This window comes from Mycobacterium sp. AZCC_0083 (genome assembly GCF_014202335.1).
In the GTDB taxonomy this organism is placed as follows: Bacteria; Actinomycetota; Actinomycetes; order Mycobacteriales; family Mycobacteriaceae; genus Mycobacterium.
The window spans coordinates 1-56,219 of the sequence record NZ_JACHGP010000011.1 but is presented as its reverse complement, the minus strand read 5'-3'; the positions used below and the strand labels follow the sequence as shown (position 1 = coordinate 56,219).

The 56,219-nt window shown below is 63.7% G+C and carries 56 protein-coding genes (1 of these 56 running past the window's edge); 27 read left to right on the top strand and 29 right to left on the bottom strand.

What is annotated here, in order from left to right:
* On the top strand, positions 1 to 1,156 hold the 3' portion of the coding sequence (locus HNP02_RS26225) for an acyl-CoA dehydrogenase (RefSeq protein ID WP_184443561.1). 968 nt of this gene lie to the left of the window's left edge; 1,156 of the gene's 2,124 nt are visible here — the last part of the coding sequence; its start codon lies off the left edge, out of view; the stop codon is at positions 1,154 to 1,156.
* A 5-nt stretch (positions 1,157 to 1,161) separates the two neighbouring features.
* Here the strand turns inward: HNP02_RS26225 and HNP02_RS26220 are convergent, their stop codons facing one another.
* The 8 genes from HNP02_RS26220 to HNP02_RS26185 all read right to left on the bottom strand — a co-directional run bounded on the left by HNP02_RS26220 (position 1,162) and on the right by HNP02_RS26185 (position 9,147).
* A complete protein-coding gene (locus tag HNP02_RS26220) occupies positions 1,162 to 1,752 on the bottom strand; it encodes a TetR/AcrR family transcriptional regulator (protein ID WP_184443560.1) in 591 nt (196 codons plus the stop codon).
* A 64-nt stretch (positions 1,753 to 1,816) separates the two neighbouring features.
* The gene (locus HNP02_RS26215; RefSeq protein WP_184443559.1) at positions 1,817 to 2,461 is read right to left on the bottom strand and encodes a TetR/AcrR family transcriptional regulator; all 645 of its coding nucleotides are present in this window, start codon (positions 2,459 to 2,461) and stop codon (positions 1,817 to 1,819) included.
* A gap of 162 nt (positions 2,462 to 2,623) precedes the next feature.
* Complete coding sequence (locus HNP02_RS26210; protein WP_184443558.1) at positions 2,624 to 3,178, bottom strand: hypothetical protein; 555 nt, start codon at positions 3,176 to 3,178, stop codon at positions 2,624 to 2,626.
* 233 nt (positions 3,179 to 3,411) lie between these two features.
* Entirely contained in the window at positions 3,412 to 4,893 is a 1,482-nt protein-coding gene (locus tag HNP02_RS26205) for an acyl-CoA reductase (RefSeq protein WP_184443557.1), read from the bottom strand.
* Positions 4,890 to 6,326, bottom strand: coding sequence for a hypothetical protein (locus HNP02_RS26200; protein WP_184443556.1), 1,437 nt, complete (start codon positions 6,324 to 6,326; stop codon positions 4,890 to 4,892). The genes HNP02_RS26205 and HNP02_RS26200 overlap by 4 nt, the downstream gene beginning before the upstream one ends.
* Before the next feature lie 121 nt (positions 6,327 to 6,447).
* Positions 6,448 to 7,302 (bottom strand): SMP-30/gluconolactonase/LRE family protein, encoded by an 855-nt coding sequence (locus HNP02_RS26195; protein ID WP_184443555.1) that lies wholly within the window; start codon positions 7,300 to 7,302, stop codon positions 6,448 to 6,450.
* 7 nt (positions 7,303 to 7,309) lie between these two features.
* The gene (locus HNP02_RS26190; protein WP_184443554.1) at positions 7,310 to 8,128 is read right to left on the bottom strand and encodes an enoyl-CoA hydratase-related protein; all 819 of its coding nucleotides are present in this window, start codon (positions 8,126 to 8,128) and stop codon (positions 7,310 to 7,312) included.
* Positions 8,128 to 9,147, bottom strand: a complete 1,020-nt coding sequence (locus HNP02_RS26185) for a TIGR03617 family F420-dependent LLM class oxidoreductase (RefSeq protein WP_184443553.1) — start codon at positions 9,145 to 9,147, stop codon at positions 8,128 to 8,130. The genes HNP02_RS26190 and HNP02_RS26185 overlap by 1 nt, the downstream gene beginning before the upstream one ends.
* A 235-nt stretch (positions 9,148 to 9,382) precedes the next feature.
* Between HNP02_RS26185 and HNP02_RS26180 the strand changes: the two genes are divergently transcribed.
* On the top strand, positions 9,383 to 10,333 hold the full coding sequence (locus tag HNP02_RS26180; RefSeq protein WP_184443552.1) for an amidohydrolase family protein: 951 nt from the start codon (positions 9,383 to 9,385) through the stop codon (positions 10,331 to 10,333).
* 4 nt (positions 10,334 to 10,337) lie between these two features.
* Here the strand turns inward: HNP02_RS26180 and HNP02_RS26175 are convergent, their stop codons facing one another.
* The 5 genes from HNP02_RS26175 to HNP02_RS26155 form a co-directional block, all read right to left on the bottom strand.
* Positions 10,338 to 11,417 (bottom strand): NAD(P)-dependent oxidoreductase, encoded by a 1,080-nt coding sequence (locus HNP02_RS26175; protein WP_184443551.1) that lies wholly within the window; start codon positions 11,415 to 11,417, stop codon positions 10,338 to 10,340.
* 64 nt (positions 11,418 to 11,481) lie between these two features.
* On the bottom strand, positions 11,482 to 12,357 hold the full coding sequence (locus HNP02_RS26170; protein WP_184443550.1) for an SDR family NAD(P)-dependent oxidoreductase: 876 nt from the start codon (positions 12,355 to 12,357) through the stop codon (positions 11,482 to 11,484).
* A 42-nt stretch (positions 12,358 to 12,399) separates the two neighbouring features.
* On the bottom strand, positions 12,400 to 12,750 hold the full coding sequence (locus tag HNP02_RS26165) for a DoxX family protein (protein ID WP_184443549.1): 351 nt from the start codon (positions 12,748 to 12,750) through the stop codon (positions 12,400 to 12,402).
* A gap of 77 nt (positions 12,751 to 12,827) precedes the next feature.
* Positions 12,828 to 13,964 carry a VOC family protein gene (locus tag HNP02_RS26160; RefSeq protein WP_184443548.1) on the bottom strand — a complete coding sequence of 379 codons (1,137 nt, stop codon included), beginning with the start codon at positions 13,962 to 13,964 and terminating at the stop codon, positions 12,828 to 12,830.
* Positions 13,965 to 14,004: 40 nt separating this feature from the next.
* Complete coding sequence (locus tag HNP02_RS26155) at positions 14,005 to 15,633, bottom strand: FAD-dependent monooxygenase (protein WP_184443547.1); 1,629 nt, start codon at positions 15,631 to 15,633, stop codon at positions 14,005 to 14,007.
* 105 nt (positions 15,634 to 15,738) lie between these two features.
* Here HNP02_RS26155 and HNP02_RS26150 point away from each other — a divergent pair, with 105 nt between their 5' ends.
* Positions 15,739 to 16,398 (top strand): TetR/AcrR family transcriptional regulator, encoded by a 660-nt coding sequence (locus tag HNP02_RS26150; RefSeq protein ID WP_184443546.1) that lies wholly within the window; start codon positions 15,739 to 15,741, stop codon positions 16,396 to 16,398.
* An 84-nt stretch (positions 16,399 to 16,482) separates the two neighbouring features.
* Here the strand turns inward: HNP02_RS26150 and HNP02_RS26145 are convergent, their stop codons facing one another.
* The 3 genes from HNP02_RS26145 to HNP02_RS26135 all read right to left on the bottom strand — a co-directional run bounded on the left by HNP02_RS26145 (position 16,483) and on the right by HNP02_RS26135 (position 18,816).
* Positions 16,483 to 16,941, bottom strand: coding sequence for a VOC family protein (locus tag HNP02_RS26145; protein WP_184443545.1), 459 nt, complete (start codon positions 16,939 to 16,941; stop codon positions 16,483 to 16,485).
* Positions 16,942 to 17,016: 75 nt separating this feature from the next.
* On the bottom strand, positions 17,017 to 17,763 hold the full coding sequence (locus HNP02_RS26140; RefSeq protein ID WP_184443544.1) for an SDR family oxidoreductase: 747 nt from the start codon (positions 17,761 to 17,763) through the stop codon (positions 17,017 to 17,019).
* Positions 17,764 to 17,778: 15 nt separating this feature from the next.
* A complete protein-coding gene (locus tag HNP02_RS26135; RefSeq protein WP_184443543.1) occupies positions 17,779 to 18,816 on the bottom strand; it encodes an LLM class flavin-dependent oxidoreductase in 1,038 nt (345 codons plus the stop codon).
* A gap of 173 nt (positions 18,817 to 18,989) precedes the next feature.
* Here HNP02_RS26135 and HNP02_RS26130 point away from each other — a divergent pair, with 173 nt between their 5' ends.
* The 5 genes from HNP02_RS26130 to HNP02_RS26110 all read left to right on the top strand — a co-directional run bounded on the left by HNP02_RS26130 (position 18,990) and on the right by HNP02_RS26110 (position 24,367).
* Complete coding sequence (locus tag HNP02_RS26130) at positions 18,990 to 19,838, top strand: SDR family oxidoreductase (RefSeq protein ID WP_184443542.1); 849 nt, start codon at positions 18,990 to 18,992, stop codon at positions 19,836 to 19,838.
* Positions 19,839 to 19,918: 80 nt separating this feature from the next.
* Positions 19,919 to 21,523, top strand: coding sequence for a long-chain fatty acid--CoA ligase (locus HNP02_RS26125; RefSeq protein ID WP_184443541.1), 1,605 nt, complete (start codon positions 19,919 to 19,921; stop codon positions 21,521 to 21,523).
* A complete protein-coding gene (locus tag HNP02_RS26120) occupies positions 21,520 to 22,455 on the top strand; it encodes a fumarylacetoacetate hydrolase family protein (RefSeq protein WP_184443540.1) in 936 nt (311 codons plus the stop codon). The genes HNP02_RS26125 and HNP02_RS26120 overlap by 4 nt, the downstream gene beginning before the upstream one ends.
* A 50-nt stretch (positions 22,456 to 22,505) precedes the next feature.
* Positions 22,506 to 22,931: an ester cyclase gene (locus HNP02_RS26115; protein ID WP_184443539.1), complete on the top strand. Its 426-nt coding sequence runs from the start codon at positions 22,506 to 22,508 to the stop codon at positions 22,929 to 22,931.
* A 50-nt stretch (positions 22,932 to 22,981) separates the two neighbouring features.
* A complete protein-coding gene (locus HNP02_RS26110) occupies positions 22,982 to 24,367 on the top strand; it encodes an MFS transporter (protein WP_184443538.1) in 1,386 nt (461 codons plus the stop codon).
* 237 nt (positions 24,368 to 24,604) lie between these two features.
* Here the strand turns inward: HNP02_RS26110 and HNP02_RS26105 are convergent, their stop codons facing one another.
* From HNP02_RS26105 to HNP02_RS26085, 5 genes are all read right to left on the bottom strand, one after another.
* The gene (locus tag HNP02_RS26105) at positions 24,605 to 24,973 is read right to left on the bottom strand and encodes an NAD(P)H-dependent oxidoreductase (RefSeq protein ID WP_309241698.1); all 369 of its coding nucleotides are present in this window, start codon (positions 24,971 to 24,973) and stop codon (positions 24,605 to 24,607) included.
* 77 nt (positions 24,974 to 25,050) lie between these two features.
* Positions 25,051 to 25,248, bottom strand: a complete 198-nt coding sequence (locus tag HNP02_RS44120) for an SDR family oxidoreductase (RefSeq protein WP_184443537.1) — start codon at positions 25,246 to 25,248, stop codon at positions 25,051 to 25,053.
* Positions 25,249 to 25,429: 181 nt separating this feature from the next.
* Positions 25,430 to 25,900 (bottom strand): nitroreductase/quinone reductase family protein, encoded by a 471-nt coding sequence (locus HNP02_RS26095; RefSeq protein ID WP_184443536.1) that lies wholly within the window; start codon positions 25,898 to 25,900, stop codon positions 25,430 to 25,432.
* A gap of 64 nt (positions 25,901 to 25,964) precedes the next feature.
* The gene (locus tag HNP02_RS26090) at positions 25,965 to 26,828 is read right to left on the bottom strand and encodes a hemerythrin domain-containing protein (protein ID WP_184443535.1); all 864 of its coding nucleotides are present in this window, start codon (positions 26,826 to 26,828) and stop codon (positions 25,965 to 25,967) included.
* Positions 26,829 to 27,223: 395 nt separating this feature from the next.
* Positions 27,224 to 27,673 (bottom strand): MarR family winged helix-turn-helix transcriptional regulator, encoded by a 450-nt coding sequence (locus HNP02_RS26085; RefSeq protein ID WP_184443534.1) that lies wholly within the window; start codon positions 27,671 to 27,673, stop codon positions 27,224 to 27,226.
* 333 nt (positions 27,674 to 28,006) lie between these two features.
* Between HNP02_RS26085 and HNP02_RS43810 the strand changes: the two genes are divergently transcribed.
* Positions 28,007 to 28,174, top strand: a complete 168-nt coding sequence (locus tag HNP02_RS43810) for an SDR family oxidoreductase (protein ID WP_309241697.1) — start codon at positions 28,007 to 28,009, stop codon at positions 28,172 to 28,174.
* On the opposite strand, the gene HNP02_RS26075 is transcribed toward HNP02_RS43810, so the two are convergent.
* A complete protein-coding gene (locus HNP02_RS26075) occupies positions 28,169 to 29,014 on the bottom strand; it encodes an SDR family NAD(P)-dependent oxidoreductase (RefSeq protein ID WP_184443532.1) in 846 nt (281 codons plus the stop codon). The two genes, HNP02_RS43810 and HNP02_RS26075, sit on opposite strands and share 6 nt — an antisense overlap.
* A 203-nt stretch (positions 29,015 to 29,217) precedes the next feature.
* Between HNP02_RS26075 and HNP02_RS26070 the strand changes: the two genes are divergently transcribed.
* From HNP02_RS26070 to HNP02_RS26045, 6 genes are all read left to right on the top strand, one after another.
* Positions 29,218 to 29,766 (top strand): MarR family winged helix-turn-helix transcriptional regulator, encoded by a 549-nt coding sequence (locus tag HNP02_RS26070; protein ID WP_184443531.1) that lies wholly within the window; start codon positions 29,218 to 29,220, stop codon positions 29,764 to 29,766.
* Between the two features lie 536 nt (positions 29,767 to 30,302).
* On the top strand, positions 30,303 to 30,800 hold the full coding sequence (locus tag HNP02_RS26065) for a DoxX family protein (protein ID WP_184443530.1): 498 nt from the start codon (positions 30,303 to 30,305) through the stop codon (positions 30,798 to 30,800).
* 181 nt (positions 30,801 to 30,981) lie between these two features.
* The gene (locus HNP02_RS26060; RefSeq protein ID WP_184443529.1) at positions 30,982 to 31,887 is read left to right on the top strand and encodes an oxidoreductase; all 906 of its coding nucleotides are present in this window, start codon (positions 30,982 to 30,984) and stop codon (positions 31,885 to 31,887) included.
* A complete protein-coding gene (locus tag HNP02_RS26055) occupies positions 31,884 to 32,549 on the top strand; it encodes an O-methyltransferase (RefSeq protein WP_184443528.1) in 666 nt (221 codons plus the stop codon). The genes HNP02_RS26060 and HNP02_RS26055 overlap by 4 nt, the downstream gene beginning before the upstream one ends.
* Positions 32,550 to 32,644: 95 nt before the next feature.
* Positions 32,645 to 33,289, top strand: a complete 645-nt coding sequence (locus tag HNP02_RS26050; RefSeq protein WP_255506964.1) for an MspA family porin — start codon at positions 32,645 to 32,647, stop codon at positions 33,287 to 33,289.
* 804 nt (positions 33,290 to 34,093) lie between these two features.
* Positions 34,094 to 34,927 carry an SDR family NAD(P)-dependent oxidoreductase gene (locus HNP02_RS26045; protein ID WP_184443527.1) on the top strand — a complete coding sequence of 278 codons (834 nt, stop codon included), beginning with the start codon at positions 34,094 to 34,096 and terminating at the stop codon, positions 34,925 to 34,927.
* Between the two features lie 491 nt (positions 34,928 to 35,418).
* Here the strand turns inward: HNP02_RS26045 and HNP02_RS26040 are convergent, their stop codons facing one another.
* Positions 35,419 to 36,066, bottom strand: coding sequence for a TetR/AcrR family transcriptional regulator (locus HNP02_RS26040; RefSeq protein ID WP_184443526.1), 648 nt, complete (start codon positions 36,064 to 36,066; stop codon positions 35,419 to 35,421).
* 149 nt (positions 36,067 to 36,215) lie between these two features.
* Between HNP02_RS26040 and HNP02_RS26035 the strand changes: the two genes are divergently transcribed.
* The 7 genes from HNP02_RS26035 to HNP02_RS26005 all read left to right on the top strand — a co-directional run bounded on the left by HNP02_RS26035 (position 36,216) and on the right by HNP02_RS26005 (position 44,465).
* Entirely contained in the window at positions 36,216 to 36,524 is a 309-nt protein-coding gene (locus tag HNP02_RS26035) for a helix-turn-helix domain-containing protein (protein ID WP_184443525.1), read from the top strand.
* A 299-nt stretch (positions 36,525 to 36,823) separates the two neighbouring features.
* On the top strand, positions 36,824 to 37,984 hold the full coding sequence (locus tag HNP02_RS26030; RefSeq protein ID WP_309241696.1) for an MCE family protein: 1,161 nt from the start codon (positions 36,824 to 36,826) through the stop codon (positions 37,982 to 37,984).
* Positions 37,984 to 39,006, top strand: a complete 1,023-nt coding sequence (locus tag HNP02_RS26025) for an MCE family protein (RefSeq protein WP_184443523.1) — start codon at positions 37,984 to 37,986, stop codon at positions 39,004 to 39,006. The genes HNP02_RS26030 and HNP02_RS26025 overlap by 1 nt, the downstream gene beginning before the upstream one ends.
* Positions 39,006 to 40,106 (top strand): MCE family protein, encoded by a 1,101-nt coding sequence (locus HNP02_RS26020; RefSeq protein WP_184443522.1) that lies wholly within the window; start codon positions 39,006 to 39,008, stop codon positions 40,104 to 40,106. Before HNP02_RS26025 ends, HNP02_RS26020 begins: the two co-directional genes overlap by 1 nt.
* Positions 40,103 to 41,539: an MCE family protein gene (locus HNP02_RS26015; RefSeq protein ID WP_184443521.1), complete on the top strand. Its 1,437-nt coding sequence runs from the start codon at positions 40,103 to 40,105 to the stop codon at positions 41,537 to 41,539. The genes HNP02_RS26020 and HNP02_RS26015 overlap by 4 nt, the downstream gene beginning before the upstream one ends.
* A complete protein-coding gene (locus HNP02_RS26010; RefSeq protein ID WP_184443520.1) occupies positions 41,539 to 42,864 on the top strand; it encodes an MCE family protein in 1,326 nt (441 codons plus the stop codon). Before HNP02_RS26015 ends, HNP02_RS26010 begins: the two co-directional genes overlap by 1 nt.
* Positions 42,861 to 44,465: an MCE family protein gene (locus HNP02_RS26005; RefSeq protein WP_184443519.1), complete on the top strand. Its 1,605-nt coding sequence runs from the start codon at positions 42,861 to 42,863 to the stop codon at positions 44,463 to 44,465. Before HNP02_RS26010 ends, HNP02_RS26005 begins: the two co-directional genes overlap by 4 nt.
* A gap of 23 nt (positions 44,466 to 44,488) precedes the next feature.
* On the opposite strand, the gene HNP02_RS26000 is transcribed toward HNP02_RS26005, so the two are convergent.
* Entirely contained in the window at positions 44,489 to 45,100 is a 612-nt protein-coding gene (locus tag HNP02_RS26000; protein ID WP_221318052.1) for a hypothetical protein, read from the bottom strand.
* Between the two features lie 107 nt (positions 45,101 to 45,207).
* On the opposite strand from HNP02_RS26000, the gene HNP02_RS25995 reads away from it, so the two are divergent.
* Both HNP02_RS25995 and HNP02_RS25990 read left to right on the top strand, forming a co-directional pair.
* Complete coding sequence (locus tag HNP02_RS25995; RefSeq protein ID WP_184443517.1) at positions 45,208 to 46,065, top strand: SDR family oxidoreductase; 858 nt, start codon at positions 45,208 to 45,210, stop codon at positions 46,063 to 46,065.
* Positions 46,066 to 46,136: 71 nt separating this feature from the next.
* The gene (locus HNP02_RS25990; RefSeq protein WP_184443516.1) at positions 46,137 to 47,039 is read left to right on the top strand and encodes a hypothetical protein; all 903 of its coding nucleotides are present in this window, start codon (positions 46,137 to 46,139) and stop codon (positions 47,037 to 47,039) included.
* A gap of 208 nt (positions 47,040 to 47,247) precedes the next feature.
* Here HNP02_RS25990 and HNP02_RS25985 read toward each other — a convergent pair whose 3' ends face one another.
* The 5 genes from HNP02_RS25985 to HNP02_RS25965 all read right to left on the bottom strand — a co-directional run bounded on the left by HNP02_RS25985 (position 47,248) and on the right by HNP02_RS25965 (position 51,618).
* Complete coding sequence (locus HNP02_RS25985) at positions 47,248 to 48,099, bottom strand: SDR family oxidoreductase (RefSeq protein ID WP_184443515.1); 852 nt, start codon at positions 48,097 to 48,099, stop codon at positions 47,248 to 47,250.
* The gene (locus HNP02_RS25980) at positions 48,096 to 48,593 is read right to left on the bottom strand and encodes an SRPBCC family protein (protein ID WP_184443514.1); all 498 of its coding nucleotides are present in this window, start codon (positions 48,591 to 48,593) and stop codon (positions 48,096 to 48,098) included. Before HNP02_RS25980 ends, HNP02_RS25985 begins: the two co-directional genes overlap by 4 nt.
* Before the next feature lie 156 nt (positions 48,594 to 48,749).
* A complete protein-coding gene (locus tag HNP02_RS25975) occupies positions 48,750 to 49,880 on the bottom strand; it encodes an NDMA-dependent alcohol dehydrogenase (protein WP_184443513.1) in 1,131 nt (376 codons plus the stop codon).
* Between the two features lie 527 nt (positions 49,881 to 50,407).
* The gene (locus tag HNP02_RS44115; RefSeq protein WP_375373712.1) at positions 50,408 to 50,611 is read right to left on the bottom strand and encodes an alcohol dehydrogenase catalytic domain-containing protein; all 204 of its coding nucleotides are present in this window, start codon (positions 50,609 to 50,611) and stop codon (positions 50,408 to 50,410) included.
* Positions 50,612 to 50,679: 68 nt separating this feature from the next.
* Positions 50,680 to 51,618 carry an ABC transporter substrate-binding protein gene (locus tag HNP02_RS25965; protein WP_309241695.1) on the bottom strand — a complete coding sequence of 313 codons (939 nt, stop codon included), beginning with the start codon at positions 51,616 to 51,618 and terminating at the stop codon, positions 50,680 to 50,682.
* 167 nt (positions 51,619 to 51,785) lie between these two features.
* Between HNP02_RS25965 and HNP02_RS25960 the strand changes: the two genes are divergently transcribed.
* The 3 genes from HNP02_RS25960 to HNP02_RS25950 all read left to right on the top strand — a co-directional run bounded on the left by HNP02_RS25960 (position 51,786) and on the right by HNP02_RS25950 (position 56,036).
* On the top strand, positions 51,786 to 52,718 hold the full coding sequence (locus HNP02_RS25960; protein ID WP_184443510.1) for a LysR family transcriptional regulator: 933 nt from the start codon (positions 51,786 to 51,788) through the stop codon (positions 52,716 to 52,718).
* A gap of 311 nt (positions 52,719 to 53,029) precedes the next feature.
* The gene (hutH, locus tag HNP02_RS25955) at positions 53,030 to 54,595 is read left to right on the top strand and encodes a histidine ammonia-lyase (RefSeq protein WP_221318051.1); all 1,566 of its coding nucleotides are present in this window, start codon (positions 53,030 to 53,032) and stop codon (positions 54,593 to 54,595) included.
* 970 nt (positions 54,596 to 55,565) lie between these two features.
* A complete protein-coding gene (locus tag HNP02_RS25950; protein WP_184443509.1) occupies positions 55,566 to 56,036 on the top strand; it encodes a MarR family winged helix-turn-helix transcriptional regulator in 471 nt (156 codons plus the stop codon).
* The last annotated feature ends 183 nt before the right edge of the window (positions 56,037 to 56,219 follow it).

The following is a 56,219-nucleotide window of genomic DNA, read 5'->3' as shown; positions in this document are numbered from 1 at the left end:
CGCGTTGACTCTGCGCCACCACGCCGGCGGCAGCGGCCGGTGGCGCCTGCGCACCGTTGAGCGGGCTCGCGCCGATGGCGGTCGGGAGTTGTACGTCGACCTTGGCGAGGCCGAGAGCGACCGGAATCGGGTGCGCGAAGACCTGGCTACCGTCGCCGGGCTCCCCCAGACCGACCGGCAACGCGCACTTGCCGATTCGGGATACCTCGCGCCACACTTGCCCGTTCCCTACGGGCAGGCAGCATCGACCGCGCAACAAGTGTTGATCAGCCAGGAGATGCAGCGCGCCGGCATCGAGAGACCGAACCTCATCATCGGCTGGTGGGCCATCCCGACGATCGTCGAGGCGGGAACACCGAAACAACTGGAGCGGTTCATCGGTCCGACGTTGCGTGGCGACCTCACGTGGTGCCAGCTGTTCAGCGAGCCCGGTGCCGGTTCGGACTTGGCGTCGCTGAGCACGTTGGCGATTCGGGCGCCCGGCGGGTGGCGTCTCAACGGGCAGAAGGTGTGGCCCACGCACGCGACGGACGCCGATTGGGCGATCTGCTTGGCGCGCACCGACCGCGATGTGCCCAAACATCGTGGTATCACCTACTTTCTCCTCGACATGTCGACTCCGGGGATCGTGGTCCGCCCGTTGCGGGCCATCACGGGCGAACCGATGCTCAACGAAGTGTTCCTCGACGACGTCTTCATTCCCGACGACGCCGTTCTGGGCCAGGTCAACGACGGATGGCGGCTTGCGCGTAGCACCTTGGCCAACGAACGCGTCGAGATGAACACCGGAACCCTCGGCGCCCCCACCCTGAATCTCATGGCGCTCAGCGAGAAGTGCGACGATGCCGTCGAGCTCGACAAGGCCGGCGCACTAACCGCCCAGGCCATCGCCAACAGTCTGCTGGCGCATCGCAGCCTGCTGGAACGGATGCGCGGCGCACAGCCTGGTGCTGAGGCGTCGTTGCAGAAGATTCTCGGCGTGCGGCAGCGTCAGCAAGTGGCCGAACTGACGTTGCAACTCAGGGGCTTTCACGGTGTGTCTGCGGGGCCCGAGGCGCACGAATTCTTCCTCACCAGGGCGTTGTCGATCGCCGGGGGTTCCGCTCAGGTGCTGATGTCGCTGGTGGCCGAGCGAATGCTCGGACTACCCCGTTAGGGCGGTCAAGAAGACCGCGGTTCCCCGTCGAGAAGGTCGACGAGTGCCGTCGCCGATTCGTGCAGACCGGTTTTCAGGGAGTACGACCTGTCGATCGTCCAGTTCACGATGCCCACCACCAGTGCCCCGACGATGATGTCGGCCAGGATCTGCGGATCGTGTTTGGCGTTGACCTCGCCACTGGCGACACCCTCCTTGACGAGTTCGAAGAATCCGTCATGCAAGCCGAATCCACGCTGGGTCCCCGAACCCATGGTCGTTACCAGCATCGCGCCGATCATCGACCGGTACGCGTCGCTGGCCCCGACGAGCACTGCCGCGATCTCGTCGAAGAATCCGATCAGCTGATCGGAAACCGCCTCGTGCGTCCGGTTGACAAGGACCTCGCGCAGGTTCAGGAGACGCTTCTCGGCGAGGGCATGGACCATATCCTGCCGGGTGGCGAAGTGGTTGAAGAACGTCCGGTTGGCGACATCGGCCCGCTCACAGATGTCATCGATCTTGGTGGCGTCGATGCCCTGTGACAGGAACAGCTCGAACGCGGCCTCGAGAATGCGGTCGCGCACTTCACGTTTGCGCCGGTCGATGCGGTTCACACCGGTGATACTACGCAATGTGCAACGTTGCGTGTGGATGCAACGTTACATCGATCGGCACTAGTTATCCGGATGCCTTCGCACGGCGGCGCCGCGGTGCGGGGGTCGAGGCCTCAGCATCTTCGTGTGGGGCTTGCAGGATCAACCGGATGACGCCGTCAAGGCGGCCTGCGACGGTGTCATAGCTCAACGATCCCGTCCCGGCCCGCACCAGGGCGCCGTAGAACACGAATTCCACTGCGGCCAGCACGCTGACCGGTATGCCAGGGCCCAGTGCCGCGGTAAGCCGTCGCCGAACCTCGATTCCGATCTGCTCCCGCAGCGGAACCAGCTCGTCCTCGTCACCCATCAGCGCCGTGGTGCAGGCTGCCGCCACTTCGGGCTCGTCGGCACCAAGCATGGCCAACGCGTGAATCTCCTGGATGATCCGCTCGTGCGTGGTCTGGTTGACGTCGACGAAGAGCGGCACCGTAAGGACGAGCCGCAGATACAGCGCGGCGACCAGACCGTTCTTGGATTTGAAGTAGTTGTACGCGGTGGCAGGCGACAGTTGGGCGCGGGCGGCGATGGCCCGGACGGTCAGATCGGAGTACTTGGTCTCGTGGAGCAGCTCGACCGCCGCATCGAGCAGTCGATTGTAGGTCTCTTCTTGGCGCGGCCTTCCGCCGTTGTCCACCTCGACGACCTTTGCTGCTCTTCGGTTGGACACGCGTCTAGCCTAATGCAGCGCTGCGCAGAGGATCAACGCAACACGAACCAGAGCAACGCCGAACGCTCGCCCACGCCTGGTGGATGAGGTTGGCAGCCGGTACTTCTCAATGCAGAGCCGAGTCCGTCGAGTTCCTGGCCAAGCGTCAGACGTCTGTCCATTTCAGCCTTCCGCGCCGGCGCTTCGGCCCACTGGCATCAGGTCGGAATCGACTGGCCGATAGCCGCTGCGATACAGCCGCTCGGTGTGCCCAACCTCTCCGTCGGCGAGCCCGACGGCACCCAGGGCGTGTCGCTTGTAAGCCCGCGCAGCTGCACTCAGCCGGTACTGGGTGGTGTCGACCCTGCCGCCGATCTTGGCAGGCCGAGTGCCACCCCACAGCGCCACTTCGGTGATACCCGATCGCACTGCCTCGAGCACTTCCTCGTGAATGCGCTCGTCGAGCGCCAACAGGTCGGCGGCGACTGCCAGTCCTGCAGCGCGTTCGGGGCCGCGGACGACGGACGCAAGCCCAGCGTGCAGATCGACGGCCCTGACGCCGAGGATTCGAAGCGATCGAGCGGCGTCTTGACACTCCCCGTCGCTTCGCTCGCCCCGGGCGTCGGGCACCAGAACATCGACGTCCCAGCCCGCCATGCGCCGATCGAACAACCAACCCCCCGCGAACTGGACAACGTCGGCCCCACTGGGAGCGATGACGATCAGCTGGTACCGCATGACCCTGTCCGTGACGGCGTGAGCGCGACGGCTCGGCCGCCCGACGCGCGGAGTTGCATCGGCCATAATCATCCTCGCGTTGGACATGTGTCTACCTTAAACAGTCAGACTCGGGCGCACAAGGAATTGGCGAACGTTCCATGTATTCGGCTGATATCGCACTACACACTGACGCAAGCCATCGCGATGCCGATCGCTCCGGATAGCTAGACCATACAGATTTGGACAGTTGTCTATTCGCTCGCATGTGCGGCGGAGACCCCACCCAGCCGCCAGAGCGGAATCACCACGGCCGGGTCACACTCTTCTTCGACGATCCACTTGCACATGCGGCGAATGGGTTCGATGGCGTCCTGCGGCATAGCGATCGCGACGTTGCACGCGTAGCCGAGGCTGGTCAGCCGTTGGGCACCGAACAACGGAAGCTGGTCACGGAGTTGGCGCTTGAGGCTTTCGGGATAGATGCCGATGGTCTGGGTGTAGGCGTTGACCGCGGCGGTCACCTTGTCCAGGGAATCGACAGGAACGACGTTGGCGATGCGACCGGACAGCATCGCCGAGTAGTCCACCGGAGAGTCGAACTGGGACACGATGATCGCGCCCTCGTGATCCTCACCGCCGATCACGCGATACCAGTCGTCGGCCATGCGCGAGGCGTCGACGTGCTCGTACAGCTCACGGCTCGGATGGAGCGGTGCCGTGCTGATGAACTCCGGTAGCCCGACCAAGGCCTCGTAGATCATCTCCCCTAGCCGGTTGGCGTTGTCGACGCCTGCGGCATCGGTCCCGCTCATCACGTAGATCACGCGGGCGTTGGCGCATCCCTCCTGATTGGCGACACCGATGTCGACTGCGGCACGGCCTGCCACCTCCCGCATGGTGGCCTCGTCTGCGAATGCCTCGGCACCGATGATGGTTGCGCTGCGCTTGGGGTCGAGTGCGATCAGCTCCAACCCCGGCTGAATGTAGCGGGTGACGTGCTTGACGGACGCCAGGCCGCCCCACGCGACGATCTTCTCGATGTGCTGCGGCTGGTACAGCTCCTCCTCCACGGCAAGATCGCCGCCCTTCCAGTACCCGACCACGAGGTGCTTGGTGATGGGGTGATCCGGCGCGACGTCGGCAAGGGTCCGTGCGATGGCGACTGCGGTCAGCGGGTCGTTGGACGGAGCCTTGATGATGGTGTCGCAGCGGGCGATTACCGACCGCAGAATGGTGACCGCCGAGACGAGTCCGCCATTGCCCGCGGGGATGTGCAGCACCCGTGAACCGAATGCCCGGACCCTCAGCTCGCGACCGTCGGCGAGATGCTGCGGAACCCACCCGTTGAGGTATGCGAGTCCGACCTGGCTGTCGGCGATCTCCAGCACGTTGGCCCGCGCGAAGAGCGGCTGCAGAATCTGGTAGCTGTTCTTCAGCATGTCCGCAGGCAGTGGATTCGCAAGCAGCGCAGCTTCGTACGCCTCCTGCATGTGCGTGTTCTTCTCGAACACGAGTGCCTCGCCCACCGCCTGCAGGACGTCGAGGATGTCGTCGAAGCTGAGGTCGTAGAGGTCCGACATCTGCATCGGGTTCGCCAGCGGCAGCCGCTCGACGTACTTGCTCATGTCGGGCGCCTGGAATTCCGAACCGCCTGACCGGGTCCCGAACGAGACCAGATCGTCGGTGATGACCTCGCCGCGGAGGAACAGCGGAACGGTGAAGGCGCCGCTCATGACTCGAACTCCTTCATGAAGTTGACGGCCTCGTTGTGGACTTCGTGGGTCGCGGCGCACGTGATGCGATCGTCGTCTGCGCCCGTCTTCTCGCTGTAGCGGATGATGTCGTGCTCGAACGCGACGCTGGTCTGGCCGCAGGGGCACTCCAGATCCCAGTCGATGGTCACCTCGTCGCCGGAGATGACCCCGCCCCAGTGGGCCTTGAGCAGGACGTCGTAGACGGCGGCACGGCCGGTCCGAACGCCCGTGCGCGGCAACGGTTCACTCGTTTCCGGATCCAGGATGAACGGGATGACCCACGGCTGCACGTGATAACGGCCCTCGCTGCACGCGAAGTGAAAGGCGCTCTGTTCGGAGAATCCATAGCCCTCTCGGATCTCGTCGACGCCGAGGAACTCGCGAATGACGTCCATGTATCCGTCGGGCAGGACGAATCCCTTCAAGCCGCCACCGGTGAGTATCACCGAGTCCTTCGCGAACACGTCCTTGATGCCACGGTCCAGGCCCGCCCTGGCGACGTCGTACATCAGGTTGTAGGTGCCGATCATGAAGATTCGCTTGCCGCGAAGCTTTTCGGACATCTCGGTGAAGAACGAGTCGAGTTCCTGGGGCTGTCGCATCTGCATGGCGATGAACTCGTCCTTGCGTGCGGCCAGTGCCGGGTCGATGACGAGGCGATCGAGTTCGCCGCGGGACGCGGCCGCACGCATCTTGGACGCCAGGAACATCAGATCGGTGTCGACCGCGTCGGAATACAGCGAGTGGAACCTGCTCTCGTCGCCGCCCGTGAACCCGCCCTTGAGCATGTTCGCGATGCGCAGGTGGCCGAGCTTGCCGCTGGCATAGTTCGGCCAGATCACCTCTACCGCCGGGTTGAGTTGCGCTGGAGTGGGTTCGGTGCCGAACGTCTGAAATAGACAGATCTTCCAGAGCACCATGCCCTCGCGCGCACCGTGCTTGTCCTTGGGAAGGATCGACAGGGTGCCGGTCGTGCCGCTGGACGTGATCACTTCGAGTGGCGTGTGCTCGTCGAGTCGGTCGATCCACTCGTCGATGCTGTTGCAGCCCTCGGCATCGAACTGGGACAAGTCATGGCTGGTGAGCTTGTCCAGCCACTTCGTCATCAGGTCGAACCGTTTGTTGTCGATCAGCGCCGCCGGGTAGGACTTGAACGCCGTGTGCGAGAAGAACAGCGGAACAACGTCATTGAACTCGTCGACTTCGGTGATGCCGAGCCGGTCGGCGAGCTTGCGCAACATTTCGATACTGTCGCGGTGCTCCTGGAACCGGATGCTCATCGCCTTCCGCTGGAGCGCTTCCAGTTCGGCGCGCGGGATGCTGTGCATCTGGGTCAGCGACTCGCCGAAGAACCCGATGGGGTCGTCCATGAAGTCCCTCACCGAGGGTGCTGACTGCTCCGTCAGGCTCATCTGTTCTCCAGTCCTCTGCCAGTTCGGGTCGTCGATCACGGCGCCCTCGACTGCACTCAGACTACGATTGATTGCAGTTGACCGCAAGAGTGCAGTCTTATGCAATTACTGGAGATCGGGCCTACCGAGTCAGTGGCGGATCCCCGCGGTCGTCGAGGCGGATCCGCAACAGCGACTCGCCATGTGCAGCCGTGACGAACACTTCGTCGACGGGGCCCCCGCCGATGCAAACGTTGGTGGGCAGCGAACCCGCGGGCACCGCGATACTGGCGGTGCGCTCACCCGCGCCGTCGATGACGTCGATGCGGTCGGCGGCGGTCAATGCCACCCAAGCCTGCCCCAACGCACTGATCGCCATCCCGTCGGGCCAGCCGTTGTCAAAGGTGTGCAGGACAAGCGGTTTCAGCCACGACACGGCACCGTTAGGCGCCATCTGGTAGGCGAGCAACTCGCCGATCAGGGTGGCGGTGACCAGTAGCGTGCGTCCGTCGCGGGTGAATCCCAGCCCGTTGATGAAGACCGGCCCGTTCTCCACGATCAGCTCGGCGGCACCGGTGTCGACGTCGACCGCCCAGACTCGACCGGGTAGCCCATCGCCGGGCGTCGTGTGATCGATCTGGCCACGGGTATCGGTGACCCACAGCCGCCCGTCCGGCCCGAACGTCAGGTCGTTGGGCGCGCCGAGACCGCCGACGAGATAGTCCACCCGCTCATTGATGATCACCTGGACGCCGGGTTCCGCGGGTCCGCTGGCGCCGAACACTCCCCCGTTCTGGGCGACGTACAACGTGCCGTCAAGCCCGCGCGCCAGGCCGTTTGGGCCACCGCCGGTGTCGATGCGCTCGGTTGCCCCACCGGATGGGTCGACGATGTAGATGCAGCCGTGGCTGACGGAGGTCAGCGCGATGCGGTGATCGTCAAGCCACACCGGTCCCTCGGTGAAGCCAAGTCCTTCGGCGAGTACGTCGATGTGCATTCCGCTGTCACGGCTCCGGCAGCTCGGCCCAATCACGCGAGACCGATCCACTCCACTGCGGGGCACGTCGGGCCAGGAACGCATTGACCCCTTCGCGGGCGTCGTCGCTGCCCATCACACGGTGATGCAGCTGGGTCTCCATCCACGCGACCTGGCGTGCGGAGTACTCGTTGGTCAGGCTGTCCCACAACAGCCGTTTGCTCAGCGCCGCCGACATCGGCGCCACGTTGACGGCGATGTCGCGCGCGATCTCCATCGCCTGATCCAGCACCTCGGCCGCGGGCACGGCGCGTGAAGCGATACCCCTCGCCACCGCCTCAACGCCGTCGAACGTCCTTCCGGTGAGCAGTATTTCGGCTGCGACGGCCGCACCGGCTATACGGGTCAGCGTCCAGTGCGACATGCAGTCGGGGATGACTCCCCTGCGCACCTGGACGACACCGTACTTCGCGTCCTCCGCGACGATCCGGATGTCAGCTTGCAGCGCCAGCGTGAGCCCGATCCCGATCGCATGTCCGTTCACCGCAGCGATGACCGGAGTCCGCAACTCGAAGGCCGCAGGGTCGATCGGCGACGCGGTGAAGCGAGCGGCGTCGCCGGGCGAGTCGAAGGGGCTGGCGTCGGTGGAGAAGTCGGCGCCCGCGCAGAATGCCGCGCCCGCACCGGTCAGCACGATCGCCCGCACGTCGTCGTCCTCGTCGCAGCTGCGATAGGCCTGGCTCAGTAGCGCGCCCATCTCGCCGGTGTAGGCGTTGCGCCGGTCCGGCCGGTTCAGTGTCAGTACGGCGACACCGTCGCTGACCTCGACCGTCAAGTCCGGTGACATCAGGGCGCCACGTCATCGTGCAGGGCGGCGACCAGGTCGGCGACGTCCTCGCTCCGCGGTGTGTAACCCGGGAAGTAGCAACAGACTTCGTCACTCATCTTGCCGAACCTGTCGACGATCTCGGCCGCACACTCCTCGGGCGTGCCGACGATCCCGAGCGTGTGCACCATCGGATCGGTGATCAACGCACGCATGTCGCTGAAGGCTCCCTTCTTGGAAAGCGCGTTGAGCTTGGGCTGCAGTTCCGCCCACCCCTCCACCTCGAGCACGGGCACATACGCGGGCGTGGACCCGTAGAACGCGATCAGCGATGCGACGGCATCGATCGCGGCCGCCAGTTCTGCGTCGGTGCGGCCGACCGCCACCATGGCCTGTGCGATGACTTGAAGATCGCCGCTTTCCCGACCCGACCGCCGCAGGCCCTCGGTGACTGCGGGCACGGTGCGCTCGGCGAGGTGGCGGGCACTGTTGAACGGCATCACCAACAGGCCGTCGGCGACTTCGGCGGCCGCCCGGGTCATGACCCGTCCCAGCGCACCCATCAGGATCGGCGGGGGACCGAACGGATTGGGACCGGGGTTGAAGTTGGGCGGCATCAAGGTGTGAGTGAAGAACTCGCCGCGAAAGTCCAGACGCGACTTGCCTTCCCACGCAGCGAAGATGGCCTTGACCGCGGCGACCGTCTCCGCCAGCCGCCGCGCCGGACTGCCCCATTGGCTTCCGTACCGCTTCTCGATGTGCACCCTGATCTGCGAGCCGAGGCCCAGTCGAAACCGCCCCCGGCTGTAGACCTGGAGATCGTAGGCGGCGTGCGCCAGATGAAGTGGGCTGCGGGGACCCGCAATGGCCACGTTCGTCATCAATTCGAGGTCGGTATCGCCAGCCGCGACCACCAACGGGAAGAACGCGTCGTGCTGACCCTCGAAGGTGAAGGCTCCGTCGCAACGCAGCGCCGCCAGATCGCGGGCATGGCTCGACACCTTCGCCGGTGATCCCTCGAGCTGCAGATGCACCTTCACGTCGGATCCTTCGCTCTACCTCGTTCACAAGACCTATCAACGGCGGTGCCGAAGGACCGTCGCCTTGTGACCATAAGCATATTCGCGTAGGAAAACAACGTGGTTCTACGAACTCATCGTCGAGATCTGCCTTAGGGCTGTCACATCGCAGGGATCGCGACCCTGTGGCAGAACTCGGCGGAGGTTTCCAGCTAGCCACCATTGACATTGTTTGTGCCAATGCTTAGCTGGATTAATGACCGGACTGATCGCCCTCGAAGAACACGTGCTACCCGCAGACCTCGTCGAGCGGGTGTGGTCGACGTCGGAGGCGCCGGAAGCGATCACCGCGAAGCTGGTCGAGGTCGGCGAACAGCGCTTGAGGGTGATGGACGAGGCGGGCATCGGCATGCAGGTCTTGTCGGTCGTCGCGCCGGGCTCCCAGCAGGTCCCCGCGGAGCACGCCGTCGACCTCAGTAGGCAGCTCAACGACCGCTGCGCCGAAGCCGTTTCGGCCCACCCAGATCGTTTCAACGCGCTGGCCAGTCTGCCCACGCAGGACCCAGCCGCGGCGATCGCAGAGGCCAAGCGGGCTATCACCGAGCTGGGCTTCTGCGGCGTCGTCCTCAATGGACATACCCACGGACGGTTCCTCGACGCACCCGAATTCGACGAATTGCTGGCGGCCATCGCTGAACTCGACGTTCCGATCTACCTGCACCCCACCTATCCCCCGCCGGAGGTCGCCGACGTGTACTTCGGCGGGCTCCCCGAACAAACGGGTAGGGCGCTCGGCACAGCCGCCTGGGGATGGCACGCCGAGACCGGCATGCACGTGCTCCGGTTGGCCGCCACCGGAGTCTTCGACCGACATCCCAACCTGCAGGTCGTCGTTGGGCACATGGGCGAGAACCTGCCGTTCTCCCTGATGCGGGCAGACGCCGTGCTGAGCCGAGTCAATCCCGACGCCCCATCGGTGGCCGACGTCGTCCGCGAACACGTGCACATCACCATCTGCGGCTACACCACGACGCCGCCGCTGCTGTGCGCCCTCCAGGTGTTCGGCGCCGACCGCATCATGTTCTCCAGCGACTACCCCTTCGGCGACCCGGTGGAGCATTCGAGGTTTCTGGCGGAGGCTCCGATCAGCCCGGCCGACCGGGACAAGATCGGCTACCGCAACGCGCAGCAGCTGTTTCGGCTCTGAAAGCTCAATAGGGGTGTTCGCCAAGCCACTCGAGATAGTCTTCAAGCGCCTCTTCGAACGTGTATTGCGGACGCCATCCGGTGTCGTGGGTCAACAAGTCCGCATTGTATCCGTTCGACGGATAGGGTTCCGCCCGAAGCGTTTCCGGATGCAGGCCCACTTGCGGAGCGGCATCAGGCCTTATCCCATACAGGGCCTGCAACTGTTCGCGCGCGCTGGTGGTGTAGCCGCTGGATAGGTTGTAGATGCGATGCGGAAGCGCGTCCGCACCAATCATGCCCGCGAGCGCACTGGCCGTGTCGCGAACGTAGGTCAGTGGGGACACGGCGATCACACTCCACAGATCGGACAGCGGTACGCCCATGTATCCCGCGCCTGCCATCAGATTTCCCCTGCCGGCAACCGTGTGAACGGCACGGCTGATGGGACTACCCATCTCCTTGTAACCCGGCCCGAACTGAGTCGGAATCCGCAGCACCGCGACGTCGAGCCGGTGCTCGTTGAGGTTCTGGTTAGTGCGCACCGTCGCCGACCCGCCCATCTGCCAGGGAGCGGCATAGTCGAGTGCGATGCGCTCCAGGGATCGTTTGACCGAGATCTCAAACGCCGGTAACGCGAGTGCTCTACTCCCATCGGGCGCGGTAAAGGCACCCATGGCGTCGGGATGATCATCGATCGTGGCTTGCACAGGAAAGCGTGCGTCTTCGGCGAATGGCGGTGCGCTGCCGCCATAGACCGCGATCGAGCTGACCAAGACGAGGCGCTTTACGCCTGTGGCCTCGGCGGCTTCCAGGCAATTGAAGATCATGTCGTAGTTGCCCCGGTTCGCCGTCCGGGTCTGCGCGTGTTGGTGAGCCTGTGCAGCATGTATCACCGATTGAAAGTCGTACCGGCTGAACAGGTCGAACACTTCCCCGCTGCGCGCGAACTCCACCGGTTCGATGGTGACCAGCTCGCGGAGGTCGCCCAACGCCCTCTCGATTTGGTCGTGGCCGTGACGAGCGGTGATCACGACTGACGTCCCTTCGGCGGCTAGGGCGCGGGCGGTGTTCAGCCCGACCAGCCCTCCGCCACCGGTGATCAAGACATGAGACATCGTTGGCTACCCTTCCGATTCGGCTGCAGTGGTTGGTGGAGTACGCAATTGGCTAGGCATCGCCTGCTCCGATGAGCTGCAGTCGCAGGGCATCCAGTTCGGTGTCGGACTTTTCCCCGACGAGACGCAGGATCTGTTCCGCGTCGTCGCCAACGGCCGCGCGGATTGGCGGAGGCACCTGCTCGACCAGCTCGATCACCCGGTCGGCGGACGCCTCGGCGCTCAGACCGGCGTCCTGCATGCTGTTGAGCGCATCGCTGAACTTGCCGAAGACGTCGCCATAGAGTGCGCGCTGCTCGCCGGTCATGGAGTCCGCCAAACGTTTCAGGGCAGCGGCCGTCTTGGCCGGCCCTCCGGTGCGCATGTTGCCGGCTTGAGCCATCACGAACGTGACCCCAAACGGCTTGAGCTCTGCGCGATAGACGTCGGCCAACGCCTCGAATGCCGCCTTCGAGGCGCTGGACGGACCGTCGAAGGGCACTGGAAACCGGCCCGTCATCGCGCCGATTTGGACGATGCGGCCGCGCGACTTGCGCAGCGCAGGAAGAAACCCGTTGATCACCGCTAACGCGCCGAAGACATTCACTTCGAACTCGCGCCTGATGTCGCCCAACGGGATGACTTCAAGCGGACCGGGCGTCAGAGTGCCGGCATTGCTGATGAGCACGTCGAGTCCGCGCTCACCCAACTCCTCCGAAACCTTGTCCACCCAGGCAGTGACAGTGCTTTGATCGGTGATGTCGGCAAGGGTCAGGGCGACGTTGCCACTCGACACATCCAGTAGATCGGCAACATGCTGTTCTGATCGTGCCGTGCCAAAGACGCGATAGCCCTTCGCCGCGAGCTTGATCGCCAATGCGCGCCCCAGCCCGCTGCCCGCCCCGGTGATGGCGACGCTCGGTTGATGTAATTCCGTTGTGTCAGACATGGTTTCACTCCTTCGTGATCTCGGACGGTTTCGAACAATCGGTCAGAGCGACGTGACCAATAGGCCAGCCGTCACGGCACTGAGCACGAGGAGCAACGCGGCGGGGCCGGCGTGGCGGAGGTCCCCCACGCGGGCATGAGAAGCGATCCCACCAACCATCAGCAGGGCGAGACCGATCGCGGCGGCGATACCAAGTGCCGGGACGACGAAGCCGATGGCAAGTCCCAGACCGCCTGCGACCTCCAGCGCGCCAACCACGCGCCATAGTTGCGCCCCGACACGCAACTGGTCGCGCATCTCCAATGACTGTTTGGCGCCGGCGATCTTGAGACCGCCCGAGCCGAGGAACGCTACCGCTAGAAGCGCGCTAAGGACGATGGTGGCGATGTGCATTTCGAACCTTTCGTTGAGGGTTGTCGATCTGACGTTGGGCGGACCTCATTCGAACCGCCACGTGGGGTAGTCGGCGGTCACTGGCTCATGCCCTTCGCCATCGCGACCAGCCGGGAGAAATTGAGTTCGTTGTCGCCACGCAGAACTTTCACGACGTCGCGGATCATCCGTGGAGATGGGTTGGTGCCCAGAAATTTCCGATTGATCGGCGGTCCCCATTGGGAGAGTCCGGATGCGGTCAGCGGGGCCCACCCGGGTTCGATGGTGTTGTCGAACAGGTCGCCGTCGGTGAAGTGCTCGACCATCAGCTTGTCGGGATCGTGCCAGTAGTCGAAGATCTGACTGCCCAGAATGTGGCGGCCCATGCCCCAGACGCGTTCGTATCCTCGGTGTAGCAGGTACTCCCCGCCTGCGGCCACCGCGTCCAGGTCAGTGACCTGATAGGCGGAATGGTCATAGCCGGCCACGGTTCCGAGTCGGAGGGCCAGAGTGTGGTGATCGGAGGCTACCGATCCGCGATCACAGCGGATGAACGCCAGTGCCGGACCGCGGTCACGCTGACCGGGCACGTACTGGAAATCGCTGACGATCAACCCGAGGGTGTCCAGATACCAGTTCAGACTGCGCAGGAAGTGCGGTGTCTGCATCACCAGGTGCCCGAGGCGCTGCACCTGCGCGGGTTCACTGGGCGGACGCTGAGTGGCGTTGATCCGCAGACGATCACTGCCGAAATTGAAGGTGTGCACCCGCTGTTCGGGCAGGGCCGGCAGATCGTGTCTCCCGTGGTAGACCCCGACGGCGATTCCGCTCGGGTCGCACAGTCGCACCACGTAACCCTCGCCAGGTTCATCAAGCGGTTCGACGCGCCGATTGTTCACCCATGCCAGCGTGTGCAGATCGGCTTCGTCGGCCGCCTTGAACGTTGGACCGATGAACCGGGACCTGGCACCTTTGCGGATGACCACCGCGGGCGTGCCCGGCAGTGATCCACGCAGATACAAGGCGTTGGACTCGCGGGCGGCTACCGCGAGACCGAAAGCCCTCGCGAAGGTTTCGGCGCGGTCGAGGTCCGGCTTCTCGAACTCGAGCCAGGCCAGGTCCGTGACTTTGATCGTCGGATTAACGGAGCGTCCGCTGTGCTCACCCCGGTTGGGTCCGTGCTCGCTGTGGAGGTCGGCGTGTCCGTCGACTGCGTTCGAGTGCTGATTCTTCACGAGTGTCTCCTGTGGAGTGAGAGCCTTGAGGGTGTGCTTGTTATCGCGCGCCGCGCGCACGCGCTATGACGTCGGCGGGGTCGGCGACGGCGGTTCCGCTCCAGGCGATGTGCAGGTCTGGGCGGACGAGGACCAATTTGTGGGCATAGAGCTGGCAAAGCCTCGGGTCGTCGAGCATCAGATGACGCACCGGCACGCCTGCCAGTTCGGCTTCGTCCAGGAGTCGCTTGGCGTCGCTGGGTCCGGGGACGGCGTCGACGAGGGTGTAGCCGGGGCCGAACCGGTCGAACAAGGTCTCGCCGTCGGCGACCACGACGTTCGGTGCGCGGTGCCCCGGCCGCACGGTGGGCACGAAGGTGCGCCGATCCCAGGGAGGTGCTTCACCATCCGTGGCGCACACGATTGGTGAGTCGCCGTACCGGACGTCGAGTTCAATTCCCAGGCTGAGGTTTTCTGCATTATTGGTGGTGAAGAATTCGGCGACGACCGCCCGGTGCGCGCGCCCGTCGTCGCTGTCCTGGCCGATGAGATCTGGGTCGATCATGTTGCGGGACTGCAAATGGACGAACACATTCTCAACCGACGCGTTGCGATTGCGATCTCCGACCGGGCGTCGCTCGGCCTCATAGCTGACCAGCAGCTCTGGTCCGCCCCAACCGTGCAGCAGGCCGGCGAGTTTCCACCCGAGGTTGAACGCGTCACCAAGACCGGTATTCATTCCGAAACCGCCGGTCGGGACCATCGTGTGGGCCGAATCACCGGCGAGCAGGATTCGATCCCGCCCGTATTGATCGGCAAGCAGTGCGTTGGGCCGCCACACGCTCGAGGCCAACACCTCATCAATTTCGACCGGGTGGCCCAATGCCCGGGCGACGAACTCGTGGGGATCCCCGATCGGATCGGGATCGTCGACGAGCCCCAAATCCTTGTGCAGTGTCCAGGTGTCGACCTCGTCCTGCGCGATGAGGATCGCCCCATCGGTGACGTACAGGTGCCAGAACTGGCCCAGCGCATGCAGATTGGCGAGATCGCTGGAACGAAAGTGCACCAAGGCAAACGCGGTAATGTCCTTGGCGCCCTCCATCGCAATACCGAGCTCGCTGCGGACCACGCTCGACGCGCCGTCACATCCGACCAGGTAACCAGCCCGGATCTTCAGTGCGTCACCTGTGTCGTCCACGACGGTGGCGTCCACCGCGTCGCCGTTTTGAGCGCACGTCTGCAACTGCCACCCCTGGCGAACGTCGATCAACGGGTCACGCTGGCAGCGATCCATCATCACCGCTTCAAAGATCGCTTGCGAGCAGCGTTGCCATGGCTGACCCGGACGGGTCCCGTCGGGCGAGCCCCGCAGCGTCGCCCACTCCTCGTCGATGGAAGGCAAGGACCAGCGGGTGATCTCCGGGCCGTCGAGCCCGGGAGCGAAGATCACGTCGAACGAATGCTCCGGCGCCACCCCCACGCGACGCAACTCGACGTCGACACCCAACCGCCGCAGCAGCTCCATGCTGGCCCCATTGGTGACGTCCATCTTCGGGAATCTGGTCGTGTGCGTGTTGCGTTCGGCGAGTACACAACTGATGCCGTATTGCGACAACACGCTGGCGAGCACGAGACCCGTCGGACCAGCACCGGCGATCAAGACCGGGGTGTCGAGTGTCTGCGTCATGAGGAGGTCTCCCTGGGGCTGCCGAATCGTTCTGCGTCCACGATATTTCTTAAGTTGATAGATGTCAATATAAATATTGCCGACTGATATGCAATAATTTGCCCCATGGCTTCTACCCAGGCATCGCAGCGGCGTCGCGGTCGTCCGAAGACCGCAGACTCGACGCCGCTAGACGACATCCTGGAAGCGGGCCTTGCGGCTTTCGCCACGTACGGGTATGAAGGCGTTTCACTGCGAATGCTCAACCGGGAACTGGGCGTCAGTCACAATCTGATCTATCAGCGCTTCGGCGGAAAAGACGATTTGTGGCGCGCCGCGATCGATTTCGGCTTCGGCCCTCTCCTGCGCATCATGCAGGGCATTTTCGATCCGACCCTGACCGAGCCTCTGGAACAGTTTCGTCTGGCGATCCGCCGGTACGTCGTGTTCTCCGCCGACCACCCCCAGTTGGTGGCATTGATGAACATCGAGGCCCGCCAGGACACCGATCGGTTGAGCTACATCTACGACACCTACATCGAGCCGGCATTGTCGGGCGTCGGGCGACTCCTGCTGTACCTCGCCGAACAGAGAGCGATTCGCCCGATTTCATTGCGGGAGTTCCACTTTCTGGTCTCGCACGGCGCGGCCACTCTCTACAGCCTGGTGCCGCTGGCGATTCTGTTCGACCCTGCACCCCCGGGCGACCCCGCCGCCGTCGAAGAACACGCCCGGCTGGTATCGGATGTGATCGTCGAGGGTCTGCGGCTGCACCCGAACGGTTAGTCCGGTAGGCGGCAACCAAACCGACTGCGACGACGTCGCTCGCGCGGACCACAACTGAGCCTGTCAGCCAGGCGGCGGTGCGGGTCAGTGCTGCACGATGTGGATGAAGTTGTCCTCGACATCTCGGATCGCCGTCGAACGAATTCCTGGCGCCAACTGCTTGTCGCGCCAGATGATCGGTACGCCCTTGTCGCGCAGCTGGTCGGTCGCGCGCGTGAGGTCGTCGACGGCGAAGGCGAGGAACTTGTTACCTCTCGGCAGCAGATGATGGGGGGGATCGGCGCACAACCTCGGCTCGGTGGATACGGTCGGCCCATCGCCTTCAATGAGTTCCAGCTGGGTTCCAGCTCCCTCCAGAAGCACGACATTGGCCCCGTCGATCCTGACGCGCGCCACTTCGGTGAAGCCCAGAATGCTTTGGTACCACTGCTGGGATCGGTCGAGGTCGGCGACGACGATCACGGTGCAGGCAAAGGCCAGCGAGCCCAGGCCGCGGCCGGGCGCACTCACCGCCGCGCCGGGTTGCTGGTTATCGGTTGTCATTGGGTCGATCTCCTCAGTACGTCGACACGGGCAGGTTTGCGAGGCTAGGGCTTGCGCGCCCTAAGCCGATGGGCCCTAGACCTGTTCGGCGCCGCCGTCGATGAACAGTTCGGCCCCGGTCATGAAGCTGCTTTGGTCGCTGGCCAGGAACACGACTGCGGCGGCGATCTCCTCGGGTCGGCCTACCCGGCCCAGCGGAACCGTCGCCGCAAAGCCGGCCAGCAGCTGTTGTTCTTGGCCGGCCGGTGCGGCGCCCGTGAGTCCAGGTGTCTCAACCGGTCCTGGTACCAACGTGTTCACCCGGATCTGCCGAGGCGCCAGTTCAGCCGCCCAGGTCCGGCCGAAGGAGCGGACCGCTGCCTTGGAAGCGGCGTACGCGCCCATGGCGGGCGTACCACTCGATGCCGAGCTGGACCCAGACAGGATGATCGACGCACCAGAGTTCAAGAACGGCAAGACCTTCTGCACTGTGAAGATGGTGCCGCCGACGTTGCGGTTGAACGTGTCGAGGAAGTGTTGCGGTGTCATATCCCCCAACGGGGCAAATTCTCCTCCGCCGGCATTGGTGAACACGACGTCGAGACCGTGTCCGTGTGACGTGACGGCGTCGGCGACGCTGTCCAAGTCATCGGAGTCGGTGACATCGCCACGAATACCGGTCGCTGAGGGACCGATCGACGCGAGTGCCTCATCGAGGCGTTGCTGGTCGCGGCCGGTGATGAACACGTGCGCGCCCTCGGCCGCCAGCCGCTTGGCGGCGGCAAGACCGATGCCTGCGGTGCCGCCGGTGACCAGCGCCGTCTTATCGTTGAGCTGTCCCATGATTGGTCTCCATATCTACTGATTCTCTGTTGGGCTGGATGCGGACGAGGTGCCCGCGGATGCTGACGACGGAATGATTGCGGTGTAGCTGGCGGCCGCGCGCAACGTGGGTTCGAAGTCGGTGCCGGAGATGGCGGTCAGCACGGGGTTGGTGACCCCCGCGTCGCGGTATCGCTGCACCCCGTCGCGAACCGCGGTGTCGTCCCCGATGGCGCACAGGTGATCGATGAATCGCTCACTGATGGCAAGCTTTTGAGCACCGACGTTGGGTGATGCAGCATCGAATGCCGTCACGTCGTCTGCGAAACCCGCCGCCTGGAACATCGCCCGGTAGAACGGCAGGCCGAAGTACCGGAGCAGCTCGCTGCGCACACCCGCGAGCGCGGCTGCCCGGTCGTGGCTCATCGCCGAGGGCACCGCGGCCAGGATGTGAAATCCCTCGATCGGCTTACCGGCGCGACTCCGACCCGCGGTCACCTCAGGCACCACGACGTCGCGTACGTACTGCGATGGGCATGCCCACAGCACCACGCCGTCGGCGATCTCACCGGCAAGGCGCAGCATTGCCGGTGACAACGCTGCCTGATAGATCGGGATGTCGGGACGCGGCGTGAGGCCCATGAACGAGAAGTTCGACGCCCACCGCTGACCGGTTGGTGGGACGTCACCGGCCAGGATCGCGCGGACTATGCCGATGTATTCGCGCATTTCGGCGGTCGGCTTGCCGATCTGCTGGCCGTGCCAGCCACCCATGGTGATGCGGTGGCCCACCCCGAGGCCGAGCCGAAAACGCCCGCCGGAAATGTCGTCGACGGTTGCCGCCGTCTGGGCCATCGATGCCGGCGAGCGGTGATACAGCGGCGCGACAGAGGTGCCTATCGCCACCCGCTGGGTACGCATCGCCAGGGCAGCGGCCATCGTGAACGAGTCACGAGCCGCGATGTGGGACAACATGATCGAGTCATAGCCCAGATCATCGGCCAGCTGCGCGTGACCGACGGCGTCGTCGAAGGACTCGAGCGCCGGAATGGCACAGCTGATCGCGGTTCGCATACCGCCAAGCTATCCGGTTATATGATGTATGTCAAGGTTTATCTTGACAACCATCAAATTATGTGATTACGGTGAAGTCGCGGGGCAGGGCACGACGTGACGCCCCACCAGTCCATCGGGCAGGAGCGTGACATGAGGAACCACCGCGGCGAACACAGCGGCCGGATACCCGAATGAACCGATCCGATTCAGTGAGCGGCAAGGTCGTCGTCATCACTGGCGGCGCCCGCGGGATCGGGCTGGCCACCGCAACCGCGCTACACCTGCTTGGGGCGAAGGTCGCCATCGGCGACATCGATGAGCCAGCGGTCAAACAGGCGAGCGTGAACCTTGGGCTCGACGTGTACGGCAGGCTCGACGTGACAGATCACGACTCGTTCGCCAGCTTCCTCGACGAAGCAGAACGTCGGTTGGGCCCCATCGATGTGCTGGTCAACAACGCCGGGATCCTACCGGTCGGCAGGGTGATCGACGAACCCGACGCCGTGACTCAGTGTGCACTCGCGGTCAACGTCTACGGCGTGATCGTGGGAACCAAACTCGCCGCGGAACGCATGGTCAGACGGCGCAGCGGCCACATCATCAACGTGGCATCCGTGAACTCCGAGACTCCGTCGCCGGGGGTAGCGACGTACTGCGCCACCAAGCACGCCGTCCTCGGATTCACCAATTCGGTTCGCGCGGAACACCACGGCACCGGTGTCCAATACTCGACGGTCCTCCCGGCGATGACCAACACGGAGATGATCGCCGGCATCGACCAAGCCAGGGGCCTGAGGAATGCCGAACCAACCGATGTCGCAGAAGCGATCGTCGGCCTGATCCGCAAGCCGAGACGACGGGTCACGGTCACCCGCGCGGCAGGGGTGGTACTGGCGATCCAACGGATTCTGCCCGGTGGCATTGCGGACGCATTGAGGCGCTCAATCGGGTTGGACCATCTATTTCTCGATCGCATCGACGTTGGCAAACGCGCAACGTATGAGCAGCGGGTGCGCGGCTCGCACCCCCAAGACGGATAAGTCGTACGCCAACATTTTAATTGACAGTTGTCATACTGTCGGATACGCTTGCCGCACATACCCAAAGGGAAGGCGAAGCGATGAGCGCAGCGGTTCACCGCGACACGGTTACGGTCGGCGAGGCATTTCTGGCGATGGTCGAAGCCCGCGCCGATGCGCCGGCGATCCTCAACGCCGACCTCGAAGTGGTGCTCTCGTGGCGTGACTACGGCGCCCAGGCCCGCCGCACCGCCGCGGGCCTCGCCGAACTGGGTCTGGGCCAAGGGGAAACGCTCGGGCTCCTGCTCAGCAACCGGCCCGAGTTCCACGTCGCCGATGCCGGTGCGCTGCTGCTCGGCGCCATCCCGTTTTCGATGTACAACACCTCGGCACCCGAGCAGCTCGCTCACCTCCTCGCCGACGCCGACTGCCGCATCGTCATCACCGAGGCGACGTTGGTTGACGGTCTGCTCGCCGCGCTTGAACGCGGTGGGAGCGCCGTAGAGCATGTCATCGTCGTCGGGTCGGACTCGTGGTTCGAGCTGCTGGACTCCGACGAACTGGAGCATGCCGCCGCCGTAAAGCCAAGCGACCTCGTCACGTTGATCTACACGTCAGGCACGACCGGGCCGCCGAAGGGCGTCGAACTCACCCACGCGAACATCCTCACGATGGCCGCCGAGATCGGCGCGCTGGTCGGCATTCAGCCAGGACAGCGCACGATCTCCTATCTGCCGATGGCGCACATCGCCGAACGCGTGTGCACGCACTACCTACCGATGACCGTCGGCTTCAGCGTGGTGTGCTGCCCCAGTCCAAGCGCCGTCACCCAGTTGCTGCCACGGGTTCGGCCGCACATGTTCTTCTCCCCACCGCGATTGTGGGAGAAACTCCAGGCGTCCATCGCGGCCGATGTCGAGGCGGGGATCGGCCACGAGGAACTCCGTCGTCGCCTTGGCTTCGACGAGCTCACGGCAGCGGTGACGGGCGCCGCGCCGTGTCCGCCCGCAGTGATCGAATTCTTCGACGCGATCGGGATCCCGCTGCGGGAGGTCTACGGCCTCTCGGAGACCACGGGCGTCGTGTCCTTGGCAGCCGCAAGCGACGTCCGCGCCGGGACCGTGGGACCACCGCTGCCCAGCGCGCAGGTCCGGTTGGCCGAGGACGGCGAGCTTCTCGTTCGGGGGCCGCTGCTGATGGCGGGTTATCACAACCGGCCGGAGGCGACGGCCGAGGCGATCGACGCCGATGGGTGGCTGCACACGGGCGACATCGCCCGCATCGAGGCCGACGGGCACCTGCGGATCGTCGATCGCAAGAAGGAACTGATCATCAATGCAGCGGGAAAGAACATGTCACCCGCCAACATCGAGGCCCGCCTGAAGGAGGGCAGCCCGCTCATCGGTCAAGCGTGCGCGTTCGGCAACGAGCGACCGTACAACGTCGCGCTGATCGTGCTGGATCCCGCAATCGCCGTGTCGTATCCGACGGATGCCGAACGGCAGGCCGAGGTTCGGGCCGGTGTCGACCGTGCCAACGCGCGGCTGGCGCGCGTCGAGCAGATCAAGCGCTTCGCCATCCTCGCCGACGAATGGTTGCCCGACTCCGACGAGCTGACGCCGACGATGAAGTTGAAGCGGCGGCCGATCACCCACAAGTACGCGTCGCAGATTGAGGCGCTCTACACCGCGAAGGACACGAAATGAAGCTAGTGAGTTACGAACTCGGCAATACCGGCGTGAGCGCGGGGGTCGTCGTCGACGACGACCACGTGGTCGCACTCAGCGCGCTCGACGGCGCGCCCACCGACGTCACGGCGGTACTGGCAGCCGGTCCTGACGTCGCGGCGGACGTGGCCCGCAAGGCCAACAACGCCCGGCAGCGGACGCCGCTCTCGGACGTCGTTCTACGAGCACCGATTCCAACACCCTCGAAGTATCTGGCCATCGGCTTCAACTTCACCTCACACCTCGCAGAGATTCAAGAGGCGGCAAAGCAGCCCCAGTTCGCCGAGCAGATGGAGCGCTTTTCACATCTGCGCGCGGCGTTCGCGGACCAGAAGCTGCCCACGTTCTTCAACAAACAGGTCTCCTGCATCACCGGACCCTACGACCCGATCCTCGCGCCGTACGACTCGCCGATGCTCGACTTCGAGGGAGAACTCGTCGCGGTCATCGGGCGACGGGTCCGGCGCGCCGACGCCGCCACGGCGCTTGCGTCCGTCGCCGGCTACACCGTGGGCAACGACGTGTCGGTGCGGGATTGGCAGCAGGACACTCCGACGATGTGGCCGGGCAAGAGCTTTGACACCCATGGGCCGATCGGGCCGTGGGTCGTCACGGCCGACGAGGTGGATCCCACGGGTCTCGGTATTCGCACGTGGGTCGACGGCGAGTTGCGCCAGGACGGCTCGACGAAGGAGATGGTCACCGGGATCGGCGACATGATCGCGGCACTGTCCCGCGTCTGCACGCTGGAGCCCGGCGACCTCATCGCCACCGGGACGCCCGGCGGAGTCGGGGTGTTCTCCGGACGGCTTCTGCGGCCCGGTCAGCGGGTGCGAGTCGAGATCGAGGGCATCGGCGCCATCGAGAATCCTGTCGTCGCGGAGCCCTCCCCCACAACCCAGCAGGCCTGAGAGAAGCGGGTCGGCGAGCGACAGTTCCATCAGACCGAAGGGGAGATGTCATGGCGCAACCAGGGATCGAACTCGTCCGCGACCTGATCGCACGCTTTTTCAACGGGCACGATCCAGATCTCGCCCCGGAATTCTTCGCCCCGGACTTCCGCTGGCATGGCGGCAGTGTAGGCACCATCGATGGAATCGACGCCTACGCCGCGACGATGCGTCAGTTCTTCGCCGCGCTGCCCGACGCTGAGGCGATCGAGCAGGACGCGGCCCAGGATGGCGACACGGTGACCATGCGCTTCGTCGTGCAGGGCACCCACACCGGCGCCCTGTGGGGAATCCCGCCGACCGGCAACCACGTCGTATGGGACGTGATGATGATGTATCACCTGTCGAACGGCATCGTCGTCGAGCAATGGGCCGCCGAGGATTGGATCGCGTTCTTGGGCGCCATTGGCGCGTTCACACCGCCATGGACCGAGTGAACCCTTCTTCTAGTGGCCGCCGAGCTGCCACTTTTTCCTTGAGGCATACCGTGACCGCACCAGATCGCCAACGCAGCGGGAAGTTCGCACTCTCCACTCCCGAACGCATCGGCTTCGGCGTCGGGTCCCTGGCGACCGCAACCTATGCCGTGGTGCCCGGGCTCGTCCTCCTGTACTACCTCACGAACGTCCTTGGAGTGACGGCGGCACTGGCGGGATTCGTCGTGTTCCTGCCCAAGCTGCTGGACCTCGTCTACAACCCGATCGTCGGCAGATTGTCCGACTCGACGGTGTCGCGACTCGGCCCCCGCCGGCCGTGGATGATCGCAGGAATGATCACGTTCCCGCTGGGTTTCGTGTCGATCTTCTTCTCGCCGTTCGACGGTGACGCCGCTGCCGTGTGGGTCGCCGGGGCGCTGGCTCTGACCGGCCTTGGCTTCTCAGCTTTCGTCATCCCCTACAGCGTTCTGCCGGCTGAGCTTGGTGCGAGCCCGGCGGAGCGAACGTCAATGACCGCATGGCGCATGGGATTCCTGGGTCTCGCCATCTTGGCGGCGGGTGCACTGGCACCGATGGTGGCCGACGCCGATGGTGGCGGACGCGAGGGATACCGGGTGATGGCGGTGGCAATGGGGTGCGTGATCTTCCTTGGCACGTGCGGGGCGCTCTACAGTGCGCGTCAGTCGACTCGTGTCGCTGCCGATGCGTCGCCGAAGGGGGCCGGCGTGCTGCGCGAGGCACTCGGCGCGGCCACCCACAATCGGCCGTTCCGCATCCTCCTCGGCGTGTTCATGCTGATCGAGGTGGTCATCTCGGTCACGCTCGCGGGCCTGCCGTACATGGCGGACCAGATTCTCGGAACAGAAAGCGCGATGGCACCACTCTTCGTCTGTGTAGTCGGACCGATGCTGGTGACGATGCCGGTGTGGAGCCGTGCTGCGCAAAGAGTCGGCAAGAAGTCGTGCCTCGTCATGGCTTCGACGATCTATGGCGCGGGCGTACTAGGTTTCATCGCGCTGCCGGTGATCACCGAGTCGATTAGGTTTGAGGTTGCGTGTGCGGCATGCATGGTGGCCGGCATTGGCTTTTCCGGGGCGCAGCTCCTGCCGCAAGCAATGCTCGCCGACACGCTGGCCGTGGACGCGACCGAGTCAGGTCAGCGGCGAGCGGGGGTCCTTGCGGGCCTGTGGTCGGCCGGCGAGACCATCTCCGCGGCCGCCGGTGCGGGCATCTACGGCTTCGTTCTCGCGGCCAGCGGGTTCGTGTCGTCGGCGGCCGACGAATCGGTCGTCCAGCCGCGGAGCGCCGAATGGGGCATCGTGCTCGGATTCTCGGGCATCTCTGTACTGAGCATCATCACGGCCCTGGCGCTCCTGGCTCGCTACACACTTACCGAGGATCAAGTCGATGAGTTGGCGCTGGCGGGTCAGGCGTGACGATCTGGCGACCAGACTGCCGCTAACTCACCGCTTGATGCGCGGAGGAGCGGATGGATTTCATGGCGCCGGCCCATGTTTCGAGCTGATCGAACAAACCCCTGCGCTGCCGTCGTGCAGGGCGGCCGGGCTGAAGATGGAGAAGTTCTCGAAATCCGTGAACAGCGAGAGCGAAAGTTGCTGCCGGACATGGGCAATCTGAAGCTCACTGCAGATCCCGCGAAGGTGCTCGATCGCTCAAGCCCCACCCAACGATCCGTAACTGACGAAGGCCGCCGCTTTGTTGCTCCACTCGGCGTAGAGGTAATCGATGGCGTTCTGCAGCACACCTGAGGTGGAGTGGTTGTACTCCGGTGTGACGAAGATGAACCCGTCGTAGGCGCCGATCTTCGCGGCCCATGCCTTGGTGTGCTCGCCCGCGTACTGGCCCGCCGAAGGCGGAATGCCCTCATCCAGATGGGGCAATGGGAAGTCAACGAGATCGATCAGTTCATAGTTCGCGCCGGTGCGGTTGGCTGCTTTGCCCAGAACCCAGTCGGCGACCGCCTTGCCGTTACGGCCAGGACGGCTGCTGCCAACGATTATTGCGATCTTGAGGTCGCTCACGAAAGTCCTGTCAACATAGGATGTTTCATTGTCAATTTGCGCCAGGCGGTGTCAGCGGTCACGCGAACCGGCAACTCTCAGGTGAAGTTGGCGCCCCCGTCGACGACGATCGTCTGGCCGTTGACGTAGGCCCCGTCGTCGGAGAACAGGAACGTCACCATCGCAGCAAGGTCCTCCGGGACTCCGAGGCGATTCGAATGGCCGTTGTACCAACACGGCCGGATCGCCACCCGGCGGCGACGTTCGATCCGACGATGTCTGCCCCAGAGCGCCATTCGTAATTTGCGATCGCCCCACTGGTCACCTGCGACACGGAAGACGCCACCAACACATCGGAATGACGACCGCTGATCCCATCACCAGGAGCGCGGATGACGATGGACATGGTGGTGCCTTCAGTGGGGGTTAGTGGTTCCGAATCAACCGGGGACGTGCTGCAGTGTTGGCGGGTCGGATCTACTGCGTTGGGGTGGGTCGAGTGCGCAGCCGGATGACCGGGAGTTCGCGGTCGGTTTTCTGCTCGTATTTCGCGAAACGGTCTGCCGTGCTGGTGATGTGGCGCCACGCGTGCTGGCGGGCGGTACCGTGCAGCTGCTCGGCGCTGACCTCGATGGTGCGGCCGGCGATCTGGATCTGCGCGGCGTCGGGGTGGGCGGCGAGGTTGTGGTACCAGGCGGGGTTCTTCGCCGCCCCGTTCGCGGACGCGACGATCAGCCAGTTGTCGGCGCCGTCGGGGAAGTAGGCGACCGGGGTGTGGCGCGGGGTACCGCTCTTGGCGCCGACGGTGCTCAGGACCAGCGCCTGCATGCCCATTACCTTCTCGGCGTTGCCGCGGATCCGGCTGATGTTCCAGCGGTTCATCCAGGCCATCAGCTTCCCGCCGGGCTGGCGGGCACCGCGGGTGCCGTGGGGGGTGTCAAAGCTCATCAGATTTTTCCTTCTCCTCGATTGGTTGACGGTCAGCGGCGGCGTAGCCGGGACCGTGGTCTGTTCAGGTTGGTAGCGGGCCGCGGAGTCGGGTGGTCTCGTGGCGGTGTTGGCGTACTCCGATGAGGCGGTAGGCGAGTCGGGCGGGTGCGGGTATGGCGACGAGGAAGTCGGTTCGTTCCCGGGGTGTGGCGTCTTCGAGGAGGTAGCCCAGCACGATCAGTCGGCGTGTCAGGGGTATCGACGCCAGTCCCCGTTGGCCAACCTCGTGGTATTCGGCGGCGGTGATCACGCGTTCCACGATCGGCAGGATCTCCGCTTCTTCCTCCTCGAAGTGCTCGTCGAGTCCCGCCGAGATCTGTTCCAGCAACGTGGTCAGTGGTGTGCTGGTGTGCGCGGTGGGCGCGCCCTCCCACGCGGGCAGCGCTGTCGCGGCGAGCTCGAGCAGCACCGCGAGGCCGTGATGCTGACTGTCCATGCGGGCGATCAGATCGGTGTTGAACTGAGTCCGGGCCGACAGCCTCGGCCACAGCAGTTCGTCCTCGCCCAGGTGGTGGTGATGGAGCATGTCGAGAACTTCGCGGGCATGCCTGGCGACGGTGTGGGCCCGGGCGACGTCGCCGGCAGGTACCGCGGCGACGAGTTGGGGCAGCAGTGCGCATTCGCGGCGGAACATGCGGTGCACGATCACCATGTCGCTGGTATCGCACAGCTTGGGCGCGCCGCTGGGGGCGTTCATGGCGGCCCAGGCCGCAGTGTCGATGGGCTGCTCGGGGTCCTTACCGCGGATCTCGGAGAGGATGCGCTCGCGGGACAGTTCGGTGTTCTCGTGTTCGCGGGCGTGGGCCTGCACGTTTTTCACCAGCTCCTCTTCGGTCTCCCCGGTGATGACGGTGCCGGACGGACCGCAGGTCAGGCTGATACTCATGGCGATACTCCTTTTGATGGGCGTGGCGGGATGTCTGACCTCTCGACGCCGAGTGCACCGAGAAGAATGTGCCTGGCCCGCACCACTGCACGGCGGCCCTGATCGGTGAACGGACCGGTCTCGTCGCAGACGCCGATTCACGCAGTGAGTTGCCGGGCCGTGCTGCGCGATGGCCCCGCCGGTTGCGGGTGGTGGCGGGCCGTACGGCGCCCGTCCGGCTGGGCGTGGCACCGTGCATCGTGGCACGCCGCGTCCCTGGTTGAGATATCGTCAGCATTAACGACGAAACTAGTCAACAGAACTGACTATGTCAACAGGGAGTGGCATCCGCTGACATCCGCCGGTCCCGAATGGCCCGGGGCGAGCGGGGATCGCGCGCGGTCGACTCGGCGCGGCTAGGGCTTGTGCGCGTAGGGGTCGGTGATCTCACGGAGTTGATCCAAGATCTGGTGCAGCAACGTGAAGTTGCGGGTGCCCAGGTAGGCCGTCCACTCCGCCAGGATCTCGGTGGATGTCGCCATCACCACCTCGGCCGCCCGCCGGCCACGTTCCTCGATCACGATCAACCGGGCGCGCCCATCCGTCGGGTCGGGGACCCGGCGGACATATCCCAAGCGTTCCAGTTGATCGACCAGCACCCCGGCGCTCTGCTTGCTCATTTGCGCCTGATCAGCGAGGTCCGTGAGACGCGAACCGTCAGGGGCGATGCGTTGAAATACCCGGACCTGGGCCAGGGTCCAGTCGTCGAACCCGGCATCCTGGATGGCCCGGAAGATTCGGTCCTCCATGTACCGATACGGGATGAACAACGCCACCCCTAGATCAACCGGCTGCGCGTCGTCCATACCGTTCTCGGCTCCATCGCCCATCTGCTCCCATGAGGTACACACCCTACGTCAACACTGCCGAGTCAGATCGCTGCCGACACGACCGCAGCAGTGCGCGCCCATCGCTGCGCTCGCTGGGTTCCGCACGTGTCATCTATGCGCTTCGGCGACTTCGCACCTGTTGTCGTCAGTCCTACTCTATGACTATATTAGTCATTCCAATTGACTAATATGCCGAAGGGGCGGTGTAGAAACTGGGCGGTACCGCCACCCGAACGTCGGCGGGCCACACGTCTGCGAATCATCCAGCCGTGGCGCCTACCGAGCACCCTCCGAAGCGAGCGACAGAGCGTGGCGCCACCAAGCGACCGTCGAGCGGCCGACCCCGAGGAGATCACCCGGATGGTGCTCTTCGTTGCCTCCGAGGAGGCCAGCTTCTCGACCGGCTCCGAGTTCATCGCCGACGGCGGCATGCTGCTCGGGCCGGTACCTCAGGACGACGACCACGCAACGTCATGAGCCACACAGCTGTTCCGATATCATCCAAAGCTGTTCGGCGCGACGAGGATCCGTCGCATAGGGCATCGCCCCATCGCTGACCGCGCATTTCTTGAGGTAGAGGCCGCCCAGGCCAGTCAGATCGTCGGACACCGATGCCCAAACGGACGTCGCCGCACCCTCTTCGGCCGAGATGACCTCGAGCCTGGGAGGCTCCGCGGCGGGCTCACTGCTGGCCGTCCCCAGCCCCATCATCGCCTTCATGTCGTCCCGTGACATGTGCCGCGACAGAGACGTGGCGACCGTACCGGGATGCACCGCGAAGCTCCGCACACCGCTGTCGCGGTACCGGGCGTCCAGCGCGACGGTGAACAAGACGTTGGCCGTCTTGGCCGAACCGTAGGCCTTGAACTTGTCGTATGGCTGTCGCTCCCAGTTGGGATCCTCCAAGTCGAGATCGAAGATGTGATGACCGTCGGAACTCAGATTCACCACCCGCGCAGACCCCGTGTTGAGCAGCGATGGCATCACGCCGCGCGTCAGCTCGAAATGCCCGAGGTGATTGACGCCCAATTGAAGCTCGAACCCGTCCTCGGTTCGGCCGAAGGGTGTGAACATCACTCCCGCGTTGTTGATCAAGACGTCGATGCCCGGGAACCGCGCAACGAGCTCGGCCGCGGCAGAGCGAACACTGGCCAGGCTGTCCAGCTCCATCTCGACCGTTTCGACTGCCGCGGTGGGCGTTTGTGACAGGCGCGAGAGCTCGGCGTTCGTGAGAACGGCGAACTCGCTCATCCGCATCGTCTTGTTGGGCTGCGGAAGCCTTCGGCCACCGGCATGGTGGTGGTCAATCGGTTTCATTTGTGGGGAGCGACCGGCTCGGTGGTCATCGTGGTCAGTGTCATTGTCGGCATGCTACTTTCGGCTGAGACGCAGTAGGTCATCCGTATTCGGTGCTTGCGACGGCCGCCCTGGCCACGGCGTTCTGGGCGGTCGAGCAAGCTAAAATTAGCTGGGTAAACGATTTAGTGTAGATAGACAATGAGTGGGATCGGAGTACTGCCATGCCGAAGCAGACCAGGGAGCAGCGGCTGTTGGAACTCGTCAGTGCGTTCACCGAGTTGGGACCGGCATGGGTGCGCTGGGTGCACGCATGCCTGCCCGCCCAAACGGTTAGCTACCCGCGGTTGCGCCTGCTCAGCGGGTTGAAATGTCATGAGGGCGGTATGACGATGAAGCAGTTGGCAACCGCGCTGGAGGTAACGCCGCGACGGGTCACCGCCTTGGTCGACGCGCTCGAGGAGGATGGGCTGGTGGAGCGGTTCGCCCATCCCGGCGACGGGCGTAGCACAGTCGTGGTCATCAGTAAGAGGGGGCTTGCTCAGCATCGCGAGGCGTGGACGCAGCACCAGGACGAGGTAGCCGTCGCCTTCGGTGATCTGTCCAATGCAGACCAGGAGCAATTGCTGGCAATCACCTACCGGCTCACCGACGCGTTTCGTGCGCGACTGGAGGCTAAGGCTACGGTCACCAATCCCGAGCCCGCGCCGGAGAGCACGATCATTCGACGCAACCGCCGGCTGCGCACGGCGCCACCCGGGATCGGCGCTTAACCGGGCTTGTTGCGCAACCACTTCGGATTGATCAAGCTCACGCCCAGTGCGTGAGGTCTCTCCGATCAATGCCCAGATAGGGGTCCTGGCGTCTGGTGGGCCAGGGTCGATGCCCCGGCAATCACCTGCATGATGCCCAGCATGCCAGAACATCATGGCTCCCGCTACTAATTACAGGCTCACATCTGGACGGCGCGCTTCACACCTTGTTGCGTCGGCGCTTGGAGCATTGGGAGCCGGGGGTTGGGCACGGCTGTCGGTCGGCAATCGAGTTGGGCGCCAACACCATTACTAACCGGGTGCCGCCACCGGACCATCCGGCTGGGATCGAGCCTCGCCCTCTGCAGCAGCCGCTGTGGAGTCACCGTGGCCCCCTAGGGCAGGTGCGTCGGTGATACTAGCGGGGTACATTACAAACGGTACTCAGTGCTGTACCGTGATGATCGGAAGTTAATCGGACTACGGTCCACTTAGGTCCGATACGACGACGTCGAGCAAGGCGCTCGGCTCGGCCCTGCACGAAGGAGCAAAAACCGATGACCAAACGCGCGAACAACCTCCTCACGTCGCTGAACAGGCTGACACCCGCGATTCTGAGCTTGTTCCGAGTAGTGATCGGACTGTTGTTCTTCTTCCACGGCACGTCAAAGTTGTTTGGATGGCCAACCGGGCCCGTCGCAACGGTTGGCTCGTGGCCGCTTTTCTATGCCGGAGTGATCGAAGTCGTATGCGGCTTGCTGGTTACTGTCGGATTGTTCACCCGCGCCGCGGCTTTCATCGCTTCCGGCGAGATGGCCTTCGGGTTCTTCGTGGTGCACCTGCCCCACGGACTGATGCCGCTGACCAACGGTGGCGAGATGGCGGTCGTGTACTGCTTTGCGTTGTTCCTGCTGTTCTTCACCGGCGGTGGCGCATACGCCCTGGACAACCGACTGCGGACTCTTTCGCTGCCGCGGAAGTCGACAGGCACAGTCTCCCCCCGGGTTGGTTCGGGAAATGGTGCGACTGCAGGTGATCAGGGGGCCACCGCTTGAGTCAGATCGACTGTGACAACACAGTATTGCCGCTGGGCGTGTCGACCGCTGCGGGGCGGGCATCAGCTTCCGCACCCTCGTTCCGTGCGGTTGCCTTCCCCCAGTGAGCTCTCTGTGGGAAGTTCCCAACTCCAATTGACCCCCGCCCAGGCGGGTCAACGTCGACAGAAAGTTGACCATAGTGGCCAGTTATCAAGATTCGAGCCGTCACCCGTTGGGAGGTACCACCGTGTCGCGCATCGGCTACGGGGCGATGCAATTGTCCGGTGATGGAGTGTTCGGTCCGCCGACCACGGATCGAAGCGAATCCCTGGCGGTCCTTCGCGCCGCCGTCGACGCCGGCGTCGACCATATCGACACCGCGCAGTACTACGGCTCGGGTGCCGTCAACGCGTTGATCCGCGATGCGCTCTATCCCTACCCCGATCAGCTGGCGATCGTCAGCAAAGTGGCGGCCCGTCGCGACGAGACCGGCGCGCTCGTTGCCTTCGATGCACCCCACGAACTGCGCCAAGGCATCGAAGACAACCTGAACACACTCGGCGTTGAACAACTGACCGCGGTCAATCTACGGATCGTCAACGACGCGCCGCCCGACGGCCGATTCATCGACCAACTCGGCGCCATGATCCAGGCGCGCGATGACGGCCTCATCGCCGGGATCGGTCTCAGTAACATCAGACTGGAACACCTGCAGCGTGCCCTAGAGGTGACCGACATCGTCTGCGTGCAGAACGCGTTCAGTATCGCCAACCGTACGTCACAGCCGGTGTTTGACGAATGCTCTTCACGCGGTATCGCTTTCGTGCCGTTCTGTCCACTGGGTTGGCCCCGCGATCAGCACGACGCGATCCTGGCCAACCCCGTCGTCACCGCCATCGCTCGGGCTCACACGACCACGCCCGCCCAAGTCGCTCTAGCCTGGCTGTTGGCCCTGTCTGCCAACGTGCTGCTCATCGCCGGCACCACCAGTCGCAGCCACCTGCACGACAACCTCGCCGCCGGGACGTTGTCGCTGAGCCCAAACGAACTAGCGCAATTGGACGCTCAGATCGATGTGTTCGAGCAGAGTGAGTCAGCACGATGACGACGACAATGCAGGATCCACGGGTAGTGGCCGCCCTCGACCGGATGTACGCTGAAGCGACACAACAGATGTCCTTATTGCGCAACCGGCAGGGTGAACTCGACTATCTCGCCTCGGCGAGTTCCCAAGAACGGGCCGACGCGCTCAGTGCGATCTACATGCCGGTCAGCCCCATCGGAGGCCGACTCCTGTACTCGTTGGTGCGGGCGGCCCGCGCCACGATGATTGTCGAATACGGTATGTCCTTTGGTGTCTCCGCGATCCATCTGGCGTCCGCTGCACGCGACAACCGCAGCGGCCGAGTTGTCACCACCGAACTCAGCGCCGAGAAGATCGCCGCGGCGAAAGAGAACTTTACCCAGACCGGACTGGATGACTTGATCACCGTGCTGGAGGGAGACGCCCTGACCACCCTGGCGAACCTCGAGGGACCCGTGGATTTCGTGCTACTCGACGGTTGGAAAGCCGAGTACCTCCCCGTCACGAAACTGCTTGAGCCACTTCTGACACCGGGAGCCCTGATCGTCGCTGACAATGCCGAAGACGCGGACTCGGGAGCCTACCTCGACTATGTGCGTGACCCCGACAACGGATATGTGAGCGTCAATTTCCCCGTCAGGGACATCGACAGCATGGAACTCAGTTGTCGCGCAGCCAGTTAGCTCGACCACGCCCATCTTCATCACGCCATACGATCAGACCGAGACCGCCTGGCACGTCCTCGGCGGCGAAGGCACAGCACCGAAAACGGCTCCCGATGATGCGCGCCGGCGCCCTGGTTCTGGTGCTCGTGTTGCTCACCGCCAGTAGGTCAGTCGCTGCTGCGGACCCGGTCGACATGGCGCCGCAGCACTACTCCAAACTCACACGCGACGGCTGGGAACTGAATATCTCGATCGAAGGGGAACGCGTCAATTCCGTTCCTAATCTCGCAGCAGCCAACAACTCTCGTGAAGCCTTTGTGACCCTGTCGGCGACTGCAACGGCCACTGGCGGCTCCGCCCCGATCTCCGACAGCACGTTCATCACGGGCTACCAAGTCGGCTGTCAGTCTGACGTCTCCAGTGGGCTCCAGGTCGGGGGTGCGGGCGCCTTCGGCCCATCCGCGTCAGTCGGTGGGCCTCTTAGCGTCCCGACTGGCGCAGCAGGCAATATCGGCATAGCGGGCGGGCTGAGTGGCTTCGTCCAAACAATCATCCAACCAGGGGTGATAGCCGAAGTGCCGATGGCCAACATGGCATTGAACCAGACCGGGAGTGCGATGCTCGACATCGACAACATTCACCTCAAAGTCGACGCCTGCGGCGGTGACGTGACCGTGCGCTCGTACGGCTATCTGCGGATATCAACTGACATCGCCCACTCCCAACTCGCCATTTACGGCGACCCCATCAAGATCTGAGGCACACCAATGAGACGGAGGACCCAGAAGTACGGGCCCACATCGGTGGGCGGCTTGCTAGTCTTTGCACTGGTCGCGGCCGCACCCGCTCGCGCAGACCCCGTCGCCCCCCCGCCGCCGCTGCCACCGGCTCCCGGATATCCTCCACGCGGGCTTTTTCTGCCCGGTGACCAGCCACCCCTATCCGCGGCAAAGCCGCCCTTGGTCGGTTCCCCACCGGCTGGCACAGACGCCCGCGGCCTCTCCATTGCAGCCACATCCGATGGCTCGCAGCCTGTTCTCGGCATGCCTGGATCACAACTGGGGACCGCAGCCACAAGAATCGGTATCGGTGGACTGCTGACCCCCGGCGCCGGAGTGGAAGTGGGAGTGGGAGTGACCAGCACACTGTCTCCGGACGGCCTGGAGGATTCCCGAGGGAACCCACCGGCAGCGGGTCTACCTGACTCCGAAACAGAACCACAGACAACGACATCGGGTCCCTGATCGTTTCCGGTGTGTGCCTGCACGCACTGCACTGCGGCGAGCCAACACTCCCCACGCTGACCTACTCGGGTGCGGCGGCCATCACGACTGGTGATGGTCGGGATGCCAAGGTTGGCGAGGTCGGTGGTGACGCTCGTTCGCCCACCGAACTATCGGACAACACCCGTGACCACCTTCACGGTATTATAGCGAATGCAATGTTTATGTCTGGCTGACTTGGTACAGCGCTGAAGTTGTCGATACACGCGGCGTCCGGCGGGTAATGCAAACGATCTTTATCGAACAGTTCACATTCACTACGGAAGGATTGTGCCCACAATGGTTCCCAAGACGATCGTGCTCACCGGTGCGAGTGATGGCATCGGCGCCGCAGCGGCACGCACGCTCACTAACGACGGGCACAGGGTAGTTCTGGTCGGGCGGTCGAAGGCGAAGACAACCGCCATCGCCGGTGAGCTGAAAGCCGACTACTACGTCGCGGACTTCGCCGACCTCTCCAGCGTCCGCGTGCTTGCCGCCAGCTTGCTCGAGCGCTACCCCCGGATCGACGTCTTAGCCAACAACGCCGGTGCAATATTCGGCAAGGAACGGGCGGTAACCGTCGACGGGCACGAGTTAACCCTCCAGGTCAACTACCTGGCGCCGTTCCTGCTCACCGATCTGCTGATGGGCCGGCTAATCGAGTCCAAGGGGACGGTGATAAACACCTCCAGTGTCGCCCACACGCGTTACAGCAACTTCGACATCAACGACTTGGACGCCACGCGCGGCTACAAAGCCACCAGGGCCTACGGCAATGCGAAGCTCGCCCAGATCCTGTACACGAAGGAGTTGGTGCGCCACGTCGGCTCCCGCGGCGTGTCCGCGGTGTCCTTCCACCCCGGAAACATCGCCACCAACTTCTCCACCGAGGCCAGCTCGCCGTTCCGGGTTTTTTACGGCACGGTGCTCAAACACGTCGTTCTCGCCAGCCCGGAGACAGGCGCAGACACCCTGGTGTGGCTGTGCGAAGGGACGCCTAACAAGGACTGGACTCCCGGGGAGTACTACGTGAAGCGCAAGCCCCACAAGACGAGCAAACTAGTAGATGACACCGCGCTGGCCGCGAAGCTCTGGAACCGCAGCATCGAGATGCTTGCCGCTGCTGCTTGATCGTGGATTGCCTGAACGGGTTCGTTCACGCAAAGCCATCTGCTCTGGTGCCGGGCCCGGATCAGGATTCTCGATCAGCTCGCCGCGACGACCGACACACCAAGATTTCTGGCCTCGACGATGTCGATCCGTATTGAAGGCCCGCCTCACGACGGTTTCCATCCAATCCGGTGGTTGACGTACTGGCTGCCCGGCATGGTCAAGACAAACCTCATCCGCACCTCGGCTGCGCACCTGCCACGTGACGGATCGACGTCCGTGGATATCGTGAACGGCGGTCACGATGCGCTCAACCAGCGCGGTGTACAACCAGATGTGGCAGTGGCCTGGGCCCTGAAAACCTTGGAGGACAACTGTTTCTGGGCGCTACCCCCAGCGGTGATCCAGTCAGAGACGTCCTGGCGGAGGAGCGCTAGCGGCCCACGTCCGAGAATGGACGACGCTTCGAAGAATGGGGAGTCGCCACGGCGACATCCCGGTAGCCAGTGACCCTATGTACCTCGACGGCGACGCTGGCGTGGCGAAAAGCGGTCAGCGATCACGCTGGCCATCGCTTGCTGCACGGCGTCCATCGGCAACGGCACGTCGGTCGTCATTTGCGTGACCATCATGCCTACTGCGCTGGCCGACAGCAGATCCACGATGGCGGCCGGCGGCGCAGCGCCCTCGCCGAGCAGTTCAGATACCCGGGCCCACGTCGCCCCGAGGGCAGACAAATCGCCTGCGTTCAGCCTCCCACGCTCCCATCGTGTGGCGATCAAGATCTCCAGCATCGACATGGACTGGGGTGCGGTCAGGACCGCCCAGATCTCCGACGTCAGCGTTTTGGCGCGGGTGCGGCCGTCCTTGATTTCACCGGCCCTGGCAATGATCGCCTCGAGAGCGTCAACAAGGCTGGTCATACCATGATCGAGCACCGCCGCCAACAGGCCGTCGCGATCACCGAAGTGATACTGGATCACCCCCCAGCTCACTCCGGCACGTTCGATGATGCGACGGGTACTCGCTGCCGCAAACCCCTCTTCGTGTACGCATCGAATCGTCTCTTCGATCACCAGCGCCTGGGTCCGGTCGGCCCGAGCCTGCCCTCGTTTCGCCAGCTGCCGCGGGGTGGTCCGGGGGCCCTTCTTCGTTGCCATGTGTTCTACACCCCCACTTCGTTGATGACCTACCGCCGCCGCAGTCGACTTCGAAAGACTCTACGTCCCGCACCTCGTCCGACGACGCATAGCCGCGTTGGCTTCGACCGCGCCACTGCCCCGGCATTCCGCCGAACTGAATGTGCCTCGTGACTACCGAGGCTGGCGTCGCCATGACTCAGCGCGAAGCGAAAGTGTGCAAATCGATCTTCCGCGGAGGCGGCACTACCGGCGGAGAACTGACAGATCACCTCGGCGTCACACGATCGGCGACCTCGCAGATCGCCGCGAAACCGACGTCCAGGGGGCTGGCCGAAGAGCAGCCCATCCCTGCTGACGCCAAACGCAACCGCCTGCACGTGACCGAACGCAGGCCAGCCGCCGGTCAAACCGCTATGGAGTATCAATCCCCCACGGGCAGGACGCTTTTCGTGGCGGTCAGCAAGCCCGCGTCGTAGGCCCGCGCTCGAAGTCGGCCCTGTGAAGGATCCGGCGCGACCGTCCACCGGCGCCGCCGACAGGTGCCTTGTCCTACGCGGTTCGTGACCAGGCGCGCGCGAGGCGACGGAACGCCAATGTGGCGAAACACTAGACATAGATAACATGGCGAGCGCTATATTAGTGCACATGAAATGTAATCGCCGACCTCATGGGCTGGCTCGGTGCTAGACGGCGGGAGTTCGACGGCGACTTGTCCGGTGCGGGGTAGGGACGCAACAGAAAGATGAATCGCAACAATTTGCGCACGGTAGTGGGCATGACCACGGTCATCGCCATCGCAGGCGTGTTTGCCTTGGCCGCGATGTTGTTCCGGGGTGGCCTGCGTACGACCGTCTCTATCACGGTGATATCGGATCGGGCGGGATTGGTCATGAATCCCGACGCAAAGGTGAAACTGCACGACGTTGCGATCGGCCGAGTCACCGCAATCGATTCCCTGCCCAATGGCCAGGCCGCTCTCCACCTGGCGTTGGAACCAACAGCGCTGACGCACATTCCGGCCAACGTCAAAGTCGACATCACGTCGTCAACCGTCTTCGGCGCGAAGTTCGTCCGACTCGTTGCACCTGCCGAGCCGTCAGACCAGCGGCTACAGGCGGACCAGGTCCTTACCGCTGACCACGTGACCGTCGAGATCAACACCGTCTTCGAACAGCTGACCCAGGTGCTCGCCAAGATCGACCCAGCCAAACTCAGCCAGACGTTGGGGGCGATCGCCAGCGCGGTCGATGGTCGCGGCGCGCAGTTCGGTGAGGCGTTGACGGGACTGCACCAGGTCTTCAGCGAAATCGAACCCAGCCTTGGCAACCTCAGTCACGACATCGACACGGCCGCAGCCGTCACCGACGCGTACGCCGACGCCGCGCCTGACTTGACGGCCACCGTGAACAACGCCGTTTCGATCAGCCACACGATCGTCGATACCCAACACGACCTGGATGCGTTCCTGATCGCCTCGACGGGGTTGGCCGATATCGGCAACCAGGTCATCGGAGACAACCGGCAGGGCATCACCGATGTCGTGCACCTGCTGGTACCGACCACAGATCTTCTCGCGAAGTACCACGACCAGCTGGGGTGCGCGCTCGGCGCCTTGGGCATTTTCTCCAAGCTCCCGAACCTCCAAACACCGGGCGTCCCAATCATGATCGGTTTCCAACTCGGCGTCGAGCGCTACCGCTACCCGCAGGACCTGCCGAAGGTGGCCGCCAAGAACGGTGCGACCTGTCAACAATTGAGCCTGCCCAACGTGCCGCCCGAGACCCGTCCACCGTTCGTGGTCGCGGACGTCGGAACCAATCGTTTCAGGTACAACAACCAGGGCATATTGCTCAACTCCGATGGGCTCAAACAATATCTGTTCGGACCTATCGACGGGCCGCCGCGAAACACCATGCAGATGGGCCAGCCCGGGTGATGTCGCGAAACTTCGCGGGCCTCAAGTTCGCCGTGTTCGCCGTCGTCATGGCCGTTCTCACCGGCATGATCTTTCTCGTCTTCAGCCAGTATCGGACCGGTTCGGCCCTCTCGTACACCGCAGTGTTCAAGGACGCCTCGAACCTGCGACACGGCGACACGGTGCGGGTTGCCGGAGTCCGCGTGGGCACTGTCGATGAGGTGGCATTACGCCCAGACAAATCCGTACTGGTGTCCTTCGACGCCGGCCCGAAAGTGGTCATCACCGACGGAACCAAGGCAGCCGTTCGCTATCTGAACCTCACCGGTGACCGCTACCTCGAACTACTCGACAGCCCGGGTTCTACGCGGATCCAACCACCAGGGTCTCAGATTCCGGTCGACCGCACCGCTGCTGCGCTCGACCTGGATCTCTTGCTTGGCGGCCTGAAACCCGTTATCCAGGCATTGAATCCGCAAGACGTCAACGCGCTGTCGGCGTCGTTGATTCAGATCCTGCAAGGCCAGGGCGGAACGATCGAGTCCCTGATGTCGAAATCGTCGTCGTTTACATCCGACCTGGCCGACAACCGGCAAGTAGTCCAGCAGCTTATCGACCACCTCAACGAGGTGCTGTCCACTCTGGGCAAGGACGGAGACGATTTCTCCGTAACGATCGACAAACTGCAGCAACTCGCCGCGGGACTGTCCACCGACCGCGACCCGATCGGGGCTGCCATCGAGTCACTGGACAACGGCACCGCGTCGCTGGCCGACCTGCTGACTCAAGGTCGAGCCCCGTTGACGGCGGCGCTGGGCCAGCTCAACCGGTTGGCCCCGGTTATCGACAACGACAAGGACAAACTCGACGTTGCGATCCAGAAGTTGCCGTCCGACTACCGGAAGTACGCACGCGTTGGTAGCTATGGCGCGTTCCTCCAGCAATACATTTGCGGTATTACCGTGCGCGTCAGCGATGTGCAGGGTGGCACCGCGGTATTTCCCTGGATCAAGCAAACCACCGGAAGGTGCGCAGACCCCTAATGCTCAAATACCGCGGACACCGACTGATCAGGGCCGGCTTCGTCGGCGCGATCTTGATGGTGCTGGTCACTCTCATCGGTCTGCAGCCCGAACGGCTGCTGTCCTTGGCAAGCACGGTCCGATACCAGGCCGTGTTCAGCGAGGCCGGCGGTCTGACTAGCGGTAATGCCGTCACCGTTTCCGGCCTCAAGGTAGGCACCGTCGATGACATCGCCTTGCGCCATGGCACGGTGGTGGTGACATTCAACGTCGATGCCACCGTGCCGTTGGGGTCGCAGACCGCCGCGCACATCCGGACCAGAACCCTTCTGGGCGAACGTGTTCTGACACTGGACTCCGCGGGCAGCAGTACTCTGCGTCCACGCGAAGTCATTCCCGTGACCCGCACGTCGTCACCGTATTCACTGGCCGAGGCGGTCAGTGATCTGACCACCAACGCTGCGGGAGCAGATACCCAGACACTCAATCAGTCCCTGGATGCGCTCTCGGCGACCCTCGACCAGATCTCCCCGCAGCTGGGCCCCACCTTCGATGGGCTGACCCGGCTGTCGCAGTCCCTCAACGAACGCAACGAATCCCTTGGTTCGCTATTGAAGAGTGCAGCTACGGTCACCGGCGTCCTTGGCCAACGCAGCAACCAGCTCAACACCTTGATCCTCGACGCCAATGACTTGGTGTCGGTGCTCAACGACCGGCGCTTGGCGATCGCCAACCTGTTGGTCAACACCCGTACGGTCGCCCAGCAGCTCAGTGCGCTGGTCGCCGACAATGAGAAGCAGCTTGCGCCAACCCTGCAGCGGCTCAACGACGTTGCCGCGATGCTGGAGAAGAACCGTGACAACCTCGCCAAGGCGCTACCGGGTTTGGTGCAATTCGAACGGACCCAGGGCGAGTCCGTCGCCAGCGGCTACTACTACCACGCGTTCGTCGCCAATCTGTCGGCCGGTCAGTTCCTCCAACCATTTCTCGATTACGCCTTCGGGTTCCGCCGCGGGACCGGCGCGGGCCAACCGCCCGACAACGCGGGCCCGCGTGCCGAGTTCCCCTTCCCAGTCAACGGCATTCCCATTCAGCGCGGCCCGCAGGGAGGGCAACCATGAAACGCACCCGCCTGATTGCCGGCACCGCCGTGGTGGTGGCCGCGGCCCTGAGCGTCACTGCGATATTCGCCGACAACCACGTATGGCGCGCTCCCACCGGCATATTCGCCTACTTTCAGAACGCGATTGCCATCTACCCTGGCGACGAGGTTCGGGTCGCCGGGGTCAAGGTGGGGACCATCGAAGCGATGGTTCCTCAAGGTGAGCAGACCAAGATGACGCTGAAGGTCGACCACGGCATCGCCATTCCGGCCGAGGCGAAGGCAGTCATCGTTGCCCCGAATCTGGTGGCAGCCCGTTATGTTCAGCTCACGCCGGCCTACGCCGACGCCGGCCCCACGATGGCTGACGGTGCCACGATCCCGTCAGATCGCACGGCCGTTCCGGTCGAGTGGGATCAGGTCAAAGAGCAGCTGATGAGACTGTCCACCGAACTGGGCCCCGACAGCCACACCTCGACGTCATCGATTGGGCGCTTCATCGACAGCGCGGCCAATGCGCTGTCTGGCAATGGCGACAAGCTGCGGCAGACCATCGCGCAGCTGTCCGGCACGGCGCGCATCCTGGCCGACGGCAGCGGAAACATCGCCGACATCATCGCCAACCTGCAGACCTTCGTGGCCGCCCTGCGCGATAGCAATGCCCAGATCGTGCAGTTCCAGGATCATTTCGCGACGCTGACGAGCATCCTCAATGACAGCCAATCCGATCTCGACGGCACCTTGTCCAGCCTGTCCGCCGGGCTCACCGACCTCCAGCGGTTCGTCGCAGGTAGCCGCAACCAAGCATCCGAGCAGGTGCAGCGGCTCGCCAATGTCACCCAGATCCTGGTCGACAACAAGATGTCGCTCGAGAACCTGCTGCACGTCACCCCCAACGCGCTGGCCAACGGCTACAACAATTACAACCCAATGACGGGCACCAGCGCCGGCGCCTTCACCATTCCCAATCTCGCGAATCCGCTGCAGTTCGTGTGCGGCGCGATCGGCGGCGTGGAGAACGTGACCTCCGCGGAAACCGCCAAACTGTGCGCCCAATACCTCGGACCAGCGGCGCGACTCCTCAACATCAACTATCTGCCCCAGCCGATCAACCCGTACCTGCAGGCATCGCCACCGCCACAAGACTTGATCTACACCGACCCTGCGTTGGCGCCCGGTGGCGCCGGGTCGGCCCCCACACCCGAACAAGCGCCAGCGATATCGGCGTACACCGGAGCCGGAGACGTGGCGCCGCCGCTGGGTTTCGGCCAGCCCCCAATAATCGCGCCTGGACCGAATGCCCCCGACGTCCCCGGCGTCGCCGCCACCCCGTTGCCGGCGTTGTTCCCGGGAGCGCCAGTGCCCACCAATCCCGCCAATGGGGCTGCGGGCCTGCTGCTGCCAGCCGAGGCACCAGCGACGCCATTGCCACCAGCACAGGGGAATCCATGATGCACCGATCACCGATTCCCGCCCTGGCGACGGCAAGTTGCGCCGCGTTGATGGTCACCGCCTGTTCATTCTCCGGGCTCAATTCCCTGCCACTACCTGGCGCGATCGGGCGCGGTCCCGGTGCGCAGACTTACCACGTACAACTTGCCAATGTCGGTACACTCGAGTCGAATTCGCCGGTCATGGTCAACGACGTGGTCGTCGGCAGCGTCGGCTCGATGACGGTCGAGGGCTGGCACGCCGACGTCGACGTCTCGGTCAGTCCAGGCGCCGTCGTTCCGGCCAACGCGATAGCCAACGTCGGACAAACCAGCCTGCTCGGATCGATGCATCTTTCTCTCGACCCTCCACTCGGGCAACCCTCGACTGGTCGGCTGGCGCCGGGTTCGACCATTGCGCTGAACCGATCGTCGACGTACCCATCGACCGAACAGACCTTGTCGTCGCTATCGACACTGGTCAACGCGGGCGGTCTTGGCCAGATCGGCGACGTCATCCACAACTTCAACGCCACCCTGTCGGGGCATCAAGACGACATCCGAGACCTGCTCAGGCAACTCAACGACTTCGTCGGGCTGCTCGATGACCAGAGGGACAACATCCTTGCGTCGATGCGGTCGCTGGACCGACTTGCCGGCACCTTTGCAGCACAGCGTGATTCGATAAGCCGCCTCGTCAAGGACCTGCCGCCGGCCCTCGACGTGCTCATCAAGCAACGACCGCGGCTCACCCACGCGCTGCAACGACTTGGCGTGTTCAGCGAAACCGCAGCGGCTGTCGTCAACGAGGCCCAGGCCGACCTGATCAGCGACTTGAAGAACGTCGAACCCGTGTTGCGCTCACTGGCCGACGTGGGGCCAGATCTGGATAGCGCACTGGTCGCCGGCACGACGTACCCGTTCAATCAGAACATGATCGACCGATATTTCCGCGGCGACTACGTAAACCTGTTCGCGATCATCGATTTGACGATCCCACGGCTCAAGCGCTCGCTGCTGCTAGGCACCCGATGGGGTGACGAAAACGCCAAGCTGGTACCGGCCCCGGGCGATCCGTGGTATCTGGACTACACCCATGATCCGCTGAGCGCGCCGTTGGCACCGCCACCTGCCGCCGTCGTCGACGATGTCACCCCAAGCCCCGATGCTGGGCCGCGTCCGCTGATGCCGCCGGTGAACGGACCGCTACTTCCGGTAGCGCCGCCGCCGCTGAGTACCCCTGTCACGGTGCCCAGCTCCGATGCGTTGACAGCCATGTTCCCCGGTCCCTATCAGGAGGCCGCTGCACCGAACTCGGCGCCCACGGCGACGGGAGCTGGGCGATGATCACCCGGTTCGTTCGAAACCAGCTCATCATCTTCACGATCGCCTCCGTGGTGGCTGTGACGTTGATGGGCTTGCACTACCTGCAGATTCCGACACTGCTTGGCCTGGGCAAGATCACCGTCACCATGGAGCTTCCCGAAGGTGGCGGCATCTACCGGTTCAGCAATGTGACTTATCGCGGTGTCCAAATGGGCAAGGTCACCGACGTGCGCGCCACCGCGCAGGGAGCGGTGGCGACATTGTCGCTGGACACCTCCCCGACGGTCCCCGCGAACCTGCACGCCGATGTCGCCAGCGTCTCGGCCATCGGTGAGCAATACATCAATCTGCAGCCGCGCAACAGCTCTGGGCCGTTTCTGACCAACGGATCGGTCATCACCGCAGACAATGTCTCGGTGCCCCAGCCGGTCGGTCCGGTGCTCGACCAATCGAGCAAACTCATCGAGAGCATCCCCAAAGGCAAGTTCGGCGACCTGCTCGACGAGTCGTTCAAGGCTTTCAATGGTGCCGGATACGACTTTGGCTCCCTGTTGGACTCGACAACCAAACTCTCCGGTGACCTCAACCGAGTGGCGGGGCAAACCCGCGGTCTCATCGACGACAGTGGCCCGCTACTCGACGGGCAGGCCCAAACGGCGGACTCGCTTCGCGAATGGGCGCGAAACGTCGCCGGCGTCAGCGATCAACTGGTCAGCAGCGATCCACACCTGCGCAACATCCTGACCACCGGACCCGGGGCAGCCCAGGAAGTCTCGAAGCTTCTGACACAGGTCAAACCGACACTTCCGGTGTTGCTGGCCAACCTGACCAGTGTTGGTCAGATCCTGGTGACCTACAACCCCTCACTGGAACAGCTCCTCGTCCTGTTTCCGGCTTTTGTCGCCGCACAGAATTCGTATGCGCTGCCGCAAAACAACCCCACCGGGTATCCGCTGGCCGACTTCACCCTCAGCGCCAACGATCCACCGCCGTGTACCGTCGGATTCCTTCCGCCGTCACAATGGCGCTCACCAGCTGACCTCAGCGACAGGGACGTGCCTTCGGACCTGTACTGCAAGCTTCCCCAGGACTCGCCGATCGCGGTGCGCGGCGCGCGCAACTACCCGTGCATGGGTCACCCCGGCAAGCGGGCGCCGACGGTGGAGATCTGTGACAGTGATCGACCGTACGAGCCTCTGGCAATGCGCCAACACGCGTTGGGTCCCTACCCGTTCGATCCGAACCTGGTGTCGCAAGGCGTTCCGCCCGACGACCGGATCGACCCAGGGGCCAACCTGTATGGGCCCACGGAGGGAACACCGATGCCGCCAGCCGAACCACCGGCGGCGATCGACCCGGCCACCAGTACACCGCCGGGTGAGGCACCTGGCGACGCCGCCGACCCAGCAGACCCGCAGCCCTCGGATGGGCAGCCCTCGGATGGGCAGCCCGCTGCGGCGCCGAGCGGATTCTCCTCCGCGCCAAAGCCTTCGGCAGCCGCGGTTGCTGTCCCATACGATCCCGCCAGCGGTGCCTACGTTACGTCTGACGGTCATCTCGAACGACATCCGGGGCTCGTCGCTGGTGCTCCGAAATCGTGGAAGGACCTCTTGCCGATCTGACCGTCGCTTGCGCGCACCAGCTGTTAGTCGAGTTTTTGTAGGCGCAGTGGCGCCGTGATTTCCAGCGGAAGGCTGCGGCCGCAATCACCGCTGTTGCCCAGTGTCTTGTCCGAGCCGGCCAACACCGTGGGATTGGTATCGGTGCGGGTACCGCTGCCGTCGGGCTCTACGCCCCAGAACCGGTAGGTCTGGCTGCCCGCGGCGGCCGTCCCGTCCGCACACGGTTGCCACTCGTCTAGCACACGGCGAACCGTCCACCATTGCGAGGCGTAGGTCAGATCGGCCGACCAGCCTTGACTGCTTGTGACGGTGCCCGAACAGGTTGCGGCGTCGACGCATGACGAGGCAATGGTCCATACCTGGCGCACCGTTTGTTCATCGCGGTAGACGTCGTTGGTCTTGGCCCAGTCACCATTCGAGGTCACCTGAAAGCGGCCGTTGAGCGCATGACGCGCGAACGAATCATCGGCGCCGGCTGCCGGCGCGGCAAGCACGAACACCACGGCGCCGCAGCACACGAGACTCGTCAGCACCCGCGCGCGGGTGGGCCTGTCAAGGATTGGCGATGAGGCTTCAGACATGATCCACAGCTTCCCTCGACGGCCGAACCGCCGCTTTATTATGGCGTGCGCCATAAGTATGGCGGATGCAATAGTATATGATAGCCTCGCTAATGACCAGTACGAGTGGACATCTCGAGTGCCCGGCGCACAGCGACACGATCCGGTAGGGGTGCACAGGAATGATTCCCGACGTTCTCGTCGTCATCGGCGTCGGCGGAATGGGCGCGGCGATCGCGCGGCGCTTGGGCGCCGGACGCGCCGTGGTGCTGGCCGACCACGATGAGGCCACGATGGACACGCTCGCGGAATCGATGGCGGCCGAGGGATACCAAGTAGCCTGCCGGCACCTCGATGTCAGCGACCGTTCGTCGGTGGGTGAACTCGTCCAATTCGCCGACCGGCAAGGGCCTGTGTCGGCGGTCGCGCACACGGCAGGGGTCTCGCCCACATCGGCAACACCCGCCCGGATCTTGGCAGTGGACCTGGTCGGCACGGCGTTAATCCTCGACGCTTTCGCCGCGGTGATCGCACCACGGGGCGCCGGTGTCGTGGTGGCCAGCATGGCGGGAACACTGCTGGGTACCGCACTAGGAAGCGAGACCGAATGGCTCCTGGCCACGCTGCCCCCTGAGCAACTTCTCGGAGTTCCCGCGATCAGGTCCCTTCCCGACGGCAACCCCGACGACCCGGGGTTGCGGGCGGTTGCCTACGCGATCGCCAAGCGTGCCAACCAATTACGCGTAAGGAGTGCGGCGAGCCTGTGGGCGCAGCGCGGCGCGCGGATCAACTCGATCAGCCCAGGGGTGATCTCAACGGCGATGGGCCGCGCCGAAGTCGGCGACGCAGCTACCGGCGAGGCCGCCACCTCACTCGTCGCGCAGTCGGCGAGCAAACGAATGGGTACTGCAACCGAAGTCGCGGCCGCCGCCGAGTTCCTTCTCGGTGCCAACGCCAGCTTCATCACCGGCACCGATCTGCTCGTCGACGGGGGCGCTGTCGCCGCGTCGTCAGGCGCCCCGTCACTGACCGCGTCATGAACGGATCTGTCTAGCCCGCAGTTGTTTCGCACGGCACGCCGCTAGACGTCTACTAGTAGAGAGGTTCACCAATGGTGGGATCGCAGGCCGGTGTGGCCGACGTGTTGCCCGTGGGGTCCGAACCGGCGAAGTTTCACTGGTTGTCGGCCAACCCAGGTAAGCGGCGCACGGAAATCATCTATTTCGTCTGGTTCTTGATATCGATCCCGTTCCAGACCCTGGTCACGAAGAATCTGAGCTACGACAAGCCCAACGACGCCATCCTGCTGACCCAAGCCGTCGTAATGGCGTTGGGCACGTTGATCCTGCCGCTGGTACTGCGGGCACGTGAGGATCGCGGGGTGCCGTTGCGGGAACTCTACGGTTTTCGCATGGGTGCGTTCCTGTTCATTTGGTCGGTGCTTGGCGGTTTCATCGGCACTGCCCCGTGGTACGACGTGTTGCACGGGCACTTCGCATACAACACCGATCTCAACCCCAATGGCGTACCGCTGTTCATGCTGCCCATGACCATCTCGGTCTTCGGGTGCTACTCGGTGATTTTGGGCACCCTCTACCGGATCATCTCTCAATTGCTTGACCGCACGCACTCCGTGCTGACGCGCGACACGCTGACCCGGCACGCGGTCATTTGCTTGCTGCTGGCCGGCATCATGCCGCTCTGTGAGACGTTGGCCTACACGGGCAAGGGTTACTGCTTCGACAATCCTGTGGGCATGTGGGGTCTGAACGTGTTGATCTATGGCTCATGGCATTTCGCGGCGCTGCTGTTCTACACCCGATGGGACACTCGTCCCGGCCAACGTGCCTCGCTGAGCACGACGATTCTGGCGGGCTTTGCGACGCTGGGCATCTTGATGTCTCTGATGGCGACCATCGAGACGTTCATCGCCCCGCACTTCGTTGAGGTCCAGCATGGCGTCGTTCAAATCGACGACTGGAGTCCTGACAACTGTCTGGGCCCCAAGCCGTGATGGTGAGTTCGCGGAATCGTGCAGTGTGCCAGGGAGAATCACGCGGCACCGAACTCTGCGGCACCACCACGGGGACGCAGCCGCGCCGTTCCGGCACCACAGCCCGATCCCGTCGTTTCTGCGACGCGTGACGCCGCGTGCTACACACCGGACATCAAGGGCAAGTCGTCGTAGGCGCACCGCGCGGCGAGACGGACGCCGCGTACGCCTAGTTGCCCGCCTCGACACTTCCCGTGCGGGCGTTTGCGAGTCTGGCAGCGTGGGCAAGGAGCGCGATGTATCGCGCACCCAGGAGGCGTGGCATGGCGGCTGCAGCATATCCGTCGGGGCCGATGAGAATTCTGGCTCGGTTCTTGTCGGCACCACGGAGTATCAGGCGGGCTGCCTTTTCGGGGGTGGTTAATGCGGCGCGTTCGAAGATCTTCTTGGCTTGTCCGGGATCGGGCTCGGCTTCGGCGATGCGCATATTAGCGGCGAAACGGGTCCGGACGACTCCGGGGTGTACACAGTGCACGGTCACTGGGAGACGTTCGATTATCATCTCTTGGCGCAGTGCCTCGCTGAACCCGCGCACCGCGAACTTGGAGGCGTTGTAGGCGCTTTGATAGGGAATCGCGATCAGGCCGAAGGCGCTCGACAGGTTGATGAGACGGGCAGGGTTCTCATGAGTGCCGGATTCGATGAGATGGGGAAGGAACGCCTTGGTTCCGTTGACAACTCCGCCGATGTTGATACCCATGAGCCAATCGAAGTCGGTCCAGGACATGTCCAGCACGCTGGCGAAGAGGTCGACTCCGGCGTTGTTGAACAGCATTGAGGCGGGTCCAAGGTCACGTCGCACGGCGTCAGCGTGCGCGAGTACTGCGTCGCGGTCGGCGACATCGACCTGGTAGTTGCTCACGTAGCCGCGGGGGCATGCTTCTTGGGTTTCCGCCAGGCCCCGCAGATCGATGTCTGTGGCTGCGACGCGTGCCCCGTTCTGGGTTAGCGCGAGGGTGAGTGCACGGCCGATGCCGGAGCCGGCGCCGGTGACAACGGCGACCCGATCTCGGTATTTCATGAACTGCCCCTTCTGGTTTCAGTGCGCGAGTCGGCCTCGACGATCGCGCGGATCCGGTCGACGGAGCGGTCAAGGTTTGCCTGCAGATCACGGCGGCGGTCCCGGACGAACAGAAAGAGGTGTTCAAAGACCACGGCGCCGAACGGCAGGGGAACACACATCCGAACCACCTCGGTAAGGCGAGTCGCACCGGTGGTCGGTCCGGACTCGATGAGGTAGGTCCATTGCGTCCAGTCACCTCCCATGGCCTGTACGACGAAGGAAAATCTGCGCCCTGGTTCCGCGGCGACCACGTCGGCGTCGGTGCGCCAGCGGCCGAGCCGTCGACGGTTCCACGCGCGAAAACGAGTGCCAGTCAGCCACTGCACCCGAATTGTTTCAGGGCTCCACTCGGGAATGCGGGTAAGGTCGGAGACCAATGCATATACCTCGTCCGGTGACGCCCGCACCTCGGTCGACGCCGAAAGCTCTTCGTTCTTCTGAAGTAATCGCATGTCACTCCTTACAAGGGGGTCCTCGCCCACAGTGGTCAGTCAACGTGTACCGCCAGCGAGTGCCACCGCGTCTTGCACATGCCAGATATTGGTTAAGCTGCAGGTCATCCCGCCGACAACTGCGCCATAGTGCGGCACGATGAGTCGTTGAGGTTTTCAGCGGTCAGCGTCGGAGAACCGGATGACACCGCGGATGTTCTTTCCGTCGAGCATGTCTTGATATCCCATATTGATGTCCTCGAGGGAGTACTCACGCGTCACCATATCGTCGATGTTGAGTCTTCCCGCCTTGTACATCGACAACAGTTGCGGAATGTCGTAGTACGGGTTCGCGTGGCCGAAGATGGTGCCCTGCAGGTTCTTCTGCATGAGAGCCAACATCGCCAGATTCAGAGTCGCATCGGTGTCAAACAAGCTCTTCGACATTGCGGTTACGACGCAAGTGCCGCCCTTGCCTGTCAATCCCAGCCAACGATCGATGTCGTGGGGGTCGGCTTCTCCGACGGTGACAATGACCTTCGATGGCATCTTGCCCCAGGTGATCTCCGCCGCACCAGCTGTCGCCGATTCGATGTCAGGATAGGCATGGCTCGCGCCAAACTTCAGTGCTTGCTCCCGTTTCCATTCGATGGGGTCGACCGCGAACAGGAACCGCGCGCCAGCGTTGAGCGCACCTTGCACTGCGGCCATCCCGACGCCTCCGAGTCCGATGACGGCGACATCATCACCTGGGCGCACATTGGCTGCCTTGGTGGCCGAACAGTAACCGGTGGTGATACCGCACCCGACTAGGCAGGCGACTTCAAAGGGTACCGACGGGTCGATCTTGACCACCGACGTCTCGTGCACCACCGCGTAGGGCGCGAATGTGCCCAACAGCGACATCGGAAAGGCGTTCTGTCCGCGAGCCTGGACCCTGAACGTCCCATCGGTCACTGCGAGTCCGGTCAACATGCCTGCGCCCATGTCGCAGAGATTGCGGAGCCCGGACTGACATGCCGGGCACTTGCCACACGATGGGATGAATGAAAGCACGACGTGATCGCCCACGGCGAGATCCTCGACGTCTTCGCCAATCTCAACGATTACCCCGGCACCTTCGTGGCCACCGAGCACTGGAAAGCCAGCCATGGGGATGCTGCCCGTCGCCAAGTGGTGGTCCGAGTGACACAACCCGGCCGCTTCCATGCGGATCTTGACTTCTTTGCGTCGCGGGTCCCCGATGTCGATCTCTTCCACCGACCACGGCTCGTTGAACTTCCACAACAGCGCACCTTTGGTCTTCATAGACGTTCTCCCGGTCTTGGGCACCTTCAGGTGCCCGTCCTTACATGAATATATTGCGCGTGCCGTAATATAGCACGTGCGATGTTACGGCATGCCGCGAGTTCTACACGAAGTGTCGCTCGCGCTTGATGGCGCTGCTGCGCAGTGAGTTACACGATTCGCGCATAGCTGGCGGTTCATCGACCGGGCCAGCATCTGTTCGATTGTTTTGGCTATCAGTCCATTCGGCGCTTGGCTGCGTGTGGGCAAATCCGGTGCGTGTGAGTCATGCATCGCAACATCCTCGAAGTGACAGCTGGCCCTGCGTCAGCCTTGAGCGAGCAGGCTGACGCCGTCACCCATTGCAATGCGAATCCGGCCACAATGTCCACACCCAGCTGATTTTGCGGGCCGTTGCTCCACCACGTAATCAGGTAATCGGGTGGTAGGCGACCCAGTAGTCCTGACTTGCCTCGAGATCGGTCAGGCCGACGATTGCCATCAGCCAATCGTCGACTGATGTCACGGCAGGTTCGACCCATGCGGCATCACGTGGGGCCAAGTCCGGCGGGATGGCCCGCAGGTGGGACGGAAAATGTTGCCATCAACAGCGCTAGTCCACCGTCGGCTTGGCAGAAGTTGGGCCTGCCGGACAGGCAGAATTCGCAGGCCCGGCAGACGTTTCCGTTGGGATTGACCGCCGCGCGTTGACCGACAGTCCACTCGGCGACCTCGGCACCCACGGTGACGATATGTCCCGTGTTTCTTCGCAGGCCGCCATGGCAACTCTGCTATATACGCTTGGAGCGCGGGTTGCCCGTCAGCTCACAGCGCCGTTGATCACCGGCTTGTCGATGACGCCGTCCTCGACGCCCCAGTTGGCGGCGATCTGCTTATAGGTGCCGGTCTGTATCAAATGCCCTATTGCCTGCAGCAGTGACTGCGCCAACGGCGAGCCCTTGGCCACCGGCCAGCCGTACAGGAGCGAGTCGAAGCTTTCGCCCACCCGCTCGAGCTTGCCGTCACTCTGCTTGATGGCGTAGGCCGTTACCGGCGTGTCCGACGACATCGCGTCCGCCTGGCCCTGCACGACGGCGCTGGTCGCGGCGTCCTGGCCGTCGAACTTCAGAATTTCGATTGCCGGCTTGCCGGCGTCGGTGCACTTCTTGCTTCGTGCCGGCAGTTCATCGGTTTCCTGGACGGTGGCCGCCTGCACGGCGACCTTCTTGCCGCATGCGTTCTCCGGGTCGATCTGCACACCGGGATGGCGTGCCCACAACGTTCCCGCCGAGAAGTACGTCACGAAATCGACGCTGCCCTCGCGTTCCTTCGTGTCGCCGAACGATGACATCCCCAGGTTGAAGGTGCCGGCCTGAATCGACGGAATGATCTTGGCGAAGTCGGCTTCGCGATATTCGGGCTTGAGGCCGAGTGTGGAGGCGATGGCGTTCATCAGGTCGACATCGAAGCCGACGAGCTTGCCGCTGGGATCCTTGAACTCATTGGGGGTGTACGGAACGTTCACGCCGACAATCAACTTGCCACTCGCCTTGATGCTCTCGGGCACCGTGTTGGCGATGCCATCCACCTTCTCGGCGGACACGGCCGTCGTTGCTGTCGTCTGCTGACTGGTCTCGGTATTACTGACGCACCCCGACAGCGTCAGCGCGCCGATCGCCGCGAACACCGCCGCGATGCGCCAAGTCTTCCCCGGACGTTCGTGACATCCGTTGTCGAACGACCGTCGCCGAAGCTTCACGACGCCAGCATGAGTTAGCAATGATCCCTGAGACATACTGTCTCCCTATGGAATTGATCTCTCCGCGGCTTGAAGAGATATCGGTGATGCCAGAATGTCACCGGCACGCCGTTAGAGCAATTCTGCATTCTGATCTTCTTCATAACGATTGTTACTAAACTGCGTAGATGGGCCGCGACCTGAACACCGTCGAGTTGCGGTATCTGGCGGCGCTCATCGCCGTCAGCCGAGAGGGGTCCTTTAGCCGGGCCGCAGAACGTCTCGGCTACACGCAATCCGCCGTGAGTCAACAGATTGGCCGGTTGGAGCGCACAATCGGGCACCAACTCGTCGAACGCCCAGGTGGCCCTCGACCCGTCTCGCTCACGCCCGCGGGACGTGTCCTGCTGCGGCATGCCGAGGCAATCGTCGCGCGTCTCACCAGCGCGGCGGCCGACCTCGACGCCCTTGACGACGGAACAGCCGGCACGTTGCGCATCGGCTGTTATCAGAGTGTCGGCGTACGGATTCTGCCTCGAGTCATGCGCGAATTCTCTGCCAAGTTTCCTGGTGTCACAGTCCAACTCGTCGAGAACGAGGACGACGGGCAATTGCTGCAACAGGTCGAACGAGGCGAATTAGACCTAAGTTTCCTCGTCGCGCCGCTGCCGCCAGGCCCCTTCGACTTGGAGGAGCTGCTGGAAGACCCGTACGTGGTGGTCGTACGCTCCGACTCGGCACTGGGCCAGGGCAGAACACAGATATCGCTCAAGGACCTCGCGGGGGTGCCGCTGGTGACTTACGCACAGGTGCGTGAGGCGACTCGGATCGAGAACCGCATAGGTAGGCCGGCACTTGGGGAGCAGATCGTCTTCCGCTCCAACGACAACGGCACCATCCTGGGTCTCGCAGCGGAAGGCGTAGGTGCCGCCCTGCTTTCCTGGCTCGGGGTCGATCCGGATCGGCGGGGGATCCGGGTGCTCCAGATTTCCGGGGTAAGCCGGCGAACAGTCGCTATTGCATGGCATCGGGACCGCTACCAGATCCCGGCCGCGCACGCCTTCATCGATTTAGCACATGCCGTTGCGCGAGAAGAGGAAACGGCAATGCGCGCCACGTGACCGCCTGAGAGTTGACCCGTTCTTGAACACGCCGATGTCAGGTCGGCTGGGCGACTTGTCTTTGGGCAGTGCTCGCTTGAGGCGGTGGTGGGGACTCGTCTACCTTTGCGGCCGCTTGTCAAAGAGCGGTAATGATAGCTATAAGCAATCTTCATGCTAATCGATGACTTCATCAAATATCGTCAGAAATAGCGCGCAGTCCATTCCCAACCAACAGGTGCGTTCTGCCCGCCTTTCTACTGGTGCGTCGAGAGTTCGATGCGTCGGCTCCACGCGACCCCCTGAACGTTGGTACTACAGGAAGATGCCCAATGACGATGCGCGACGGCCAATTCAAGACCTCGATTGGGGATGAGGCTGTGCTCCTCGGCGACGAGCCCATCTCGATCGACGAATTCGTAGCGGTGGCCCGCCACGGCGCTCGAGTCGAGTTTTCACCGTCCTATATGGATCGGGTGCATCGCTCCCGGAAGCTGATTGAACGATTCCTTGCTGAGAACCGACTGATCTATGGCGTTACAACGGGATTCGGCGACAACGTCACCGAAGTCATCTCGCTGCAGCATGCTGCGATGCTCCAACGCAACATCGTTCTTTCGCATGCGGTGTCGGTGGGTGAACCGCTCACCGTCGAGGTGGTTCGGGCGATTCAACTGATGATGCTGGTAGGCCTGGGGCAGGGATACTCCGGAACTAGTGTGGAAGTGCTGGAGCTGATCCGGCAGTTGCTCAACAACCGGGTCACTCCGCACGTGCCGGGTGAGGGCTCAGTGGGCTACCTCGGTCCCGAAGCACACATGACACTGGTGCTGCTCGGCGAGGGTCGCGCATGGATCGATGGCGAGCTGCTGTCAGGGGCCACTGCGCTGAAACGCAAAGGCCTGCAGCCAGTCACGCTCGGCGCCAAGGAAGGGCTCACACTTACCAACGGGACGCACTCAGTCACGGCGATCGCCGTCCTTACCGCCTACGACGCGATCCGGGCGGCCAACACGGCCGACGTTGCGGCAGCGCTGTCGCTGGAGGCGCTCAAGGGCACCATTCTGGCGTTTGATCCCCGGTTGCATTCGATGAAGCGGCACCCCGAGCAGGCGTCGGTGGCACTGAACATCTGTCGAATCCTTGAGGGCAGCGAGATCGTCGAGAAATACCGCGATTACCGCGTGCAGGACGCCTACAGCCTGCGCGCCATCCCCCAGATACACGGTGGCGCCAAGCGCGCCGTCAAAGATGCCGTCAAGGTGATCGAGGAGGAACTGCATTCCGTTGGCGACAATCCCGTCATCTATCCCGAAGGCGACGACGGTGTGGCACTGATGGGCGCCAACTTCGACAGCACCTTCGTCGGGATCCAGGCGGACCTGATGGCCACGGCGATGACCGTGTTGGCAAAGGTGTCAGAACGGCGCACCGATCGAATGGTCAACAGCGCCTTGAGCGAACTACCGGCGTTCCTCGTCCCCAACGCCGGCCTGAACAACGGCTACATGATTGCTCAATACACTGCCGCCGCGCTGTACATGGAGATGAAGGCCGCATGCCAACCGGCCACGATCGATTCGGTACCCACCTCGGCCAATCAGGAAGACACGGTGAGCAATGCTTACCTGGCCGTGTCCAAGGCATACCAGATCACACGCAAGCTGCGATATGTGCTCGCCATCGAAATCATGTGTGCCGCGCAGGCGCACGATCTGCTCGGTCCAGAACAAGGATCCAAAGCCTCATGCGCGGTTCAGCGGTCGATTCGGGAAGTGGTGCCGACAGTTACCGAGGATCGGTTCTTCGGCGACGACATCGAGCACCTGGCACAACAGGTGTTCGATGGAACTATCATCCGATCCGTAGAAGACCTGGTCGGATCGTTGGACTTCTGATGGCGCCTGGAACATCGCGGACCCACCGGCCGTTGCTCGTATGACAGAGAGTGATGTCTCGCCGCTTGGCTGCGAGGTTGTGATCCCCCCACTCCCCCGTGCACTGGCTCCTGAATGAACGATTCCTTCGTGGCAATGGTGGGGCGGCGGATCGGCCGTCCAGCCCCCCGCAGCAGCTTGGTGTGCACCAGGTCCTCATACCGGCCAATGCTTGGCCTGCACGATGACACGTTCGTGTCCCTCGGAGGTGAGTCCGTCTCCGACTCGGTGATACGCCTCGATGTCTCGGCCCGCATGTGCCGCCTTCAGGTTCATCAGACGATTTGTTCGGACGTAGGTGCCGGACTATTGCAGGAATCGAACGAGGAGGCGCTCGAACCCGTCCGCATCGACGGGATCCCAATGAATCGTTGCTGACGCACGGCTCGAAACGACGCCCGCGAGATCTGCAAGATCATCGACATCGACGGAGACTGATTCCTCGTCGCTGTAGAAGGCCTGCTCCCAGCGTGGCAGGAACGCGGCTAGTTCAGGATGGCTACGTCGCGCAGGTCGCGCGGCTCCGCGAAATGCGGGTGGAGGCGCAGGTCGCGCTGACGCAGCCGCCTTCGATTGCCTCACTACGCAATCGCTCCAACTCGTCAAACGCCTGCCGTGCTGCACCGGCTGGACAGCGCCGTCAACGCAGGCGAAGTGGACATGGGCAGGCTCGACGGCCTGTTGACGACAGGCTCGGTCTTGCGGGTCGCGGGATCAAAGGGCGCAGTCCGAACTGCGGTCGCTGGCCTCGCCAGATCGCCTCTGCAACAAGCGAACTTGAAGCCACGGTGCGCTGCTGGACCATGAGGTCGATCGTACTCATTCGTGGTACACATCGGTCAGTACGAACGGCCTGAACGTTCAAGCAAGCGCCTGCGACACCCCGTCCAGTTCGTGGACTCCGTGGCACGCCACCCTCTACCATGTGCCGATGGCCGCCAAGCGCCCGTCCGGGTCGCGCCGGGGGCTCACCTCCAAGGAACAGATGGCGTGGCGGGCGCTCGTGCGGGCGTTGATCGTGGCGCCGCACGTTCTGGACGCCGACCTGCTCGACGCCAGCGGGCTGAACATGGCCGACTATCACGTCCTGGTGGTGTTGTCTGAACATCCCGAGCACGCCATGCGGATGACGGAGTTGGCTGACCGGGCGACCTACACCCCCAGCGGAGTCTCCCGCGTGGTGGAGCGGCTTTCGCGCCGCGGGATGGTGACGCGCGTCCGGTCCGAGGTCGACGGCCGCGGACAAGTGGCCCAGTTGACCGACGCCGGGTATGAGGCGTTGCTCGCAACGTATCCTTCGCACCTTCGCAGCGTCCGGACTCGGGTGATGCGACACCTGCGCGGCGTCGACCTCGAGGCGTTCGCCGCGGCGATGAACGCCATCGCGGACGAAACCATCTGAGGACGCCTCATAGTCCCTCGAGTGCGCCCATGTCGTACTCGGTCTGCGAAATGCCGTCGACCCCGAGGTCTAGTCGAGGTGGCTACGACCGCCTTTGTGTTCGACGATGGCGGCTTGCATCAGGGTGGGCATGTGGTGCTAGTTCTTTTTGGGTGGTAGGCCGAACAGGGCTGCGGCGTTGTC

What these genes read in the sequence shown, in the direction of transcription:
- HNP02_RS26070 (WP_184443531.1), top strand. Translation starts at nt 29,218, where the DNA reads ATGCCGAAGCAGACCAGGGAGCAGCGGCTGTTGGAACTCGTCAGTGCG.
- HNP02_RS26165 (WP_184443549.1), bottom strand. Translation starts at nt 12,750, where the DNA reads ATGCACATCGCCACCATCGTCCTTAGCGCGCTTCTAGCGGTAGCGTTC.
- HNP02_RS26115 (WP_184443539.1), top strand. Translation starts at nt 22,506, where the DNA reads ATGGCGCAACCAGGGATCGAACTCGTCCGCGACCTGATCGCACGCTTT.
- HNP02_RS26120 (WP_184443540.1), top strand. Translation starts at nt 21,520, where the DNA reads ATGAAGCTAGTGAGTTACGAACTCGGCAATACCGGCGTGAGCGCGGGG.
- hutH (WP_221318051.1), top strand. Translation starts at nt 53,030, where the DNA reads ATGACGATGCGCGACGGCCAATTCAAGACCTCGATTGGGGATGAGGCT.
- HNP02_RS25975 (WP_184443513.1), bottom strand. Translation starts at nt 49,880, where the DNA reads ATGAAGACCAAAGGTGCGCTGTTGTGGAAGTTCAACGAGCCGTGGTCG.
- HNP02_RS26075 (WP_184443532.1), bottom strand. Translation starts at nt 29,014, where the DNA reads ATGAAACCGATTGACCACCACCATGCCGGTGGCCGAAGGCTTCCGCAG.
- HNP02_RS26030 (WP_309241696.1), top strand. Translation starts at nt 36,824, where the DNA reads ATGACCACGGTCATCGCCATCGCAGGCGTGTTTGCCTTGGCCGCGATG.
- HNP02_RS26025 (WP_184443523.1), top strand. Translation starts at nt 37,984, where the DNA reads ATGTCGCGAAACTTCGCGGGCCTCAAGTTCGCCGTGTTCGCCGTCGTC.
- HNP02_RS26135 (WP_184443543.1), bottom strand. Translation starts at nt 18,816, where the DNA reads ATGCGAACCGCGATCAGCTGTGCCATTCCGGCGCTCGAGTCCTTCGAC.
- HNP02_RS26170 (WP_184443550.1), bottom strand. Translation starts at nt 12,357, where the DNA reads ATGTCTGACACAACGGAATTACATCAACCGAGCGTCGCCATCACCGGG.
- HNP02_RS26210 (WP_184443558.1), bottom strand. Translation starts at nt 3,178, where the DNA reads ATGCGGTACCAGCTGATCGTCATCGCTCCCAGTGGGGCCGACGTTGTC.
- HNP02_RS26140 (WP_184443544.1), bottom strand. Translation starts at nt 17,763, where the DNA reads ATGGGACAGCTCAACGATAAGACGGCGCTGGTCACCGGCGGCACCGCA.
- HNP02_RS26150 (WP_184443546.1), top strand. Translation starts at nt 15,739, where the DNA reads ATGGCTTCTACCCAGGCATCGCAGCGGCGTCGCGGTCGTCCGAAGACC.
- HNP02_RS26065 (WP_184443530.1), top strand. Translation starts at nt 30,303, where the DNA reads ATGACCAAACGCGCGAACAACCTCCTCACGTCGCTGAACAGGCTGACA.
- HNP02_RS26055 (WP_184443528.1), top strand. Translation starts at nt 31,884, where the DNA reads ATGACGACGACAATGCAGGATCCACGGGTAGTGGCCGCCCTCGACCGG.
- HNP02_RS25950 (WP_184443509.1), top strand. Translation starts at nt 55,566, where the DNA reads ATGGCCGCCAAGCGCCCGTCCGGGTCGCGCCGGGGGCTCACCTCCAAG.
- HNP02_RS26020 (WP_184443522.1), top strand. Translation starts at nt 39,006, where the DNA reads ATGCTCAAATACCGCGGACACCGACTGATCAGGGCCGGCTTCGTCGGC.
- HNP02_RS26095 (WP_184443536.1), bottom strand. Translation starts at nt 25,900, where the DNA reads ATGAGCTTTGACACCCCCCACGGCACCCGCGGTGCCCGCCAGCCCGGC.
- HNP02_RS26045 (WP_184443527.1), top strand. Translation starts at nt 34,094, where the DNA reads ATGGTTCCCAAGACGATCGTGCTCACCGGTGCGAGTGATGGCATCGGC.
- HNP02_RS25985 (WP_184443515.1), bottom strand. Translation starts at nt 48,099, where the DNA reads ATGAAATACCGAGATCGGGTCGCCGTTGTCACCGGCGCCGGCTCCGGC.
- HNP02_RS26005 (WP_184443519.1), top strand. Translation starts at nt 42,861, where the DNA reads ATGATCACCCGGTTCGTTCGAAACCAGCTCATCATCTTCACGATCGCC.
- HNP02_RS26050 (WP_255506964.1), top strand. Translation starts at nt 32,645, where the DNA reads ATGATGCGCGCCGGCGCCCTGGTTCTGGTGCTCGTGTTGCTCACCGCC.
- HNP02_RS26180 (WP_184443552.1), top strand. Translation starts at nt 9,383, where the DNA reads ATGACCGGACTGATCGCCCTCGAAGAACACGTGCTACCCGCAGACCTC.
- HNP02_RS26145 (WP_184443545.1), bottom strand. Translation starts at nt 16,941, where the DNA reads ATGACAACCGATAACCAGCAACCCGGCGCGGCGGTGAGTGCGCCCGGC.
- HNP02_RS26195 (WP_184443555.1), bottom strand. Translation starts at nt 7,302, where the DNA reads ATGCACATCGACGTACTCGCCGAAGGACTTGGCTTCACCGAGGGACCG.
- HNP02_RS26040 (WP_184443526.1), bottom strand. Translation starts at nt 36,066, where the DNA reads ATGGCAACGAAGAAGGGCCCCCGGACCACCCCGCGGCAGCTGGCGAAA.
- HNP02_RS44120 (WP_184443537.1), bottom strand. Translation starts at nt 25,248, where the DNA reads ATGGCGCTCTGGGGCAGACATCGTCGGATCGAACGTCGCCGCCGGGTG.
- HNP02_RS26125 (WP_184443541.1), top strand. Translation starts at nt 19,919, where the DNA reads ATGAGCGCAGCGGTTCACCGCGACACGGTTACGGTCGGCGAGGCATTT.
- HNP02_RS26015 (WP_184443521.1), top strand. Translation starts at nt 40,103, where the DNA reads ATGAAACGCACCCGCCTGATTGCCGGCACCGCCGTGGTGGTGGCCGCG.
- HNP02_RS26000 (WP_221318052.1), bottom strand. Translation starts at nt 45,100, where the DNA reads ATGGCGCACGCCATAATAAAGCGGCGGTTCGGCCGTCGAGGGAAGCTG.
- HNP02_RS26155 (WP_184443547.1), bottom strand. Translation starts at nt 15,633, where the DNA reads ATGACGCAGACACTCGACACCCCGGTCTTGATCGCCGGTGCTGGTCCG.
- HNP02_RS25980 (WP_184443514.1), bottom strand. Translation starts at nt 48,593, where the DNA reads ATGCGATTACTTCAGAAGAACGAAGAGCTTTCGGCGTCGACCGAGGTG.
- HNP02_RS26200 (WP_184443556.1), bottom strand. Translation starts at nt 6,326, where the DNA reads ATGAGCCTGACGGAGCAGTCAGCACCCTCGGTGAGGGACTTCATGGAC.
- HNP02_RS26090 (WP_184443535.1), bottom strand. Translation starts at nt 26,828, where the DNA reads ATGAGTATCAGCCTGACCTGCGGTCCGTCCGGCACCGTCATCACCGGG.
- HNP02_RS26205 (WP_184443557.1), bottom strand. Translation starts at nt 4,893, where the DNA reads ATGAGCGGCGCCTTCACCGTTCCGCTGTTCCTCCGCGGCGAGGTCATC.
- HNP02_RS26085 (WP_184443534.1), bottom strand. Translation starts at nt 27,673, where the DNA reads ATGGACGACGCGCAGCCGGTTGATCTAGGGGTGGCGTTGTTCATCCCG.
- HNP02_RS26010 (WP_184443520.1), top strand. Translation starts at nt 41,539, where the DNA reads ATGCACCGATCACCGATTCCCGCCCTGGCGACGGCAAGTTGCGCCGCG.
- HNP02_RS25990 (WP_184443516.1), top strand. Translation starts at nt 46,137, where the DNA reads ATGGTGGGATCGCAGGCCGGTGTGGCCGACGTGTTGCCCGTGGGGTCC.
- HNP02_RS26130 (WP_184443542.1), top strand. Translation starts at nt 18,990, where the DNA reads ATGAACCGATCCGATTCAGTGAGCGGCAAGGTCGTCGTCATCACTGGC.
- HNP02_RS26190 (WP_184443554.1), bottom strand. Translation starts at nt 8,128, where the DNA reads ATGTCACCGGACTTGACGGTCGAGGTCAGCGACGGTGTCGCCGTACTG.
- HNP02_RS25995 (WP_184443517.1), top strand. Translation starts at nt 45,208, where the DNA reads ATGATTCCCGACGTTCTCGTCGTCATCGGCGTCGGCGGAATGGGCGCG.
- HNP02_RS25960 (WP_184443510.1), top strand. Translation starts at nt 51,786, where the DNA reads ATGGGCCGCGACCTGAACACCGTCGAGTTGCGGTATCTGGCGGCGCTC.